Origin of the sequence: Streptomyces sp. NPDC088350 (genome assembly GCF_044753545.1) — a bacterium.
GTDB lineage: Bacteria > Actinomycetota > Actinomycetes > Streptomycetales > Streptomycetaceae > Streptomyces.
This window is the reverse complement of record NZ_JBIVNL010000009.1, coordinates 1-57671: the sequence shown is the minus strand read 5'-3', so window position 1 is coordinate 57671 and position 57671 is coordinate 1. Positions and strand designations below refer to the sequence as shown.

The window sequence follows — 57671 nt, the reverse complement described above, 5'->3', positions numbered from 1 at the left end:
TGTCGACGCCGACGTACGCGCCGCGCCTGGCGATCTGTTCGGCGTAGCCGGGGGCGGTCACCGTGTCGCAGTGGCCGACGGCGATCCGCGCCGGGTCGGCTCCCTCGGAGGCGAGCAGGTCCAACTGCGCCACGCCGACCGGCCAGCGGGCCGCGTGCGTGTGGATGCCCGCTCCGGTCGCCCGCTGGGCGCGGGCGGCGGCGCGCAGCGAGCGTTCCTCGGCCGCGGAGATGTACCACTTGTCGCAGCCGACCTCGCCGATGATCCCGGCCCGGATCCCGCCGGTGCCGGGGAAGCCCTCGGTGAGGTCGCGGACGATCTCCTCGGCGATGGCGTCGGCCCCGTGCCGGTCGAACCAGTCCCGGTCCAGGAACGGGTCCCGGTAGTGCCCGGTGCCGAGCACTACGTGCAGCCCGGTGGCCTCGGCGACCCGCTGGACGGCGAGGACGTTCGCCGGGTCCCGGCTCGCATCGCTCGGGGGAGGGGCGGCTCCGGTGTCCGGGGCCGCGCCGGGGGTCAGCTCGGCGGAGGTCAGGTCTACGACGGTGGCGCCGCCCAGGCCGGTGAAGACGCTCAACTCCTCGGTGACGGCGGCCTCGTCGGCGATGAGACCGTCGCCGCGCCGCTCCCGCATCAGGTTGATGAACAGGTGCTCGTGGGGCAGCACCGTGCCCAGTTCCTGACAGGCGACAGGGCCGCGGGCGGTGGACACCGTGCTGGTCATACGGTCCTTCCGGGGAGATCCGAGGTACCGGGGAGGGTGAGCAGGCGGGCCGGGGTGGTCCGGGTGATCCTGGTGACGTCCTCGGGGCCGATACCACGGGCCAGCATCAACGGCAGTACGCGCCGCAGGATGTGGGCGTAGCCCTCACCGCCGTAGCGGACGAGCTGGGTGCGGCGGCAGACGTCCTCGGCGATGGTGATCCGGTCGCCGTGTCCGGCCGCGACGAGCGCGGCGATGTGGCGGACCCGCGTGCCGTCGTTCGGGAGGTCGACCGTGGGGTCGGGCGGGTAATAGCTGGACTCGGTCCCGAAGAGGTCGAATTCGAGGACGCAGCCGGTGTCGGCGAGCGCGAGCATCTCGTCGAACGCGAAGAGCGTGCGGTCCACATGGCACAGGACGGTCCGCGCGGGATCCGCGCCCGCTTCGACGGCGTGCCGCAGGTGCAGCAGCGGGGCCTCGGGGTGCCGTCCGGGGTGGATCAGGAGGGCGGCGCCGGTCTCCGTCTGTGCCTGGGCGGCGGCCTTGAGGACCTTCACCTCGTCCGGGTGCGGGGGCCACGACATGCCGATCTCGCCGATGATCCCGGCGCGGACGCCGGTGCCGTCGGCGCCCTGGTGGATGTCGCCGGTGATCCGCCGGGTGAGGGCGTCGCGGGGGAGTGCGGCGACCTCGGGCGGGTGGAACGCGGCGACGTAGTAGCCGCTGCCCATCACCACGTGGACACCGCTGCGCCGGGAGATCTCGCGCAGCCCGGCCGGGTCGCGGCCCAGGCCCACCGGAGTGGCGTCCACGACGGTGCCGCCGCCGGCCTCGCGGTAGAGCGCCAGTTCGTCGACGGCGGTGTCCACCTCGTCCAGTACCAGGTCCCGCCGGTTGTTCCGGTCCACGCGCGAGGCGAAGTAGTTTGCGGGGGAGAGAGGTTCGTCGACGGCGTCCTCCGGCGCGTAACGGCCGAGGTCGGCGAGGAGGTGTTCGTGCGGCTGGACGTGGCCGAGCCGGTCGGGATCGACCGGCCCGAGCACGGTGTGGACGACGCCGCTCATGCGCCCAGGTCGGTCTTGTGGGTCTCCCGCGTCAGCAGGACGGCCAACGCGGTCACGGCACAGGTGCCGGCCATGAACCAGGACACGTAGAAGGCGTTGGGCGCTCCGCCGCCCGCCGCCAGCAGGCTGGTCGCGGCGATCGGAGCCAGTGCGCCGCCCGCCACGGAGGCGATCTGGTAGCCCAGCGAGGCCCCGGTGTAGCGAGTCCCGGTGCCGAACAGCTCGGCCAGGAAGGCGCCCATCGGCCCGTACATCAGGGAGTGCAGGCCCAGTGCCAGCGCGTAGCCCAGGACGAACAGGCCGGTGGAGTGCGCGTCCACCAGGGGGAAGAGGAGGAAGGAGTTGAGGCCGAGCAGCACCGCGCCGGCGAAGTAGACCGGGCGGCGGCCCACCCGGTCGGAGAGCGCGGCGGCCAGCGGGAGACAGACCAGCGAGACCGCCGAGGCGATCATGAGGGCGTTCAGGGTGGTGCCGCGGCTGTGCCCGACCTGGGTGGCGTACGAGATCACGAAGGTGATCAGCACCGAGTTGGCCGCGAACGGGCCGAATCCGATGAGCGCGGCCAGCAGCAGTTCCTTGGGCTGGGTGCGCAGCAGTTCGACGATCGGCGGGCGCTGCCGCTCGCCCCGGTCGCGCTTCTCGGCCCGCTCGGCCTGTGCGGCGGTGAAGGCCGGGGTCTCGGAGACGCCCATGCGGATCCACAGCCCCACGGTGGCCAGGACGACCGTCATCAGGAACGGGATCCGCCAGCCCCAGGCCATGAAGTCCGACTCGGGCAGCCGGTTGGCTAGGGAGAAGACGAAGGTCGACAGCAGCAGACCGGTGGGCGCTCCCATCTGCGCCACGCTGCTCCACAGCCCGCGCCGTCCCTTGCCGGAGTGCTCGACGGTCATCAGGACCGCGCCGCCCCACTCGCCGCCGACGGCGACCCCCTGTACGAGGCGCAGCAGCACCAGGAGTGCGGGGGCCCAGATGCCGATGGTGGCGTGCGTGGGCAGCAGCCCGATCAGGGTGCTCGCCGCGCCCATCAGCAGGATGCTCGTCACCAGCATGCTCTTGCGGCCCAGGCGGTCGCCGAAGTGCCCGAAGACGATGCCGCCGAGCGGGCGGGCCCCGTAGCCGACGGCCAGCGTGCCGAACGAGGCGAGGGTGCCGGCGGCCGGGCTGAGTTCGGGGAAGAAGAGCTTGTTGAACACGAGCGCGGAGGCCGTGCCGTACAGCAGGAAGTCGTACCACTCCATGACGCTGCCGAGGTACGCCGAGACCAGTACCCGGCGTGAGCCGGTGGGCGGGGTCTCGTTCTCGGGGGGCACAGGAGAGGTTCTTTTCGGGGAGGGGGAGGTTGCCGTCATCGTGACTCCGGGGACGTCGAGGGAGCGGGCACAGCCGTAGCGGCAGCGCTGTACGTTGGACAGGCTTACTTGTCCGACGTACAACGGTCAAGAGGTTGACGCCTGTCGTAACGCCACGTAACGACTCCGCAATGCACGGTGTCTCGGTGCTCTGGTTCTTGTCCCGCGTACAATGCATACTGGCCGATGTACATGATCGAGGTCGCTCCTCTCCTCGCCCTCACCCGATCCAGGAGTCCAGAATGCGCCCAGCCACCTCACCGCCCCGCACGGTCATGCGGCCCGACGGCAGCCGACTGATCAAATTCTCCTTCGGTGAGGAGCTGCCGTTCGTCAGCCACGGACGCGGCGTGTTTGTCTATGACACCGACGGGCGCAGATACCTCGACGGGTGCTCCGGGGCGGTGACCGCGAACCTGGGACACGCCGACCCGGAGATCCTGCGGACCATGAGCGAGCAGGCGCAGCGGATCACCTTCGCGCACCGCGGCTCGTTCCACAGCGAGCAGTCGGAGCGTCTGGCCGACCGGCTCGGCGAGATGACGGGCTACCCGTACGTCTTCCTGTGCAACAGCGGCTCGGAGGCCGTGGAGACCGCGCTGCGGCTGACCCTGCAGTACTGGCGGGAACGCGGCGAACCCGAGCGGTCGCGGTTCGTCTCCCACGCCGTGAGCTACCACGGCGCCACCCTCGGCGGCCTGTCCCTGTCCGGCCATCCCCAGCGCCGCTGGGTCGCCGAAGCACTGCTGCACGGATTCAACGAACTCACCCCGCCCTACGCCTACCGGTTCGCCGAGGGCCGCGACGACGACGAGTTCACCGCGTTCCTCATCGAGCGGGCCACCCGGGTGCTGGACGCCCACGGTCCCACCCTGGCCGGTGTGGTGGTCGAACCCGTCGGCGGCGCGGCCGGCGGCGCCCTCACCCCGCCCGACGGCTACCTGCCCGCGCTCGCCGCGCTCTGCCGTGAGCGAGGGGTGCCGCTGATAGCCGACGAGATCATGACCGGCATGGGCCGCACCGGCACCCTGCTCGCCGCACAGCACTGGGACGTACACCCCGACATGGTGGTCCTCGGCAAGGGGATGGGCGCCGGCTACGCGCCCGTGTCGGCGGTGCTGGTCGGCGAGCACTTCGTCGACACCATCGCCGCAGGGACCGCGGCCGTCACCAACGGGCACACCTACGGCGGCAACCCGCTCGGCAGCGCGGTCGCCCTCGCCGTCCTGGACGCCGTCGAGTCCCGGGACCTGGTGACGAACGCCGCGGCACGCGGCAAGCAACTGCGCGCGGGACTCGAAGAGTTGGCGGAACGGCACGAGGTCATCGGCGAGGTCCGCGGGCTAGGACTGCTCCAAGGCCTCGAACTGGTCGCCGACCGTGCGACCAGGAGTCCCGGCGAGCCCGTCGGCTCCCTCACCCGCGCGGTCGTGCTCGCCGCCCGCGACCAGGGACTGCTCGTCTACCCGGCGACCGGCGGGATCAACGACGCCGTCCTGATCGCCCCACCGCTCACGACCACCCCCGAGGAGATCGACCTGCTGCTCGAACTCCTCGACGCCGCGCTGACCGCGCCGGACCGGAACGCGGGGTCCGTCGCATGACGACACTCGCCCCGCACCCGGCCGTACTGGAGACACTGCTCGCCGAGTACCGTGCCCGCACCACCGCATCGGCGACCGCCTTCCGGCGGGCCGCCGCTGTGCTGCCCGGAGGCGAGACCCGGAACGTCACCTACTACCCGCCGTACCCGGTCATCCTCGCCGAGGGCCACGGCTCGCGGCTGCTCGACGTCGACGGCGCCGAGTACCTGGACCTGGTCAACAACTACACCTCGCTCGTCCACGGCAACGCCTACCCGCCGGCGGTGTCGGCCGCCGCGGCGGTACTGACATCCGGCGCGGTCTTCCCCAGCCCGCACGAACTCCAGCTGGAACTGGCGGAGTTGCTCGCCGCCCGCATCCCCTCGGTGCGGCGGGTGCGGTTCACCAACTCCGGTACGGAAGCGTCGGTGTTGGCCGCGCGACTCGCCCAACGGGCCACCGGGCGCGGGCGGTTGCTGCTGTTCGACGGCGCCTACCACGGCAGCGCGCCTCCGCTGCTGGCCGGCGGCCCCGAGGTCGTCACCGTCCCCTACAACGACATCGACGCCGTACGGGAAGCCCTCACCGAGGACATCGCCGCGGTGTTCGCCGAACCCTTCCTCGGTGCCGGCGGAGTGATCCCGGGACGGCCGGAGTTCCTGCGGGCCGTCGCCCAACTCGCCCGTGAGCGCGGGGCGTTGTTCGTGCTGGACGAGGTGCAGTCGCTGCGCAACGCCGTCGGCGGCGAGCAGACCCGGCTCGGTCTGCACCCGGACCTGACGGTCATGGGCAAGGTCATCGGCGGGGGCATGCCGATCGGCGCGATCGGCGGCAGCGAGGAGTTGCTGCGGCTGACCGCGGCGACCACCGACGGCGGTCTCGCCCACTCCGGCACCTTCAACGGCCACCTCACCGCGGCGGCGGCGGGCACCGTCACCCTCCGGCATCTCGACGTCCTCGCGATCGAACACCTCGACCGGGCCGCGCGCCGTCTCGCCGACACCATCACCAGCGCCGCGGCCGACGCCGGAATCCCGGCCACGGTGACCCGCGCCGGATCCATCCTCAACGTGCACTTCACCCCGACCGCGCCGGTCAACGCCGAACAGGCCCGCGAGACCGCCGCCACCCCGCTGCTCAGCGCCCTGCACCTGGCACTGCTCCTCGACGGCGTCTACACGACCCCGCGAGGGATGATCAACTTGTCGACCGCCCTCGACATGAACGACCTGGACCGTGCCGCACAGGCGTACACGAACGCCTTCCGGCGGATTGCGGAGACGGAGGTCACCCCATGAACGAGCCGGAGTCGCTGCGCGAACCGGCCCCCGACGCGCTGCGCACCACCGCGATCGGCGACTACCTCACCTGGCTGGAGCGCACCAGAGGTCTCAGCTTCACCGAGTACCCCGCTCTGCACCGCTGGTCCGTCACGGACCTCGAAGACTTCTGGTCGTCGATCTGGGACTACTTCGACGTCCGGACGCACACCCCTTACGACCGGGTACTCGGCCGACAGGACATGCCCGGCGCCGAGTGGTTCCCCGGCGCGACCCTCAACTACGCCGAACACGCGCTGCGTTCGGCGGAATCCGCGCCCGACGACGTGGCCGTACTGGCACACTCGCAGACTCGCGGACCACTGGAGTTGACCTGGGCGGAGCTGGCCGACCAGGTCGCCCGGGCCCGAACCGGTCTGCGCCGCCTGGGTGTTGGCCGGGGCGACCGGGTCGTCGCCCATCTGCCGAACATCCCCGAAACCCTCGTGGCGTTCCTGGCGACCGCGAGCCTGGGCGCCGTCTGGGCAAGCTGCGCACCGGAGTTCGGCGCCCGCGGCGTCATCGACAGGTTCGCCCAGATCGAGCCCACGGTGCTGCTCGCCACCGCCGGCTACCGCTACGGCACGAAGGACATCGACCGACGCGAGGAGGTCGCCGCGATCCGCGCCGGCCTGCCCACGCTGCGTGAGGTCGTGCACGTACCGTACGGACCGGGCGAACTCGCCGACACGCTCGCATGGTCGGACCTCCTCGCCGCACCCGCCGACCCCGGCTTCGACCCCGTCCCCTTCGCCCACCCGCTGTACGTGCTGTTCTCCTCCGGTACGACCGGCAAGCCCAAGCCGATCGTCCACGGCCACGGCGGGATCCTGCTGGAACACCTCAAGAACCACTCCCTGAGCTGGGACCTGCGCCCCGGCGACCGCGTCCTGTGGTTCACCACCACCGCGTGGATGATGTGGAACTCCCTGGTCTCCGGGCTGCTCGTGGGCGCCTCCCTCGTGATGATCGACGGCAACCCCCTTCACCCCGGCCTGGATTGGCAATGGCAACTGGCCGAGGAGACCGGCGCCACCCTCATGGGCGCCAGCCCCGGCTTCCTGATGGCCTGCCGCAAGGAGGGCCTGACCCCGGCGAAGGACCACGACCTGTCCCGGCTGCGCCAGATCGGCGCCGCCGGAAGCCTCCTGCCGGCCGAGGGATTCCACTGGGTGCGCGAGCAGTTCGGCCCCGAGGTGCTGCTCAACGTGGGCAGCGGCGGCACCGACGTGTGCACGGGAATCCTGCAGGGCGGCCCGCTCCAGCAGGTCTGGGCGGGCGAGATCTCCGGCCCCTGCCTGGGCGTCGCCGCCACCGCGTACGACGATCGGGGCGACGAAGTGACCGACGCGCTCGGCGAGTTGGTGATCACCCGGCCCATGCCCTCGATGCCCGTCGGCTTCTGGGGCGACACGGACAACTCCCGCTACCGGGCCGCCTACTTCGACACCTACCCGGGTGTGTGGCGCCACGGGGACTGGGTGCGTTTCCGTGCGGCGACGGGCAGTTGCACGGTGGCCGGACGCTCCGACGCCACCCTCAACCGCGGCGGAGTGCGCCTGGGCACGGCGGAGTTCTACCGCGTCGTCGAGGAACTGCCCGAAGTCGACGACAGTTTGGTCGTGCACATGGAGGACCGGGCCGGTGGCCCCGGCGAACTGCTCCTGTTCGTCGTACCGCGCCACGGCGACGCACTCGACGACGCGCTACGACGACGGATCAGGACAGTGCTGCGAGGTGCCCTCTCCCCGCGCCATGTGCCCGACAGCATCACCGCCGTGCCGGCGATTCCGAGGAACCGCACCGGCAAGAAACTCGAACTGCCCGCGAAGAGGGTCCTGTTGGGGGCGGTTCCGGCCGACGTCGTGGACCTGGACACCCTGGCCGACCCGACAGGACTGGACAGTTTCGCCGCCCTGGCCGCCCGACGTCCCGCGCACTGACGCGACAACACCGGGCGAGCCGGTGGCGTTCGGCGGTGCACACCTATAGACATCCGATCTATCTTCCGGTGACGATGAACGCGCTTTCCATAGAGGTCGATGGGGAGCCGCCTCGTTGTAATTGAGCCGATGAATGGGCCGGGAGATTTCACCGTGATCAATGAGTCCCAACCGCAGCGACGAAGCGTCCTCAAGTTCGGAGGTGCCTTCGCCTTTGCGCCTCTGCTCAGTCAACTGGCTGGTGGAGCCCCCGTGGGACAAGCCGCCGCCGCAGGGCGCGACGCATCGGCGCCTGTCCAGTGGCCGGTCCTGTCGCGCAAGGCGCTGAAGTACTCCGTACCCGCTGCGGACTGGGAGTCGCAGGCCCTGCCGATCGGCAACGGCCGACTGGGCGCCATGCTCTTCGCCGATCCCTACGAGGAGCGCATCCAGTTCAACGAACAGAGCCTGTGGGGCGGTGTCAACAACTACGACAACGCGCTGGCGGGCAAGCCGGACAGCGACTTCGACACCGGCATGACGGGCTTCGGCTCGTACCGCGACTTCGGTGACGTCGTCGTCACCTTCGCTCCGAGTGCCACTCCGAAGGTCACGGCACCGGGCGGACCGTACAGCAGCTCCTCGTCGGAGGGAGTCGAGAAGACGTACGACGGCGACGCGAGCACCAAATGGTGCATCGAGGGGCCCGGTTCGAAGGTGCAGTGGCTGGTCGAACTCCCCGAACCCGTCGCGGTCGCGTCCTACACCCTGACGAGCGCCAACGACGTCCCGGCGCGCGACCCGCAGGAGTGGACGCTCTCCGGTTCCGCCGACGGCACGACCTGGACCACGCTGGACAGCCGCACCCTGACGGCGCCCTTCGAGAGCCGTTTCCAGACGAAGGAATTCACCTGCGCCGCCCCGGCCGCCTACCGCTTCTACCGGTTCGACTTCGTCCCCAAGGCGGGCGTCAGCCACTTCCAGGTGAGCGAGATCGGGCTGTCCGGCGTCGACTTCGGCGCGGGCGGCTCGGTGTACCTGTCCTCGCCGAGCGGCCACTCCAAGGGGTCCGGCGGGGCCAGGTCCAAAGCTGCGGACATCTCGTGTTCGGCGGACGGCGACCCGGCCACGGTCTGGCGGGTCGGCGCCGACGCGCCGGCGGTCGTCTGGCAGGCCGAGCTGCCCCGTGCGGTCGTCGTCACCTCGTACGCGCTGACGGCGGCCCCGGACCGGCCGCGGGACGACCCCCGGCGATGGGTGCTGGAGGCATCACAGGACGGGCGTACCTGGACGACCCTCGACACGCAGAACCCCGGAGCACCGTTCGCCGGGCGCGGCGAGACCCGCACCTTCGGGTTCACCAACAGCACGGCCTACCGCGTCTACCGGCTCACCCTGACCCCCGGCGCGTCCTCCGCCGGCTTGCAGATCGCGGAGATCGCCCTGGTGGGCGGGGACTTCGACACCCGCACGCAGCGCACGGTCGTCGACTACCAGCGCAGCCTCGACTTCGTGAAGGGCGTCCACGTCACCCGCTTCGGCGCGCCGGGACGACGTGTCCTGCGCGAGGCCTTCGCGAGCCGGTCCGCCGACGTCATGGTGTTCCGGTACACGGCGGACGAGGCCCGGGCACTCTCCGGCGCGATATCGCTGACGTCCGCGCAGGACGACGCCCCGACCACCGTCGACGCCGGCGCGGGGCGGATCGCCTTCAGCGGAGTGATGGGCAACGGACTCAAGCACACCTGCACCGTCCAGGCCGTGCACACCGACGGCGACCTCAGCGCCGACGGATCGGTGCTCCGGTTCAGCGGCTGCACGACCCTGACCCTGTTCCTCGACGCCCGCACCGACTACAAGCTCGACGCCGCGGCGGGGTGGCGCGGACCCGCTCCGGAACCGGTCGTCGCCAGGACCCTCGCCAGGGCGACCGCCCGGCCCTACGACAGACTGCGCGACGAGCACACCGCCGCGACCCGCGCCCTCATGGACCGGGTCTCGGTCGCCTGGGGCACCTCCGACCCCGCCGTCGTCGCGCTGCCGACCGACGCCCGGCTGACGCGGTACGCGGCGGGTGGCGAGGACCCGACCCTTGAACAGACGATGTTCGACTACGGCCGCTACCTGCTGATCAGTTCCTCCCGCCCGAACGGTCTGCCCGCCAACCTCCAGGGCCTGTGGAACGACAGCAACCAGCCGGCGTGGGCGTCCGACTACCACACCAACATCAATGTCCAGATGAACTACTGGGGGGCCGAGACGACGAACCTGTCGGAGTGCCACGAGGCACTCGTCGGGTTCGTCGAGCAGGTCGCGGTGCCCAGCCGCGTGGCGACCCGCAACGCCTTCGGCAAGGACACGCGCGGCTGGACCGCCCGCACCAGCCAGAGCGTCTTCGGCGGCAACTCGTGGGAGTGGAACACCGTCGCGAGCGCCTGGTACGCCCAACACCTCTACGAGCACTGGGCGTTCACCCAGGACCTGGTCTACCTCCGCACCGTCGCCCACCCGATGATCAAGGAGATCTGCCAGTTCTGGGAGGACCGGCTCAAGGAGCGCGAGGACGGACTCCTCGTGTCGCCGAACGGCTGGTCGCCCGAGCACGGGCCGCGCGAGGACGGCGTGATGTACGACCAGCAGATCATCTGGGACCTGTTCCAGAACTACCTCGACTGCGAGGCGGTGCTCGACGCGGATCCCGCCTACCGCGCCAAGGTCGCGGACATGCAGGCGCGGCTCGCGCCGAACAAGATCGGCAAGTGGGGCCAACTGCAGGAGTGGCAGGAGGACTTGGACGACCCCACCGACTACCACCGCCACACCTCGCACCTCTTCGCGGTCTACCCGGGCCGCCAGATCACCCCGAAGACGACCGACTTCGCGGCAGCCGCCCTCGTCTCGCTCAAGGCGCGGTGCGGCGAGCAGGAGGGCGTCCCGTTCACGGCCGCCACGGTGTCGGGCGACAGCCGCCGCTCGTGGACCTGGCCCTGGCGGGCGGCGCTCTTCGCCCGCCTCCGTGACGGACACCGCGCCCAGATCATGCTGCGCGGGCTGTTGACCTACAACACGCTGCCCAACATGTTCGGCAACCACCCGCCCTTCCAGATGGACGGCAACTTCGGCATCACGGGCGCCGTGGCGGAGATGCTCCTGCAGAGCCACGACGGCGTCATCGACCTGCTGCCCGCCCTGCCGGACGGATGGAAGGCCAAGGGTTCCTTCACCGGGCTCCGTGCCCGCGGCGGCTACGAGGTCAACTGCGAGTGGCGGGACGGGAAGGTCACGTCCTTCAGCATCACGGCCGACCGGGCGCGGAACCGGAAGGACGTCACCGTACGGGTGAACGGAGTCGACCGGAAGGTGAAGCCGGCCAAGGCCTGACGACGCCGGCGGTGACTCGGACGCCGCCGAGCGGGCTGTGGTGAGCAGAACAGCACTGCGGCCGACGGGAGTTGCATCCCGCCGGCCGCAACTGCGCGTGCCCTCACCGCCCGTACGGCCATCGACGTACGGAATCCCTACAGCGGCGTCGCCGCGTGCAGGAGCAGCAGGAGGGTCACTGCCGAGTTCGCCGAGGACATCGCGGACAGCGCGACACCCGCCGCGGCGCTCCAGAGGGCCAGGCCCACGGCGGTGAACAGCGGGGGCCAGGTGCGCGCCGGAGGCGGCGGCGCCAGCAGCGCGGCGACGCGGCGGGGGAGAGGACCCGGCGCCGCCAGAGCCGCGAGCGTCGGCCCCGGCGTGCCCCGCGAGACGAGTGCGGCCTTGCCGATCGCGCGGGCAACGGCCCTGCGGCTGCCGACGGACTGGGCGGCCTCCTCGTCCGCCCAGCGCTCCGCGACGTAGGAGACGGCGGTGCGCAGCGGCAGCAGGAACGGGTTGGCCTGAGCCGCCAGTCGCACGATCAGCAGATGGCGGTGGTGCCGGGCGGCGAGGTGGGCCCGCTCATGGGCGAACAGGGCGCGCCGCTCCTGGGCGTCCAGGCAGCTGAGCATGGCGGTGGACACCACGATCCGGTCGCGCGGACCGGCGGGCAGGGCGTAGGCGTACGGTTCGGCGTCGGGGAGGACCGCGACCGAGGTGTCGCGCAGACCGGCGAGTGCCGCGTGAGCCCGCCGCCGTATCCGGCACTGGTGCCACAGCGTTCGGGCGCAGCTCACGACCACCGTGAGAAGCACGGGAATCGCGGCCTTCCCCACGATCTCGTCCTGGGGAACGCTCTCGCGTACCTCGGGGTCCGACCAGCCGTCCGGCAGCGGATTGCCGGGCAGTTGGGCGGTGCCGACCACCATCAGCAGGCCCAGGCACAGCGTGCTGCACAGGGCCATGACGGCGGCCACACCGCTCAAGAGAGTGGTGGCGGTGCGCGGGTGGAGGTGCTGGGTGGCCAGGCGGGCGATCGGCCAGGCCGTCAACGGCAGTACGAGCGGCAGGAAGACGAAGACACCCACGGCCTCAGCCCGCCGACTCGTCCGTGGCCTGGTCCAGCAGGTCGCGCAGCAGTTGCTCGTCGTCCTTCGGGAGGGCGGTGAGGAAGCTGGCCAGTACCGCCCGCCGGTCCCGCTCGCGATCGAGCACCTTGTGCATCTTCAGTGCGGCGAGTCCCGCCTCGTCCGCGGCCGGCGACCAGACGAACGCGCGGCCTTCCCGTCTGCGGGTCACGGCGTTCTTCTCCAGCAGCCGGATCAGTACGGTCATCACAGTGGTGTAGGCGAGATCCGCGTCCAGGCGTTCCTGCACCCACGCCGCGGTCACCGGCCTGTCCGCGGTGTGCAGGACGGTGAGCACCTGCGTCTCCAGCGCGCCCTGTGCCCGGCGCGGGGGGCGCGGATCCGGCTTCGCCACGTTCCGTTCTCCTCCTGCCGCCGCTGGTCCGTGAGCGTCCCATCGTATCGACGTGGTGCTGTTCGGCGCTCCGCCCGCTCGATTATTTCTACAGTGTTGTAGATTCTGGTTGGGGTCCGCGCCGGACCCGGACCGTTGGTATGCGTGGAGGGACGAGTCATGGGTGTTTCCCTGTCCAAGGGCGGCAACGTATCGCTGAGCAAGGAGGCGCCGGGCCTTACGGCGGTGCTGGTGGGTCTGGGCTGGGACGTCCGCACCACGACCGGTACCGACTTCGACCTGGACGCCTCGGCGCTTCTGCTCAACGCGTCGGGCAAGGTCCTCTCCGACCAGCACTTCGTGTTCTACAACAACCTCAAGAGCCCCGAGGGTTCGGTCGAGCACACCGGCGACAACCTCACCGGTGCGGGCGAGGGCGACGACGAGAGCATCAAGGTCGACCTCGCCGCCGTACCGGCCGACGTCGACAAGATCGTCTTCCCCGTCTCGATCCACGACGGCGAATCCCGCGGACAGAGCTTCGGGCAGGTCCGCAACGCCTTCATCCGCGTCGTCAACCAGGCCGGTGGCGCCGAACTCGCCCGCTACGACCTCTCCGAGGACGCGTCGACCGAGACCGCGATGGTCTTCGGCGAGCTGTACCGCAACGGCGCCGAGTGGAAGTTCCGTGCCGTCGGCCAGGGCTACGCCTCCGGGCTTTCCGGCATCGCGTCCGACTTCGGGGTCGGCGTCTGAGGGCCTCGCCCCCGGCTCACCGAACTCCTGACCCCGCAGACCACCGGTCGAAGTGCCGAGTCGTAGAAAGAGAGATCGCGCATGTCGGTCAACCTGGGCAAGGGCCAGCAGATCAGCCTGAGCAAGTCCGACGGCAGCGCCCTGAGTTCCGTACGCATGGGACTCGGCTGGCAGGCCGCACCCCGCAAGGGATTCCTGGCCAAGCTGTCCGGTCCCCGCGAGATCGACCTGGATGCGTCGGCGCTGCTCTGCGCCGGCCGTGAGCCGGTCGAGGTCGTCTACTTCCAGCATCTGACCAGCGACGACGGATCCGTCCGCCACACCGGGGACAACCTGACCGGGGGCGCCGGAGCCGGCGGCGACGACGAGATGATCCTGGTCGACCTCGGGCGGGTCCCCGCGCACATCGACCAGATCGTCTTCACGGTCAACTCGTTCACCGGGCAGACCTTCGCCGACGTGGAGAACGCCTTCTGCCGTCTGATCGACGAGACCACCGGGCAGGAACTGGCCCGCTACACGCTCAGCGGCGGTGGCACGTACACGGCGCAGATCATGGCCAAGCTCTACCGCGAAGGCGGCAGTTGGCAGTTGAAGGCGATCGGCGAGCCCGCGGCCGGCCGGACGTTCAAGGATCTGCTGCCCGCCGTCGCCGCCCATCTGTGACGGTGACGCCGGACCGCGGGGCCGGTCCCGGGAGACAGCGGTTCCCCTGTACCTGTCGTTCCGTTCCGATCGCGCGGGCCGGAACGGAACGACAGGACACCTAGACTGAACCGACGCGAGTACGGCGCGTGACGGTCGGGGCGGGACAGGAGAGGGCTGTGGCAGCGGACACCGGTGGCTTCGAGGACCCGACCGCCGAGGTGCTGGCGGAGGCTGCTGCCGCCTTCGGCCTGCTGGCGTCGGCCGCGCGGCTGCACCTCATGTGGGCGCTGGCGCAGGGCGAGTGCGATGTCACCCACCTCGCGGACCGGGTCGGCGGGGCGCTGCCCGCGGTCAGCCAGCACCTGGCGAAGCTGAAACTCGCCGGCCTCGTCCGCTCCCGCCGCGAGGGCCGACGGCAGATCTACTACGTCGACGACCCCGACGTCGTGACCGTGGTCCGGGTGATGGTCGGGCAGCTGGCCGCGCGCGCCGAGGACACGTCCACCGCACCCGTACGCAGGCTGCGCGGGACCGGTGGCTGACACCACCGCGGCCTCGGAACCGGACCCCACGCCACCCGGTCCCGAGCCCGTGCCGAGCGACGCCGGTGCGGCATCGGGCGTGCCGACCGTGCTGCAGACACTGCGGCGGTTGGACAGCGGGCCGCGCGGACTGACCGAGGCGGAGGCAGAGGAGCGGCAGGCCCGCTTCGGCGCGAACACCCTGCCGGACCACCGGGGCGCGTCCTGGACGCGCGTGCTGCTGCGCAGTCTGCGCGATCCGTTCACCGCCGTGCTCCTGTGTCTCGGGCTGGTGTCGGCGGCCGTCGCCTCCTGGGGCACCGCCTGCGTGATCCTGCTGTTGGTCGCGGTGAGCTGCGTGCTGCGTGCCTCGGGGGAGTACCGGGCGGACCGCTCCATGGCCGCGCTGCGCGACCTGGTCGCCACCACGGCCACCGTCCTGCGCCGCGCCCAGGAGGACACCCAGCCGGACACCCGGGAGATTCCGGTGGACGAGCTGGTCCCCGGCGATGTGATCCGCCTCGGCCCGGGGGACCTCGTCCCGGCGGACGTACGACTGCTGCGCACCCAGGGCTTGACCGTGCACCAGGCCGCGCTCACGGGTGAGTCGGCGCCGGTCGCGAAGGACGCCGCCGACGCGGCGGCCGACGGGGGAGCCTTCGACCGGCCCCAACTCTGCTTCCAGGGCACCGGCGTCACCTCCGGCAGCGCCACCGCGGTGGTCCTGGCGACCGGCGCGCGGACGCGTTTCGCCACCGCCCACAGTCGTACCGACGCCGGGCGTGAGGCGAGCGCCTTCGACCGTACGGTGCACGGCATCTCCTGGATCCTCATCCGGTTCATGCTGCTGACCCCGCCGCTGGTCCTCATGGCCAACGCGGCCCTGCGCGACCGCGGCCTGGAGACGCTGCCGTTCGCCGTCGCGGTGGCCGTCGGACTGACCCCGGAGATGCTGCCGGTCATCGTCACGACGTGCCTGGCGCGCGGGGCCTCGCTGCTGGCCCGCGGCCACGGGGTGATCGTCAAGCGGCTGCCCGCGCTGCACGATCTCGGCGCGGTCGACGTGCTGTGCCTGGACAAGACGGGCACGCTCACCCAGGACCGGCCGGTCGTCGACCGCGCCCTCGGCCCGGACGGACAGGACGATCCCGAGGTGCTGCGCTGGGCCGCGGTGAACGCCTGGTGGACCCTCCAGCTCGCCGACCTGCCCGCACCGGACGCCCTCGACGAAGCGGTCCTGGAGGCTGCTGACGAGGACGACCTCATGGCGTACGACGGGCTGGCCGCCCTCCCCTTCGATCCGGTACGGCGCCTCGCGACCGCCGTCGTCCGTACGCCGGGCCGGCTCGGCGCGCACACCCTGGTCGTCAAGGGGGCCACCGAGGCCGTACTGGAACGCTGCGCGCTGGCGCGGACCGAACGCGAACGGCTTCTCGCCCTGGCCGCCGAGCTGGCGGACGACGGACTGCGAGTGCTGGCGGTCGCCACCGACGAACGTTCGGCCCGGACCCGCGACTACCGCCCGGCCGACGAACGCGGCCTGTTCTTCCGGGGGTTCGTCACCCTCAAGGACGCCGTGGCCCCCACCGCCGCCGAGGCGTTGCGGGTCCTCGCCGACCGCGGTGTCACCGTCAAGATCCTCACCGGTGACCACCCGGGCACGGCCGCCCGCGTCTGCCGCGAGCTCGGCATCGCCGCGCCCTCCGACGCGGTCCTGACCGCCGACCGCGTCGACCGGCTCGACGACACCGAACTCGTCGCGGCAGCCGCCCGCACCACCGTCTTCGCCCGCTGCGCACCCGAGCACAAGGCCCGCATCGTCGCCGCCCTGCGCGCGAGCGGCCACACCGTGGGCTATCTCGGCGACGGCGTCAACGACCTGCCGGCCCTGCGCACCGCCGACGTCGGCATCGCCCCTCGCGAGGCCGTGGCCGTCGCCCGCGAGAGCGCCGACGTGGTCCTCGCCGAGAAGGACCTCACCGCGATCGGCCACAGCATCGCGGCCGGACGGTACGCGGGCGGCAACATCACCACGTACCTGCGGATCACCCTCTCCTCGAACCTCGGCAACGTCATCGCGATGCTCGCCGCAGGCCTCCTGCTGCCCTTCCTGCCGATGCTCCCGGCCCAGGTCCTGGCGCAGAACCTGTGCTTCGACGCGGCCCAACTCGCCTTCGCCTACGACCGGCCGCATCCGTCGGTGCTGCGCCGGCCGACCGTGCTGCGCCCCCGCGACCTGCTGCGCTTCATCACGGGCTTCGGCGTCCTCAACGCCGTCGCCGACCTGGCGACCTTCGGCGTCCTCGTCGTCGCGCTGCACGGACCGGACGGCCTCGACGACGCGGCGGTGTTCCACTCCGGCTGGTTCACCGAGAACCTGATCACCCAGGCCCTGGTGATGCTGCTGCTGCGCTCCGGACGGCACACGGCCGAGGGGCGCAAGCCGGGGCCGATCGGCTGGGCGGCGGCCACACTGACCGCCGTGGGACTGCTCCTGCCGGTCTCGCCGCTCGGCTCGCTCCTCGGCCTCACCCCGCTGCCGGTCCTCTACTACGTGCTGCTGGCCGCTGTCCTCGTCCTCTATACGGCCGGTCTGATGGCGGTCAGGGCGCGGGACGAACGGCGGCTGACCGGCCACCGACCGACGTCATGAGCCCCCGGCTCGGGGACTGCGCTACCGCCGCGTGCCGCACCCCGGGCAGAACGCCGCGCCGTCCGGCAGCACGGCGGAGCAGGAGATGCACTGGTTGGTCTGGGCCAGGTGACAGCCACAGCCGGAGCAGTAGGCGGCGCCGTGGGTCTCGGTCCGGCACTGCGGGCAGACCAACTGCCGGGGTGTGGTGGGGTCGTAGTTCTGCCCGGCCTGCTGTCCCGCGGTGTACGCCCGCTGGGAGGCCATGTCGTTGAGACCGCGCTGCTGGGCCGCCATGGCCTCGGCCGCGGTGTCCGGCGCGCAGCGCAGACAGAGTCCCTGTGCCGCGTTCCAGCAGCGTCCGCAGACGTAGTCGGTGCAGCGCGCACAGCGGTTGAAGTGCCCCTCGGCGTGGGAGATCGCCTGCTGGAAGGCATGGTCGCGGGCCTGTCCCCAGCCCGCCCCCGCGAGCCCGTCGGCCGCGGAGGAGACGCCCCGGCCCGCACTGCCCAGCAGGCTCCAGGCCACGTCCACGCCCTTGCCGAGCCAGGTGGCGGCCCGCTCACCGGCGTACGCCTCGAACGGCGAACGCCAGGTGTCGTAGCAGCGCGCGCACGAGAACTCGAACTGGAAACCGGCCCCGGTACCGTTGCGCACGCACAGGTCACGGTAGTTGTTGCTGAAGTAGATCTCACCGCTCATGGGGTCCCCCCACAGTTCAGGCCGTCGGCACACTGCCCTATGACGCAAGCGGCAGAGTACTGGTTCTCGCCACATTCCTGATGATGGGGGGAAACGGTCCAGTCGCCGATGAACAGTGCGAAGCTGTGCCGGGGGATGAACTTCCTGAGAGAGGGCGGGACATGGCCCAAGCCCGGACGCGTCGGCGATGGCTCGTGTCGGCGGTCTTCGCGGTCGTCGTCTACGTCATCGTGCGTGCGGCCGACACCCCGCAGGCCGACACGCCCCCTTCGACCGGGGTGTCCAGGTCGGCCTCGCCGAGCGGTTCGGCCAGTCCCTCGGCTTCGGCGACCGCCTCGTCGTACGACCCCGCCGACTACGTCTCCCAAGTCCGCACCTGGGCCCAACAGGCCGACGTCAGCGCCCAGTTGGTGATGGCGATTCTCTACAACGAGGCGTACAAGCCGCATGACGCGGCCTTCGAGCGGGCCTGGCAGCGGTACAAGCCGGACGCGGCCTTCGGGATCGCGAACATGCACCGGGCCACCTTCGACGAGGTCAAGAAGGGGCGGGACTTCGCCGGCCGGCGCTGGGACGAGCTGCCCGACGACCGTGACCTCGCCATCGAGGCCGAGGCCTGGTATCTGCACGATCTGGCGGCGCAGTTGCCCGCGACCCGGCACGTTTCCCTCAGCGAGGACGAGCTTCTCGCCCTCGGCTACAACACCGGCGCGGGCAACATGCTCGCCTTCGCGCGCGGTGCGACACCGGGCAGCCAGGCGCGGTCCTACCTGGACCGGCTGCACGCCAACTGGGCCAAGGCGGGGAAAGCCGTCGGAGGGTGAGGCCTTCGCGGTCAGGGCTGGCGCACGCTCCCCATCGCCGCGGTGAAGTCCACCGGGTCGCTGTCGAATCCCTGGATCATCGCGTGGAACTCCCAGGTACCGGAAGCGTCCCTGGTGAACTCCGCGACCGTGGTGGCGGTGGATTCGGCGAGCCGCGAGAAGTCGTCCTCCAGCAGCTTCTGGTATCCCTCGACGACCAGTACCCCCGCGTTCGACAGGTCGCCGAAGGTTTTGGGTCCGGGGTTCTGATGGATCGCCACTCCCACGACCACCCGCGTGAAGGAGGGTGCCAGGCGGTCGAGTTCCAGGACCATCACCTCCACGAAGCCGAAACCCAGCCCGGTCTCGCTGTGCCGGGGCATGTTGATGGTGCCGTCCGGTGAGCGGCTGTCGTAGTGGACGACGTACACAGGACGGCCGTAGGGAGCGTCCGCGGAGTAGGTCGTGGCGATGATGTCGAGATGGTGGGGCGGCCGGCTCCAAGGGCTCGGGTCCCATTTGAGCTTCACTTCGACCTTGCCCACGCTCTTGCCCGTGCTGCTCATCGGCTGCTGCCCTCTCCTTCATCACCCGTTGGTTGTACAGTTGCGCAATCTGGCAATCATGGCGGGTGGTGCCCCGCGTCCCGTGGGCACCGCCGTCCGGTGAAGAGAATGAGGTGGGCGGGATGCTCCGCAACGGACTGGAACCGTGGCACCTGCTGGTCGTCGCGATCGTCATCATCGTGCTGTTCGGCTCGAAGAAGCTCCCCGAGGCGGCCCGCGGACTGGGCAAGTCCATGCGCATCCTCAAGAGCGAGGCCAAGGCGATGAAGGACGAGAACGCCTCGCCGTCTCCGGCCGAGCGTTCCGACAGCGCCTCCGCCTCCGACGCGCCCGCCGCGTCTCTCATCAAGGCCGCCCCGGGCGACGCCGCCTCGGCCCGCCCGGTCTCCGAAGGCACCACCGCCGCCTGAGCCGCACGGCCCGAGTCCGTCAGGGGCTCGCCATGTCGAAGCCGTAGCGCAGGGGCTCGGTGGTCACGCCGTAGTCGCGGCGGTAGACGTACAGAGCCTCGGCGCGCGGGCCGTCCTCGGGGCCGTCCACCTGGCAGGGGTAGGTCACCTGTATCACCCGTGGCCGGTCGGTGACGCACGTCCGCACCCCGTCCGCGGGGCCTCCGTCCAGCACCGCGGTTTCCCAGTTCGTCGTGCCGCTGTTTTCCACCTTGTCAGTTTAGAGCTTGCGCAAGTGTGCGATCTTCGTGAAGTGGATCACGTGGTGCGGACGGCGTCTCAGGTGGCGTCGGGGTCGAAGGCGGAGGGTGCGGCCCCCTCGGGGCGCGCCTTCTCCAGCGTCACCCGGGGTGCGGCCGGCTGCGGGTCCGTGTCGTCCGCGGCGTGCCGCACTGCGTCGGCCACCTCCGCCAGCTCCTTCCTCGGGTCCAGGGCGCTGCGGATGTCGTCCAGGCCCAGGTCGCGGCCGATGCCGTCGCCGTCCAGGATGTGCTTGCGCACGAACGTCTTCGGGTGCAGGTCCTCGAACTCGAAGTCCTTGAACTCCGGCCCCAGTTCGGAACGGACCTCCTCCTTGGCGCTGTCGGAGAACGCCCGCACCTTGCGCACGAACTCCGCCACGTTCTGGATGATCTCCGGCAGCCTGTCCGGGCCGAACAGAAGGACCGCCAGGATCGCCAGTGTGACCAGTTCCGGCAGTCCTACGTCCGGGAACATCTGCCGCTCCTCGCTGTCCGTGTCACCGGGTCGGCCTCGGCGACGTTACTTCAATTGTTGCGCAAGTATGGGAACCGTCGTGGCAGGTTCCGCGTTGGAATCCAGTGACGTATGAGCGGCCCACAGTCGGGAGGAATGAGCCGTGGGAGTTTCCCTGGGCAAGGGCGGCAACGTGTCGCTGAGCAAGGAAGTGCCGGGGCTGAGCGCGGTGCTGGTCGGTCTGGGCTGGGACGTGCGGACCACGACCGGTGCGGACTACGACCTGGACGCCTCCGCACTGTTGCTGAACACGTCGGGCAAGGTCCTCTCCGACCAGCACTTCGTCTTCTACAACAACCTCCGCAGCCCGGACGGCTCGGTGGAGCACACCGGCGACAACCTCACCGGTGAGGGCGAGGGCGACGACGAGTCCATCAAGGTGAACCTCGCCGCCGTACCCGCCGATATCGACAAGATCGTCTTTCCCGTGTCGATCCACGACGCGAACGCGCGCGGGCAGAGTTTCGGGCAGGTCCGCAACGCGTTCATCCGGGTGGTGAACCAGGCGAACAACGGGGAGATCGCCCGTTACGACCTCTCCGAGGACGCCTCGTCGGAGACCGCGATGGTCTTCGGCGAGCTGTACCGGCACGGCACCGAGTGGAAGTTCCGCGCGGTCGGCCAGGGCTACGCCTCCGGGCTGGCCGGTATCGCCTCGGACTTCGGCGTCAACGTCTGACGCCGCCCCAAGTCCCCGTCGCCCGCCCGGCCGGAGCGCTCCCGGCCGGGCGGGCGCGCTGCCCGAGCCGCCGTCCGCCTGCCCTGGCCGGTGCGCCGCACGGAGGCCGTCCTTGCGGTCACGGCAACAGGCCGCCGCTGGTCACAGCCCCGAAGCCGGCACCGCCGCCACACCGGATGGGTTTCGTGACGGTCGGAGGCGCCCGGTGGCTCAGGGAACCCGGATGTGTCCAGAATCGTTCCACTGATCCCACACCTCACCGGAGGAGCACCAACCTTGTCCGCCAGACCGACGGACCCCTCGGGGCACAGTCCCCGGCCATCCCGCCACAGCGAGCGTGAGCGCGGCACACGGCGGGGTGCAATCTCCCCCTTGACGCGCCAGTGAGCGCCGCGACCGCTGTCCTGGGCCTGCTGGCCGTGTTCGTGCTGACCGCCGGCACCGGCTATTTCGTCGCCCAGGAGTTCGCCTACGTCTCCGCCAGCCGTCTCGCCCTCGCCCGCGAGGCCGAAGCGGGGGACAAGAAGGCCGCCCGCGCGCTGCGGGTGCTGGAGCGGCTGTCGTTCATGCTGTCCGGCGCGCAGCTCGGCATCACGGTCACCGGTCTGGTCGTCGGTTTCATCGCCGAGCCCAGCGTGTCCGCCCTGCTGAAACCGGCGCTGTCCGGCCTGGGCCTGCCCGACGCGGCCGTCAGCGGCATCTCCGTCGTCCTCGCCTTCGTCGGGGCCACGGTGGTGCAGATGGTGCTGGGCGAGCTGGCCCCGAAGAACCTCGCCCTCGCCGTCCCGGAGCGGCTGGCCAAGGCGCTGGCACCCTCCACACTCGCCTACCTCAAGGTCGTCGGCCCGGTCGTCCGTGTCTTCGACGGCGCGGCGAACCGGCTGCTGCGCAGGATCGGCATCGAACCGGTCGAGGAGCTGCACCACGGCGCCACCCTGGAGGAACTCGGCCACCTCATCGGCGAGTCCCACGAACAGGGCGAGCTGCCCCGGCACACCGCCGAACTCCTCGACCACGCCCTGGAGTTCTCCGAGCGCACCCTCGACGAGGTGATGGTGCCCCGCGCGGACGCGGTCTTCGTACGCAAGGACGCGAGCGCCGCGGAGGCCGTCGACCTCATCGCCAAGCACGGCCACTCCAACTACCCCGTCCTCGGCGACCACCCCGACGACATCACGGGCGTCCTGGGCGTGCGCGAGCTGATGCGGCTGCCCGCCGACCGCCTGACGGTCACCACCGCCGGCGCCCTCGCCCGGCGGCCCCTGCTGCTGCCCGACACCCTGCCCCTGCCGGACGCGGTGGAGCAGATGCGCCGCCAGGACGACGAGTACGCCGTCGTCCTGGACGAACACGGCGGGGTGGCGGGCATCGTCACCTACGAGGACATCGCCGAGGAACTGGTCGGCGACATCGCCGACGAGTCCGACACGGTCACCGAACTCGCCGTCGCCGACGGGGACGGCTGGCTGGTGGACGCCGGCCGCCGTCTGGACGAGGTCGCCGAGGCCACCGGCATCGAACTGCCCGAGGAGGACGACTACGACACCGTCGCCGGCCTGATCGTGGACCGGCTCGGCCGCTTCCCGGCCATCGGCGACCGACTCGCCGTCGAACTGTCCGACGGCGGCCGCGCGGTGATCGACGTACACACCCTGGACCGGCACGTACCCGAGCGCGTACGGATCCAGCAGGCCGAGTCGCGGGCGGAGGAGCAGGCATGAGTTTCCCGATGGCGCTCTTCGTCACCGTCCTGCTGCTGATCGGCAGTGGCTTCTTCGTGGCGGCCGAGTTCGCGCTGGTCGCCGCCAAGCGGCACCGCATGGAGAAGGCGGCTGCCGAGGGCCAGCGCGGCGCCAAGTCCGCGCTGGCCGGCATGCGCGAGCTGTCCCTCATGCTGGCCGGAGCCCAACTCGGCATCACCATCTGCACATTGGGCCTCGGCTCGGTGTCCAAGCCGGCGATCTCGCACGAACTCGACCCGCTGCTGCACACGTTGGGCCTGCCGAGCGGACTGAGCTACGGCGTCTCGTTCGCCGTGGCGATGGTCGTCGTGGTGTTCCTGCACATGGTGGTCGGCGAGATGGCCCCCAAGTCCTGGGCCATCGCCCATCCCGAGCGGTCCGCGATGCTCCTTTCCCCGCCCTTCCGGGCCGTGGTGAAGACGGTCCGGCCGCTCATCCAGCTCCTCAACCGGATCAGCAACACGCTGGTACGGCTGTGCCGGGTCACCCCGCGCGACGAGCTGGCCGAGGTCCACAACCGCGAGCAACTCGCCCATCTCGTCGAGGAGTCGAAGCGCCTCGGCCTGATCAGCGAGACCGACTCGGAGCTGCTCACCAGCTCGCTCACCGAGCCGCAGAACCCGGTCGGCGCCCTCCAGGTGCCCGCTGCCGAGATCACCTCGGTGCCCGCCGACGCCGATGTCGACGAGATCCTCGCCCTCGCCGCCGAGCACGACCGCAGCCGTCTGCTGGTGCGCGACGGCACAGGCGTCGTCGGTTCCGTGCACGCCCGTGACGCGCTCATCGCCCGCACCCGGGGGCGCACGGTCACGGCCCGGGACCTGGCCCGCCCGATACCGGAACTCACCGAGCAGGACACGATCAGCCACGCCATCGAGCAGCTCCGCCAGCGCAGGGCCTCACTCGCCGTGGTCCGCGACGACACCGGCCGCCTCACCGGCATGGTCACCCTGGACGACCTGCTGGCCCGCCTGATGCACCCTCAGGCGGGGTAGCCGACAGCGGTCCCGTCCGGCACTGAACTCCGGGTGCCGGACGGGATGAAGGCCCGGTCGGTCTCTCATTACACTCCCCCGATGAACAACATACGGTGCACCCAATGCGGTGCGGTGGGACTGGAGCCGGGCTTCGTCGAGGACTCCGGACAAGGCGCCCGCGGGTTCGCGCGGTGGATCGCGGGCCCCCTTCAGCGAGGCCCGCTCGGCAATGCCAGGAGGATGGGCCGGCCGCACTGGCAGATCGACGCCTATCGTTGCCCGACCTGCGCTCACCTGGAACTGTTCGCCGCCCAGCCGGACTAGTGGCGCGGTATGCGAGTGATGGCCAACAGCCAATCGTGGGGTCTGTACGTCCCGACCTCAGTCGTGCACCACCCCGTCAGGGGCGCCGGGGGCCGTCGTCCTTGAGCGCTCTTGCCTCGCTCTTGATCGCTCGACAACCCCGTCTTCGGGTCGGGTCGCCCGCGTCATGGTGGGCTGTGCCCGGCCGTGCCGGTGTGGTTCAGACGGCCACGGGGGTGTGGAACTGCGAGTTGTGGAAGACCAGCGGCAGTTGCTCGGGGTCCGTGTTCGTAGCCAGGACTTCGAGGACGATGACCCGGTGGTCTCCGGCCGCGTAGTCGTGCGCCACGCGGCATTCGAGGTGGACGGGAGATCCGTCGACGAGCAGGGCGCCGGACTCCAGCTCGGTCACCTCGATGCCGCGGAACCGGGCGGCCTTGTCCTTGCCGGCCAGTTGGTGGACCTGCGCACTGTGGCTGATCCCGAGGGCGGAGACGCCCAGGTGTTCGGCGCGGGCCAGGACCGGCCAGGTCGTCGAGGTGTTCTGCACCGCGAACAGGCACATCGGCGGCTCCAGGCTCACGCCGACCGTGAAGGACGACGCGACGAGCACCGTGGGTTCGCCGTCGACGATCGCGGCCAGCGCCGCCACCCCGGAGGGGTAGGCGCCGAACGTCCGCCGCAGCAGCTTCACGTCGGAGGGCTCATGAAGAGACGGCACGGCTGTTCCCCCAAGTCGTTCGGTCATCGGCTGACGGTGTCGTCGTGAACGTGAGCTCCGCCCCGGGGTGGGTCGCCGCCACGCGGGGGCCCGCGCCGAGAAGCTGTTCCCGCAGGGTGACGTCCTCACGGGTGGGCCGCATCAGGTCGCGCTTCAGCAGCTCAGGCCTGAGCAGCTCGATGAAGTCGTCGTGCGTTCCGGGGGTGATGTGTTGCTGGACGAGGAATCCGTCGGCGCCGGTGGCGGCGACGAAGGCCTCGACCTCGTCGGCGACCTGCTCCGGGGTGCCGATGAAGGTGGTGCCGTTGATGCCGTGCTGGCGGTACTCCTCCAGGATCTCCCGGACGGTGGGGCTGGTGCCGTCCGCTGCGCGGAAGCGGTCGAGGTTGGTCTGGCCGATCTCGCTCCGCACCTCCGGGAGCGGCTTGTCCAGGTCGAACTTCAGCAGGTCGACGCCGGTCGACCAGGCGAACGTCGCCGCCGCGTGCTCCAGGGTCGCGAAGCCGAGGAGGTTGTCGTACTTGCGCCGGGCCTCGGCCTCGGTGGTGGCCACCACGAAACCGGCGCCGACGAGGAACTTGACCGAGTCCCGTGGCCGGCCGATCTCCTCGGCGCGGTCCCGGATGGCGGTGATGTTGCGGGCGACGACCGCCGGATCGCCGCCGCCGACGAAGACGCACTCGGCGTAGCGGGCGGCGAAGTCGCGGCCGGCCGACGAGGTGCCCGCCTGGAGGAGCAGGGGTGTGCGCTGCGGTGACGGGGGAACGGTGAGGATGCCCTTGGTCCGCAGGTACTCGCCCTCGTAGGTGACCTGGCGGACGCCGGCGGGTTCGGCGTAGACGCCGGCGTCGCGGTCCACGCGGAGCGCGTCGTCGGCCCAGGACGCCTCCCACAGCCGTAGGCAGATCTGCAGGTAGTCGTCGGCCTGGAGGTAGCGTTCGTCGTGCGGGATCATCGGCTCGCCGAAGAGCGCGGTCGACGACGACTGGCCGCCCCCGCTGACGATGTTCCAGCCGATGCGTCCCTTGGTGAAGTGGTCCAGGGTCGCGAAGCGGCGGGCGAGGGCGGCGGGCTTCTCGTGTGTCGTGCTGTTGGTCAGCACGACGCCCAGCTTGGAGGTGGCCGCGGCGATCGCCGACACGATGGTGACCGGGTCCGCCATGGGCACGTTGTACCCGGCTTCGACAGCGAACGGGATGAGTTCGCCGTCGAGGGTGGGGTAGCCGTAGGTGTCGGCGAAGAAGAGGAAGTCGAATCCTCCCGACTCCAGTTTTCTGGCGAGCTCGGTCCAGTGCTCGATCGTCAGGTAGTCGGTCTGGGTGTTGGACGGGTCCCGCCAGCTGGAGCCGATCACTCCGTTGGGGCTCAGCGCCTGGAACGACGCGAAGATCAGTGGGCTCATGTCTGTCTCTCTCTGGGGTGTTCAGCGCTGCAGGTAGGCGGCCATGCGGTCGAGGGTGGAGCGTGTTTCGGGCAGGAGCGGCAGCATGCTGAGGTGTCCGTGGACGACGCCGGACGCGAAGTACCGTTCGACGCGCAGGCCGTCCTGCTCGGCCCGGGCCAGGACGGCTTCGGCCGGGGGGCGCAGATCGTCGTACTCGCTGAGCACCGCGAGCATCGGCGGGAGTTCGCCCAGGGACGGCATGTTCTCGAACGAGAGGTACGGGGTGTCGGTCTCGCCGGCGGCGTAGGTGCGGAAGATGCCGCCGATGGCTTCCTGCTCGAAGCGGAAGAGCGGGGGGACGTCCGCCATCAGCTTCTCGTGCGGCTCACTGGTGGTGAACGTCGCGCTGAGGGCCGGGTACACCAGGATCAGCCGGGCGGGCACGCGTTCGCCGTTGTCGCGGAGTTCCATGGTGGCCGCCATGGTCAGGTTTCCGCCGGCGGAGGCGCCGCCGAGGACGACGGTGTCGGCGTCGACGCCGAGTTCGGCCGCGTTGCGCACCGTCCACCGGAACGCCTCCGCCAGGGCGCGGTGGAGCGTGGGGTAGCGGACGGTCGAGCCGTTGGCGAGGGGGTAGTCGACCGACACGACGACCACGTCGGCGCGGGCGCACAGGTCCCGGCTGACGGTGTCGGCCTCGTGGTCGTCCAGGGTGCCCGCGACGAATCCGCCGCCGTGGGCCCAGACGAGTGCACGCCGCCCGGGGCGGAAGCCGGTGGCGGGTGTGTACACCCGCACCCGCAGCCCCTCGAACCCGGCGACGGTCTCGTCGCGTACGTCCACGTCGGGCTGGTCGTAGGGACGGTTGTCACCGAACACCTTGGTGAACCTGTCCCAGAGGGCCTCGTCCGCGTGGAGGGCTTCCTCCCGGGTGACGTCGGCGACCAGGGCCACCTTGTCGGCGAGATAAGGATCGAGAGGCATGGGGCTCCTTGCTTCTGGTGACGGGACCGAGCGGTGTCAGTTGTCGACGGCGCGCACGGTGGTGGTGGCCTCCGGGCAGCCCTCGGCGTGGACGCGGACCTGGATCGCGCCGGGGCCGGTGGGCCGGACGACGGCCAGGGCGCGGCCGTCGAAGGTGGTGCAGGAGTCGGCGTCGAAGCGCTCCTCGGTGTGTGTCCGCCCGGTGCCCAGTCCCGCCAGAACAGCCGGTCCGGTCACCTCCACGCGGACCCGACGGTCCCGGTGGCTGGCCAAGTTGCCTTCGCTGTCCTGCAGTTCGACGGAGACGTAGGCAAGATCGTGGTCGTCCGCGCGGATCTCGGACCGGTCCGCCGCGACAGCCGCCCGCAGTTCGCCGCCGGCACTGCGCAGCACGCACCGGCCCGTCTCGACGCCCGCCCGATAGGCGACCGCCGTCAGCTCACCGGGCCGGTAGACCGACTCGAACCGCGCGATGCAGGCCTTGTGCCCGCCGACCTTCAGCCGCTCCAACGGCACGCCGTCGAGAAGCAGTTCGACCTCGTCGGCGGAGCTGTAGACGTCGACGGTGACCGGGGAGCCCGCCTCGACGTCCCAGCTCCAACTGGACACCGCGTCCGCCCACGACCATGGGGTCTGGAACATCGCGCGGCCGTGGAACTCCGGCCGGTGCACGGCGATGTACGGCTGCTCCCGCAGCCCGAACACGGTTTCCCGGTAGTACGACATGGGACGCCGGTGGCCGGTGATGTCGATGTCGCCGCAGCCCGCGGTCAGCGCCGGGAACACGTCGTGGATGCCGCCGAGCATGTCCTCCTTGGGGCCGTCGTCCAGGTAGTCGGTCCGCCCGACCCCCGACTCCCCGAGGTAGTCCCAGCCGGTCCAGGTGAAGTCGCCCAGCACATGGCTGTTCTCCGTCACCAGCCGCCACAGCTCGTCGATGTGGCCCGGGAAGGTCTCCGTGCCGAGGACCAGCCGGTTCGGGAAGGCGAGGGCGTCGGGTACATAGCGCGCGTCGCCGTAGTTGATGCCGGAGACGTCGAGTACGGCGTGGGACTCCTCGGTCCGCTCGCTGACCAGGCGTGACGCGCTGAACTCGTTGATCTTCTCGCCCAGCGCGGTGATCAGGGAGTTGATGTCGGTGGGTCCCTCGGTCGAGCCGACGACCAGGGAGGGCAGTTCGTCCGGTACGGCGACCAGGCCGTTCACGGCGTTGGTGACGTACCGGGTGTCGTCCAACTCCCGTACCTTCTCGGCGAGTCGGCGTCCCCAGGTCGAACCGACCGGACTGCCCACCTCGAAGATCTCGTTGCCGATGGAGTACATGATCACGCTCGGATGGTTGAAGTCCTTGGTGACCATGGCCTCCACGTCCCGCTCCCACCACTCGGGAAACGCCAGCGAGTAGTCGAACGGCCGCTTCGGCTTGGTCCAGGCGTCGAACGCCTCGTCCAGGACGAGCATCCCCAGCCGGTCGCAGGCGTCGAGCGCCGCGACACTGAGCGGATTGTGCGCGCTGCGCACCGCGTTGAAGCCCGCCGCCTTGAGGATCTCGATACGGCGTTCCTCCGCGCGCCCGATGGCCGCCGCGCCCAGCAGACCGGTGTCGTGATGGACGCACGCACCGCGCAGTTTCACCGGCCGACCGTTGATCCGCAGCCCCCGTGCCGGGTCCAGCTGGAGGGTGCGGATGCCGAAGGTGGTGTGTTCCTCGTCCACCGTCCTGTCCACGGCCTCGCTGTCGGTCAGGGTGGTGCGGGCGACGTGGAGGTGCGGCGAGTCGACGTCCCAGAGGGCCGGCCGCGGGACGTGCAGGCGCAGCCGCGCCGTGGCGCTCGTGCCCGGCAGGAGTGTGAGGGGTGCGGTGCCCTCGGCGACCGTGGTTCCGTCGTCGGTGGCGACCGTCGTGGACACCCGCACCGTCCTGGTGAAGCGCTCCTCGTTCACCACCGTCACGGCGACGACGACCACGGCGAGTTCGTCGTCGACCTGAGGGGTGGTGACACGGACGCCGTCCAGGGCGATGTGCACCGGGTCGCCGACGATCAGATGTGTGTCGCGGTGGATTCCCGCGCCGGAATACCACCGCGAATCGAGGTGCGCACGGGCCTCCACCCGGATCGAGTTCGGCTGCCCGTGGCGCAGATACGGGTCGCACTTGATGTGGAAACGGCTGTATCCGTTCGGCCGCTGGGCGACGAACTCCTCGTTGATGTACACGACCGCGTCCCGGTAGACGCCTTCGAATTCGATGAAGACGCTTTTGCCGCGGAAGGCCTCGGGCACGTCGAAGCTCTTGGAGTAGTGGAAGTAGCCGCCCGGGAAATAACCCGTGTGGGCGCCCTCGGAAGCTGTCGCGCTCCGCGCCAGGTCCCGCACGGAGTCGTGCGGGAGAATGACCTCCTGATCGTCCTCGCCGCCCACGGCGCTGGCGAAACTCGTCTCGGCGGGACCTGTGGTCCAACCGTGATTGAAAGACTCGCGGAACATCGAGTTCGTCCTTTGCGAAGAAATGCGCAGAGCTTCAGCAGATGAGAGCGCCCGGATTTTACTTGGGCAGGTAGGAGTTGGTGACAAAGGATTTTACGTCGACGGTCTTGAGGTTTTTTCCGTCGGGCCCCGACAAGGCCCCCTGCTTGATCATCCAGTCGGCGTAGGCCTGCCAGTGCTTGATCGACTGGGTGCCGACCGGACCGTAGGGGTTGAGCAGGTCCTTGGCTTCGCGGGACGAGACGTAGGTGGCCAGCTTCGGGTCGATGTGGGCGTTCGGGAACTGGGCGATGAGCGCCTCGTTCGCGGCCTTCGGATGGTCGATCGCGGCCCGGTATCCCTCACTCAGGGCTTTCACCAGGCCGCGGGCGACGGCGGGACTCTTCTGGAGGAAGCTGTTGCCGGCCAGCATGAGGAGACCGGATGCCTCCGGGAGGTCGTAGTCGGCCGCCAGGAACCTGGTGTACTTCACGCCGCTCTGGGCGAACTCGTACTCCTGGTCGGGCCAGGTGGCGGCCACGTCGACCTTCCGGGACTTCAGCGCCTCGGTGGAGCCGACCTGAAGCACCACCTGCTTGACCTCGCCGTGTCCCCCCGCGTTCGCGATCATCGCGTTGATCATCGCGGGTTCGAGCTTGCTGCCGTATCCGCCGTAGGTCTTGCCCGCCAGCTGGGTGGGCGAGGTGATGCCGGACGAGGCGAGGACCGTGAAGGCGGACGGGTCGTGGGGCATCGCCGAGAAGATCGCCTTGAGCGGCGCCCCCGCGGAGACGCTCGTCAGGGCGCTCCCGTAGTTGCTGGTGAAGCCGGCGTCCGCCTGTCCCGCCGAGATGAGGGCGTCGGAGGCCGTGCTGCCGACGGGGAGGATCTTGAGCTTGATCCCCTCCTTCGCGAACAGGCCCTTCTGCATGGCGTACGCGAGGCCGTTGTGCGTGGGGTTCGGCAGGAAGTCGAGCGCGAACGTGACGGTCGTGAGTTTCGAGCCGGCACCGGTCACGGATCCGGCGTCGTTTCCGGAGCCGCTGTCCGTACACGCCGTCAGTACGAGCGCACCGACGGCGAGGGCGGATCCGAGGCGAAGGGCGGAGCGACGCGAAACCGGTGCGCCTTCTCGTGTGTTTCTGGCCATGGCGAGCACTTTCTTTCGGGTGTGCTGGAGGGCACCTGTTTCATGAAGGGTTCTGCTGGGCCGTGCCTGCGGGTGCGATCTCTGCCGCTCGGGACGTCAAGCGGTTGATCTCGATCTGGAACTCGCGCCGGAGTACGTCCTTGTCGCTCTCGTCGAGCCAGGTCGCCGAAATTCCGTCGAGCGACGCCTGGACGACGTCACCGGCACTCAGTCCGTACCAGTCGGCGATGATGCCGTATTCGGTTCCGATGTCGGTGTGGACCATCGATTTGTCGTCGGTCCCGGGAACGATCCAGACGCCGCCGCGCAGCATCGTGCCGATCGGATGGGTCTCGGGCCGGCTGTATTCGGGGAGGGCGTCTCCCGCGACGAGTTGTGTGATCGTCGGGCAGACGGTGAAGGGGACAGCCGATTCCGCGGCACGGCGCAGGACCGCTTCGTCCTCGGTGACGGGATAGCCGTGATCTATGCGATCGCAGGCCAGGAGATCGGTGTACACCGAGTATTCGGCGGCCCCGTACCGCACATAATGCGCGGTACGCCTGAAGCCGTTGCTTCGTGCGCGACGAAATACGTCGGCGAAGTGGATGGGGCGATGTTCGTCGAGGAATTCCGGTCCGTCAAGTCCGATACCGATGAATTCCTCACGGCGGTGCGCGATCAGCTGGTCGAGCATCTCCTCGGCGTACGAGGCGGGCTCGTCGCGCAGGACGCACGCGATGAAGTTGGTGCGGACGCCGAAGTCGGCCTCGGCTGCCCTCGCACCGTCGATCAGCCCGTCCTGGATCGCGGTGAACGACATACCGGTGCGGGCGAGCGCGGTCGGGTTGACGAAGAGTTCGAGGTAACGGAGGTTGCTCGCACGCACGTCGTGCGCCACGAGCCCGTAGACGGCGTCATTCAGATCGCGGGGTGTCCGCACGAGCGTCCCCAGGAGTTCGAACGCGTCGAAGAAGGCCTGCTCGCGCGCCTCTCCGCTGTGCTGCCGCAGGTCGTACGCGGTCTCGATCACCGATCGGCCGATGCCCAGCTTGTTGCGTCTCGCCAGCTCGACAGCGGTGTCGAGGGGGATCGAGCCGGTGAGGTGACAGTGCACGTCGACCTTCGGCAGGGCTTGGGAGAGCTCCCGGACGTCCATGTCCGCGGCCTCGAACGCATGTGGTTTGCCCGGTCCGTTCATCACGGATCTCACCTCTGTTCGCATCGGCTAAACCTGCCGAAGTGGCTGTACTATGACAGAAACCGCGAGCCTGGGGAAGAGGGTTCTTGCGGATCCGTATACAGGTGTGGCGGCTCGTCGCATCCGGGGCCGGGTCGCGTCAGCGTCTAAACTCCCCGGGACGTCACCAAGGGGAGGCTGAGGTGCTCGACGCCGTGGACGACATGATCGTCGCCGCGCTGAGGAACGACGGACGGGCGACCGTCCGGTCGATCTCGAAGCTGGTCGGACTCCCGGAAACCACCACCCGGGCCCGGGTGAACGGTCTGCTGGAGTCGGGCCGGGTCAGCGTCATCGCCGTCCTGCACCCCTCCGTGGATCCCAGTGAGATCACGCTGTACATCCGTGTCCGGCTGCTGCCGGGCTGGGCGTCGCAGATCGCGGACTCCGTCCTCGGGCACTCCTACTGGCTGGCGGAGATCATCGGCGAGCCCGAGGTGATCGCCACGTTCGACGTGACGTCGCTGAGTCACGCGGCCAGACTGACCGACGAGATCGCCCAGCTCTCCTTTGTCTCCATGGTCACGACGGACCCGGTCCTGGGGATCTACATGGGCGTGGGAACGCCCGACGAGGCGGGTGGTGAAGCGGGGCTGTGGCCCGCCAGGGACGAGACGCGACTCGACGAGCAGGACCGTCAGCTCATCCGCTCCCTCCAGGTCGACGGGCGCGCCACCTACACGGCGCTCGCCCGCGCGGCCGGCCTGTCGCTCTCCCAGGCGAGGCGACGCGTCCTCGACCTCATCGACTCCGGTGCCATCCGGATATGGACGACGGTTCAGGAGGCCGATCAGGATCTGGCCCGGGGCGTGCTCGATCTGACCGTCAATCCCAAGACCGTCATGGCCGCGGTCGAGCGTCTCGTCCGACGTCCCGGGGTCGTCTCGGTCTCGCGCATGTGTGGGGCCTCGGCGCTCGCGGTCGACGTCGCCGCCCGCGACACGGTCGAACTCGGTCAACTCGTCGGCGACATCTCCGCGCACCCCGATCTCGTGAGCGTCCGGGTGCAACGGATCCGACTCCTGCGCCGCCAGCTCCAGCAGCGGCTCCGCAGTACTCCCGACCCGTCCTCGGGGGAGGAACAGGCCAGGTCGGAGGCCCTGGACTAGTCAGGCTCGGCGCGGGTGTAAGCACCCGCGCACCGCGTGGGCCCGTCCGGTGTGCCGGTCGGGCCTGAACGTCGTTCGCATATCGGTACGATTGCATGTACGGACGTACTCTGTCACGTATTTGAGTCACATCCCTTACCGGCCGGAAACGCAAGGCCCTCGCCATGGCGGCTGCTCTTGGTGTTTTATGTCGTTGCACCGGACTTAGGAACGAAAACGCCAATGCCTACGTCGGAACCTGTGCCGCGCCTCGGAGCGCGCGCCGTGCCGGAGCGTGTTCGCGTGCGTCCGACCACCGTTGAGGAGTTCCCCATGCCCCGGTCCGTCGAAGACCTGCTCAGCCGGCTGGCGTTGGAGGAGAAGGTCGCCCAGCTCAGCGGCCCCGGTTTCGCGCAGCTGGAGCCCCTGTTCGCGGACTCCGCCGCCGATTCCGGCGTATCGCTGGCCAAGGGGTTCCAGGAGATCGCGCCGCACGGCGTCGGGCACCTCGCCATGCTGGGCACCTTCTGCACCGACCTCGACGCGCTCCCCTCGTTCTTCCGGTCGGTGCAGGACGCCGCGATGACCTGCGGACGGTTCCCCATCCCCGCACTGATCCACTTGGAGGCGCTCAACGGCCTGGTGCATCCCGGAGCGCCGACCTACCCCACCGGCATCGGACAGGCCGCCACCTGGAACCCCGCCCTCACCGCACGGATGGCTACCCTGACCCGGGAACGGATGCGCGCACTGGGCGCGCGTTTCGCTCTCTCCCCGGTCCTGGACATCAGCCGCGACCCGCGCTGGGGCCGCGTCCACGAGACCTACGGCGAGGACCCGGACCTGTCGGCCGCCTTCGGCGTCGCCTTCGTCCGCGGTCTCCAAGGTGAGGACCTGCGTCAGGGCGTGGCCGCCTGCGGCAAGCACTTCATCGGCTACGCGGCCTCGCAGGGAGGCCTGAACTGCGGCGGCGTGAACCTGGGACCGCGCGTCCTCAGGGAGCAGTACGCCCGGCCCTTCGAGGCGGCCGTCCGCGAGGCGGGGCTCGCCACCGTCATGAACTCGTACGCGGAGATCGACGGCCTTCCCGTCGCCGCCGACCCCGAAAAACTCGGCACGCTGCTGCGCGACGAGCTCGGCTTCACCGGTGTCGTCGTCAGCGACTACGCCTCCCTGGACCATCTGACCGTGCTGTTCCATCTGGCCCCGAACCTGAAGGAGGCGGGCCGGATCGCCCTCGGCGCGGGCATCGACGTGGAGTTCCCCGAGTTCCGGGCCTTCGCGGACCTGGCGGAACTGGTGCGTGCGGGCGCTTTGGACGAGTCGGTCGTCGACCGCTCGGCCCGGCACGTCCTCGAACTCAAGGAACACCTGGGGCTGCTCGACCACCTGCTGACTCCTGCGACCCCGGTGCCGGCACTCCCCGCCGTCTCCGCTCCGGAGGCCGAGGTGGAGCTGGACCTGAGCCGCGCCATGGCGGCACAGGCCGTCGTACTGCTGCGGAACGACGGAAGTCTGCCGCTGCACCCGACGCCCGGGCGGGTGGCCGTGATCGGGGAACTCGCCGCCCAGGTCCGCGTGCACTACGGGGCCTACAGCGGAGTCGCCGCCCACGAGTCGACCCTTTCGGGGTTCGAGGTGAACTTCGAGGGCGGCGGCCTGGACGACGTGCACGGGATGCGACTCATCCCCACGCCCGGATTCCCGTACCGCTTCGAGGAGTGGGCGCGTGAGGTGGAGCCGCACGCGGTGAGCGTGAGCGACGCCCTGGAAGAGCTGCTGGAGGATCCGGCGCTACTGGTCCGCGCCCCCTTCGGCGGCCCGGAGGCCACCACCCCCGACGACCTGGCCCGCGCCGCCGAAGCCGCCGCCGGGGCGGACGTCGCCGTCGTGGTCGTCGGCGAGCGCACCGGCTGGGTCGGTGACGTGACGGCCGGCGAGCAGGTCGACCGGCAGGATCTGCGCCTGCCCGGCGGCCAGGAAGCCCTGGTCGAGGCGGTCGCCGCGACGGGCACCCCGACCGTGGTCGTCGTGATCAGCGGACGCCCGCTCCTGCTGGACCGGGTGACCGGCCACGCGAACGCCGTCCTGTGGGCACCGCTGCTCGGTCCCGCCGCGGGCCCGGTCCTGGCGGACGCCCTCCTCGGACGCACCGCACCGGCCGGACGTCTGCCCGTCTCCTTCCCCGTCTCGATCGGCCAGCTCCCGGTCTTCCACGGCAGCCGCGCGGGCAGCGGATACGACACCCCCGGCGGCGCCGAGGTCACCTACGTCGACGGCCCGGCCCGCCCCCTGTTCCCCTTCGGACACGGACTCACCTACACGCGCTTCACCTACGGCGACGCGCGACCCGCCGTCCGCGAGGTCACGGCCGGCGGTGACATCGACGTGAGCGTGGACATCACCAACAGCGGCGACCGGGACGCCGACGAGGTGGTCCAGCTCTACGCCCGTGACCTGGTCGCCTCGACCGTCCGCCCGGTGCGGCAGCTCCTGGCGTTCACCCGGGTACACATCCCCGCCGGCGTGACCAAGCGCGTCCGTCTGACCGCCCCGGTCAACGCGCTCGCGCTGATCGACCCGCACGGGGTGCTCGTCCTCGAACCCGGAGAGGTCGATCTGAGGATCGGCGCGAGTTCCTCCGACATCCGTGCGCGCACCACGCTCACGATCACCGGCGAGGTGACCCGCGTTCCCCGCGACGGCCGGTTCCTCGGCAGTGCGGACGAACCTTCCCTGTAAAAAGCCGCATTCGAACGCCAGTTGGAGGCAGCAGACATGAATACCGAGCGCAAGCCCCTCACCTTCGGAGTCATCCAGGGACTGAGCATGGCAGGCCTGGTCACCGGCATCTGGGCGCACCCGGACAACACGTCGGGGGAGTTCCTGACGCTGGACTACTGGACGAAGATGGGCCGCAAACTGGAGGAGGGAGGCATCGACTTCCTGTTCCTGGCCGACCAGTTCGCCTATCCGCTGAAGAACGGCACGATGGCGGCGCGCGCGGTCGAGGACGCCGTCGCCTTCCCCATGGGCGACCCGCTGGTCGCCCTGTCCGCCATCGCGGCCGCGACCTCCCGGCTCGGACTGGTGGCGACGATGTCCACCATGACGGAGCCGCCCGCCCACATCGCCCGCAGGCTCTCGACGCTCGACTCCCTGAGCGGAGGGCGCATCGGATGGAACATCGTGACGGGCGCCAACCAGGAATCCACCACGCGCCTTTTCGGCACCGCCATACGGCCGCACGCCGAACGCTACGCGATCGCGGAGGACTTCCTGGAGCTGACCCTCAAGCTGTGGGAGGGCTCCTGGGAGGCTGACGCCGTCATCAACGACAAGGCCAAACGGATCTACGCCGACCCCGCCAAGGTGCACGAGATCAAGCACGAGGGCCCCTACTTCAGGTGCGAGGGCGCGCTCCCCGTGCCGCCGTCCCCGCAGCGCACACCGCTGCTCTTCCAGGCGGGTACGTCGAGCGCCGGCCGCCGGTTCGCGGCCAAGTACGCCGAAGCCGTCTTCATCCCGGGAAGCCACCCGGAGAAGGCGATCGCCGACATCGCAGCCATCCGTACCCTGGCGCAGGAGGAGTTCGGGCGGGACGCCGACGCGATCAAGTTCGTCTGCGGCGCGCTGTTCATCACCGGCGACAGCGCGGAGGAAGCCGTACGACGGCGTACGGAGATGGCCGGCTACTCGACGCTGGAGTCGGCCATGCTGGAGTGGTCCTACCACACGGGCATCGAACTGACCGAAGCCGACATGGACAAGCCCATCCCCGGCAGCAAGCAGACGACGACGGACAGTTCCAAGTCGCTGGTCGAGAAGTACGCGAGCGGCAAGGGCGCAGAACGGCAGCCGCAGACGATCGGCGAGATGCTGGAACACCTGAGGGTCCACGGGACGACCGGACTGGGATTCGTCGGCACTCCCGAGCGGATCGCCGACGAGGTCGAGGAGTTCGTGGACCGCACGGGCGTCGACGGCTTCCTCATCGAGCCCTTCACCACACCCGGCACCTACGACGACTTCGTCGACCGGATCATGCCCGTCCTGCGGGAACGAGGCCTCGCGAAGACGGGGTACGAGAACGCCACGCTCCGCGAGCACCTGTTCGGCGCGGGACGGGCGACCCTTCCGGAGAACCATGTGGGCGCGTCGTTCCGGCCCGGGGCGAAGTGAGCGGGTGAAGTGAGCGCGTGAACTGACGGGAACGGTGCCCGGCCTGGAGCAGGCCGGGCACCGTTCCCGTCGCCGATTCCCCGCTTACACAGCCGATTCGGGGACGGTCGCAGGATGCGCCGCGAGCTGCCAGGCAGCGGCGGTGGCAGTGGGCGGTTCGCTCACGGGGCCGGGGGCGCCGAACACCTGGACGTCGGCGGCGCCGGGTGTGTGCGGGGCCCAGCCCGGGTCACCGGTGCGAGCGAAGCCGGCCCAGGCCGCCATCACCTGTCGGCCGAGTGCCGCGGAGCCGTCCCACTGGCGGTACAGCTGGGCCAGCGGATTGTCGTCGCTGTCGTGGGTGCCGAACACAAGGGCCGCCTCCATGCCGTGTGACGGTCCGACGACCGGCAGGTCCGCGGCGAAGAGATAGCGGTACGCCCTGCCCCCGGCGCGCGTGTGGGCCTCGGCCATCCGGGCGGCCGGGACGCGGTAGAGGTGGTCGCCGAGGAAACGCAGGCGCAGCCGCGCCGTGCCGGCGTCCGGCTCGGCGGCACGGTAGGCGTCCAGCAGGCCCCGGGCCGCGTCTTCCCCCACCGCGCCGGCGACCTCGTCGTACAGCGCGTCGACCGTGGGCGGTTCGGTGCCGGGCTGCCCGAACACCTCGGCCGCCAGCATCTCGTCGCGGTTCGCGCCGATGAGCAGCGGTACGGTGACGGTGTCGCCGGCTTCGGCGGCCTGCACGGGCGTGCGGGGCAGAACGGTGCCGTCCAGCACCGGTCCCCAGGAACGTCCGCCGGGCAGGGCCCGCACCCCCATGTCGGCGGGGACGATCTTCGCCTGGGCGGCCAGGATGTCCTCGACCGGCAGGTCGAGGAGCTGCTCGGGGCGGCGGACGCCGACGGTGTCGAGCAGGTCGGCGGCCAGTCGGCGTGCCGTGGCCGGAGCGTAGATCCGGGCGACCGGTGGGCTCATCAGCACCGCCCGCCGGAACAGGCCCCGGGCAGTGGGCATGGCCAGCAGACAGCCGACGGAACTGGCCCCCGCCGAGCCCCCGAAGACGCAGACGTTGTCCGGGTCGCCGCCGAACCGCGCGATGTTGCGGCGCACCCAGTGCAGCGCCGCGACCTGGTCCTGCAGTCCCAGGTTGACCGAGCCGGACCAGTTCTCGCCGCCGATGCCGGTCAGGTCCAGGAATCCCAGGGCGCCGACCCGGTAGTTGAAGGCGACCGCGACGACATCGCCGCCCCGCATCAGCCATTGCCCGTCGGTTCCCGGCGGTGCGGCGCTTCCGGACTCGAAGGCGCCGCCGTAGATCCACACCATCACCGGTCTGTGGCCGTGCACGTCCGGGGTCCACACGTTCACGTGCAGGCAGTCCTCGTCGTGCATGGCGTCCGGGGGCGACCACGGGTCGGGGTTCTGCGCGGGCGACGCGCGGAAGGCCGTGGCGTCCCGTATCCCCTGCCAGGGCCGGGGTGGCCGGGGCGGACGCAGCCGCAGGGGTCCGACGGGCGGCTCGGCGAACGGGATTCCCGCGAACACCGATCCGCCGTCGTCCAGCGCCCGCCCGGCCAGTTCCCCTTGTTCGACGGTTGCGGAAACGGTGTCCGACAACTGCTCACTCCTCATCGGCCGCGACGATGACCTTGGTGCTCACCGGACAGTCGGCGACGCTGCGCCCGGCCTCGACGACATAGGTACCCGGGACGGTGGTCCAGGCGGAAGCATTCTCGTCCCAGATCTGGAAGGCGCGGGCCGGAAGGCCGACGGCGACCTCGGCCATCTCGCCGGGGGCTGCCTGTACCGAGGCGAAGCCCGCGAGCCAGCGGGCGGGACGCTCCACGGCGTCGGCGACCGGGGCGAGGTAGAGCTGGACGACCTCACGGCCGGGCCGGGAACCGGTGTTGCGGACGCGGACGGTCGCTGTGCGGCCCTCGACGGCCACCGTCTCGTAGGACCACTGGGTGTAGCCGAGGCCGTGGCCGAACCAGTAGGCGGGGGCCGGGGCGCCGGGGCGCTGCCAGGCGCGGTAGCCGATGAAGAGGCCCTCGGTGTAGGGGAGGGTGCCGTCCTCGGCGGGGACCACCTGGGTGACGGGGGCGTCGGTGAGACGGACGGGCCAGGTGGTGGGGAGCCGGCCGCCGGGTTCCTCGGCGCCGAGCAGGACGTCGGCGAGGGCGGCGCCTGCCTCCTGACCGGGGAACCAGCCGAGGAGGATCGCGGCGACGTCGTCGCGCCAGGGGAGTTCGACCGGCGAGCCGGAGTTGACGACGACGATGGTGCGGGGGTTGACGGCGGCGACCCGGGCGACGAGTTCGTCCTGGCGGCCCGGGAGCCGGAGGGAGGTGCGGTCGAAGCCCTCGCTCTCGACGCGCTCGGTCGTCGCGACCACCACGACGGCGACCTCGGACGCGGCGGCGACGGCGACGGCTTCCTCGATCAGTTCGTCGGCGTCACGCTGCGGTTCGCCGTGCACCAGTGAGAAGTCGATGATCTGGATCACGGCGTCTTCGTTGTCCGGCGGAATGTAGGTGAGGCTCACCACGACCGGCTGTCCGGCCGTCAGCTCGACGCTGCCGTGGCCCGTCGGGGAGCCGAAGAACCCTTCGAGGGGATCCTCCGCGTCGCAGACCTGCACCCCGTCGAAGAGCACCTCGCCGTCGACGACCAGGGTGAAGCCGCCGAACCCACTGGTACCGAAAACGTGGGACCCGCTCTCACCCGGCGTGAAGGTGCCGACCGCCTCGACACTGTGGACCGTCTCGTACGACACGCCCTCGGGCAGGTCGATGCCGGACCACCACACCTTGCCGTTGTGCAGCGAGCCGGTGCCGAGTACGTCGCCCTCGGCGTCGCGCACGACGGCCCGCAGGTCGAAGCCCTGGTCGGCGATGCCGAGTTCTTCGCTGGGGTCGGCGCCGACGGCGAAGGTCAGCGCGACGCCCGCCGGGAGGGCGGTGCGCAGACCGTCGAGGGGGGAGACGACGTTTTCCGGGATCACCTGCGCGGATCCGCCGCCGAGCACCCGGGCCTCCCGCGCCGCCTTGCCGATCAGGGCGACGCTGCGCAGCACCGAGGGGTCCAGCGGCAGCGCGGCGCCCTCGTTCCGTACGAGGACGAAGGCGCGCCGGGCGATCTCGCGGGCGAGGGCCTCGCCGTCGACGGTCTGGGGGAGGACGGTCACCGCCGCCGGAACGCCGTCCAGGACGCCGACTTTGGCGGCGAGCCTCAGCACGTTGCGCACCGCTTCGTCGACGAGGTGTTCCGCGACCCGTCCGGCACGCACGGCGCCGGCGAGCGCCTCGCCGTAGACCGTCCGCGGACCGGGCATGGCGATGTCGAGGCCGCCGGTGATGTCGCCGACGGTGTCGCGGGCGGCCAGCCAGTCGGAGACGACGCAGCCGTCGAAGCCCCATTCGCCGCGCAGGACCGCGTTCTGCAGATAGCGGTGTTCGGTCATGCTGGAGCCGTTGACCGAGTTGTAGGCCGACATGATGCCCCACGGGTGGGCGTTCTTGACGATGGCTTCGAAGGGGGCGAGATACAGCTCGCGCAGCGCCCGCGCGCTCACGATGTTGTCCACCGTGAAGCGGTCGGTCTCGGCGTCGTTGGCGACGAAGTGCTTGACCGTCGTCCCGACGCCGCCCTCCTGGACGCCCCGCACATAGCCGGTGCCGATCTCTCCGGTGAGGTGCGGGTCCTCGCTGTAGGCCTCGAAGTGCCGTCCGCCGAGCGGCGAGCGGTGCAGGTTGACGGTGGGCGCGAGCAGTACATGGACGCCCTTGCGGCGGGCCTCCTGGGCGAGCAACACGCCTGCCCGGCGGGCGAGTTCGGGGTCCCAGGTGGCGGCGAGCGCGGTGGGGCTGGGCAGCGCGATCGACGGATCGTCGGCCGTCCAGCGCACACCGCGCACCCCGATCGGGCCGTCCGTCATCACCAGGGAGCCCAGCCCGATCTCGGGCAGCGCGGGGAGCGTCCACATGTCCTGGCCGGCCAGGAGCCGTGCCTTGGCGTTCAGGTCGAGGGTGCCGAGAGCCGCCTCGACGGCTTTCGTGAGCTCTGTGTCGGTCATGGGATGTGTGCTTCCTTGTGAGGTCGTACGGGTGGTTCGGCGGGGGTCCTTGATGTGTGCGGCACCGACAGAGCGCCGGCAAAGGGGACGGCGGCCCTCCGCAGGAGGCCGGACGCGTCAGACCGACGGCGGGATCACCGGGAGTTCGATCCAGCTGTCGCCCGCACCGAGCAGGACGTCGCTGACGAACGAGCCGTCCGGCTGGCTCAGACCCCAGCGCGGGAAGTTGCTGTGGGCCACGTGCACGCGCAGTCGGTGGCCGGCCGCGAGCTCGACGCTGGTCGACCACAGGTCGACGGTCACGGTCCGTTCGCCCGACGCTTCCGCCGGGCCGTCGGCGGACCCGACCCGGGTCACCCCGTCTACCAGGTTGATCGACTTCCCGTCCGGGTGGACGTCGCACACGCGCACCACCCAGTCCGAGACCGTCGCCCCGGGCCGCACCCGGAGGTGGGCGCGGACCCGGCCGGTGATCTCCAGCGGCTCGCGCAGCGGATCGGTGGTGAACACGAGCACGTCGTCCCGGCACTCGACGTCGCGCTGGTTCCAGGCACCCCAGGGGAAACCGTCGTGCATCGCCAGGCCGCCGCCCACCGTCGGCACCGGCTCGGACGCCTCGAACGCGAGCGTCGCGACCGCCGGCGACACGCCGTCCGCGCCGTCGTCGGCCGAGGATTCTCCGTGCGGGCCGCGCAGGACGGCATGCTCGGCGGCCTCCAGCTCCAGCCGGGTGGACACCGCCCGGGCCAGTGGCCAGCTTTCCTCGTCCCGCCACTCGTCGCGCCCCATGACGAACAGCCGTACCGGTGCCCGGTCGAGGGGACGGTCGGCGAGCACCGCGTCGAAGAACTCGAAGTGCTCCGCCGCGATGGACGAGGTGAGGCCCATGGACTGTCCGCCGGCGGCTAGTCCGAAGTTCACCTCTCCCACCTGCGGGGTGAAGTCCGGGCTGTGCGTCCAGGGTCCGACGACGAGATGGCTGGATACGCCCAGTTCACGCTGCCGGGCGAAGTTGTCGAGCGTTCCCTGCAGGAAGACGTCGTACCAGCCGCCGATGTGCAGGGCAGGAGTGCTGATCTCCTCCAGGTAGGAGCTGACGTCCAGCTCCGCCACCGTCTTGGGGTCGGCGTCCGCGCGGCGCAGGCCGATGTCGGGTACGTCCAGCTTCTCCAGCCACGGAATGCGTCCCGCCGGATAGTTCAGGTACTCGCCCCGGCCGAGCCCGTCGTAACGGTGCGCCGCCTCCATCGCTTCGGCGTGCTTGCCGCGGCGCATCAGCTCGGTCATTCCTGTCATGAGTGACCAGACCACGTTCAGTCCGTGCTCCGGGACTCCGCCGCGGCGCAGGATGCCGTCCAGTGGATTCGACCAGGTCATGCCCGGCGCGATGGCACGCAGTTCGGGGGCGCCCGACGCGGCTGCCCGCCACTGGGTGTTGCCGAGGTAGCTGGCGCCGGACATGACGACCCGGCCGTCGCAGAAGTCCTGCGCGGCCACCCAGGCGACGGCGTCGAAACCGTCCTCGGTCTCGTGCTTCCAGGGCAGCCACTCGCCCTCGGAGGTGCCGCGGCCCCGTACGTCCTGGATGACCACGGCGTATCCGCGACCGGCGGCGAACCGCGGATCGAGGTAGACGGGCTGGTAGGGGGATGCCTTGTCGTACGGCGTTCTGACCAGCAGCACAGGGCGTCGGTCGGTGTCGTCGGGACGGTGGATGTCGGCGCGCAGCACGACTCCGTCCCGGGTGGTCATCGGGACGTCGGTCTCGAGTGTCATCCGCATCTCGGTACAATTACACGTACTTTCGTACCCTGTCACGTACTTGTTGCCGAGCCGAGTGGACCATGCGCCGTCGGTGGGCCGACGTGTCCCAATCCTTACAAGCTCGAAACGCGGGGCTCTCGCCAAGATGGCCAGCAGTGGTGTTTTATGTCATCACTCCGCGCTGGAGAACGAAAACGCAAGCATCCCCGGGTCTCGGGGTGCGACGCGCAAGCCCACCGCACCAGCGCCGGCACGGCCCCCTTCGAGTAAGGACATCCCTGCGATGACGGAGATCCAGGCAAGCGCACGCAACGGGCCGGCTGTTCAGCAGCCGCCGGCCGTGAGCGTCGATTCCGCCCGCAAGACGAAGCGGGCCCGCCGGGAGTGGGGAGACTCACCGCTCTTCCGCACGATCACACCGACCCTGGCCGTGGTCCTGGCGGTGGTGGCCTGGCAGGTCGCCACGAAGGCCGGGAACTTCGCTCCCACGGTCCTGCCCTCCCCGACCCGCGTCGCCCAGGCCGCCTGGACCGACCGTGAAGCGCTCTGGCAGAACACGATCCCGACCCTTCAGGTGACGATCGTCGGGCTGGTCGTCTCGGTCGTCGTCTCGGCGGTCCTGGCGACGCTCCTTAGCTTCGTACCCCTGCTGCGCAACGCGACGCTGCCGCTGCTGATCGTCGCGCAGTCCATCCCGATCATCGTGCTGGCCCCGCTGTTCGTCATCTGGTTCGGGTTCGGACTGGGGCCGAAGATCGGGCTCATCGTGATCACCACGGCGCTGCCCATGACGATCTCCCTCCTCCAGGGATTCCTGTCGGCCGACCCCGACGCGGCGACCCTGATGAAGTCGCTCGGCGCGGGCCGCGTCAAGGTGTTCCTGCGCCTCCAGGTCCCCTCCTCGCTGCCCTTCTTCTTCACCGGTCTGCGGGTCGTCGCCAGTTTCGCCGTCCTGGCGGCCATCTTCGCGGAGACGGTCGGCGCGGTGAACGGGCTCGGTATCTACATGGCGACGGAGAAGAACATGCTCCGGACGGATCTGGTGCTGGCCGCCGCCGTCATCAGCATCGCCATCAGCCTCCTGCTGTTCTCGCTCACCTACCTGCTCGAAACCCTCGCGATGCCCTGGGAACGCCGTCGGAAGGCGATGAGGTCCGAATGACGAACACCGTGACAACCGGCAAGTCCCCCCACTCCGTGACCGGCCCCCTGCTCTCGGTCCAGAACGTGACCAAGACCTTCCCCGGCCCGCGCAGGACCCGCAACCCCGTGATCCACGACGTCTCCCTGGACCTCGCGCCCGGTGAGTTCGTGTCCGTCATCGGCCCCAGCGGCTGCGGCAAGTCCACCCTGTTCCAGATACTCGCCGGGCTGCTGCGCCCGGACGAGGGATCCGTCACCTACCACGGCGACGCGACCCGAGGTCCGTACTCGGCGTACATGCCGCAGAAGGACCTGCTGCTGCCCTGGCTCACCGCCCAGGACAACGCCGCACTCGGCCTGACCCTCGGCGGGATGTCGAAGGCGGACGCCCGCAAGAAGGTGTCCGACCTGCTGGGCACGTTCCGGCTCGACGGATACGCCGACGCCTACCCGTTCGAGCTGTCGGGCGGCATGCGGCAACGCGTCGCGCTGCTGCGCACCATGGTCCTGGAACGGCCGATCCTGCTGCTCGACGAGCCCTTCGGCGCACTCGACTACCTCACCCGCACGGAACTGCAGATCTGGCTCTCCCAGATCTGCGCCGAACTCGGCCAGTCGACCATCCTCATCACCCACGACGTCCCCGAAGCGCTCATGCTGTCCGACCGCGTCTACGTGCTCTCCAACCGGCCGGCCCAGGTGCGCATGGTGCTCGAACAGTCCGAGCCGCGTCCCCGCACGCTGGACTTCATGGAGACCGAGCTGTTCACCCACAACGAACGCACGCTGCTCGCCGAGCTGACCCACAGCGCGGCGCGACCGGCGGGCGTCAGCTGATCACCGATCCGACAGTCCGGATCACCGATCCGACAGTCCACCCGACAGTCCAAGGGGGCACCATGTCATCCGCGTCGTCCGAGTTCCGCGTTCCGGTCATCGACATCGGCCCGTATGTACACGACGGGTCCGCCGCCGACCGGGCGGAGGTCGCGCGCCGACTCGACCACGCCTGCCGCACCGTGGGTTTCATCCAGGTCGTCGGCCACGGGATCGCGGACGAGGTCCTCGACGGACTCGGCGACGCGATCGACGGGTTCTTCGCGCTTCCCCTGGAGTCGAAGAAGCGCTGGGTCCGCCCGGCGGGCGAGAACCGGGGCTACAGCCCGCCCAAGAGCGAGTCGCTGAGCTACAGCGTCGGCCTCGACCCCGTGACCCGCATGAACGACTTCTTCGAGGCGTTCAACGTCGGGACCTCCGCCGCCGAGTACCCGGGCGCCGCCGTGTCCGAAGCGGACTACCCGCCCTCGGTGTGGCCCACCGAACCGTCGTCGTTCAAGGAACAGGTCGAGGCCTACTACGCCGAGGCCCGGCGCGTCGCCCGCACCCTCACCGAGGTCGCCGCGGACGCCCTCGGGGTCGAGCGGTCCTACGTCGAGGGTCTCACCGACCACTCGATCGACGTGCTCCGCATGAACAACTACGCGCTGCCGCCCGGTGAGATCGAGCTGGGCGCCGAGCTGACCGGCATGAGCGAGCACACCGACTTCGGTCTGCTGACCGTCCTGTGGGCCGACCGGGTCGAAGGCCTCCAGGTGCTCGGCGGCGACAACGCGTGGCACGACGTCCAGCCCGCGGACGGCGCACTCCTGGTCAACCTCGGTGACGTGGCGGCCCGGCTCACGAACGACGTGTGGATGTCCACCCTGCACCGGGTCACACCGCCCGTGGTGAACGGAACCATCAAGCGCCGCAGGTCGGCCGCGTTCTTCCACGACGGGAACGCGGACGCGATCGTCGCGCCCCTGCCGTCCTTCGTCGCCCAGGGGGAGGAGCCGTTCTACGAGCCGATCACGGTCAAGGACCACATCCTCGCCAAGCTGGAGGGCTCCCGGGCGGGCCGCAAGAACCCCCACGCCCCGCGCGAGGCCGCGAGGGTGACCGCCGCCGCAGGCTGACGGGGCGTAGTCCCTGGACAACCCCGGTCCCGTCGGCGACACACCCGTCGGCGGGACCGGTGTCCCACGCTGCCGGCAAGCGCCCTTCAACCCAGGAGGTAGAACCATGCCCTCATCCGGCGATCCGAACGCCACCGACGAGTTCCCGCCGATGGCACGGGAGGAGGAGCGGGTGGTGCTCGCCCGGCGGCTCCCCAAGGCGGAGCTGCACATGCACCAGGTGGGCGCGCTCGCCCCGTCCGAGCTGGCCCGGCTGCACAGGCGGACCACCGGGGCCGGCCTGTCCCGGGCCCAGGCGGACTCCGCCTACGACCTGCGCAGCCTCGGGAAGTTCTTCGACGACCTCGACCGGGCGGTCCGGCTCTGGGGCGACGAGGCGCTGGTCACCGAGGGCGTCCTGCACATGATCGCCGGCGCCTACGACCGCGGCGTCCGCCACCTGGAGCTGCTGTGCACCCCGGATCTGCACCGGGACGAGATCGGCATGGAGCCCGAGGTACTGCTGCGGGCGGTCGGCGAGGCGTTCCGCGTCGCGGGCGACGAACTCGGCCTCACCGGCGGCATCATCATCGAACTGCACCGCTTCGGCGGCCCGCAGGCAGCCCTCGACATGGTCGAGCAGACCGCCGCACTGCGCGAGAAGGGCATCCCGATCCTCGGCTACGGAAACGACGGCGACCACCACACCGTCCCGTTCGAGGCCCTGGCACCGGCCTACGAGCGGGCCCGTGCCGAGGGCTACCGGCTCACCGGCCACGCCGACACGATCGAGGACGTCGCCGCCGCGCTCGACCTCGGCCTCGACCGCATCGACCACGGCTGGATGGGCGTCGACGACCCGGAGGTACTGCGCCGCCTGCGGGCCACCCGTACGCCGATGACCTTCACGCCCACCGCGTACGCGCTCGGCGGGCTGGTCTCCCGGACCCGGTACGCCGACGCCTGGCGCGTCCTGGACGACAGCGGCGTACCGATGCTGATCGGCACCGACGACCCGGAGCTGTTCCACACCGACCTCGCCCAGGACTACGCGCTCCTGGCCAACGCGCTGCGCTGGTCCAACGAACAGCTGGGCGCCGCAGCGAAGCGTTCGCTGACCCACGCCTGGTTCTTCGACGGCGACGGCGCCGACGTACGCGCACACTGGTTCGCCGAGATCGACGCGCTCGCCGCCGATCCCCGCAGCCCGCGCCGGGAACCACCCACGGAAGCCTGACGACGTCCGGACTTGCCTCCAACTGTCCCACCCCACCTGTCAGTTGGAGGCAACCGTCAGCCCGTCCCCGCAGCCTTCGCGAGAACGTTGGCCGCGAGCCGGACGTGGGCCGCGTCGACGAGGCGGCCGTCGTGGCCGATGGCGCCCGTGCCGCCGGCTTCGGCGTCGCGGTACAGCGCCGTGATCTCCTGGGCGGCGGCGATCTCCGCCGGGGTCGGGGTGAACACCTCGTTGGCAAGGGGGACTTGGCTCGGATGGATGGCCCACTTGCCGTCGAAGCCGAGGAGGGCCGCCTGTCTCGCGGACCGCAGGTAGCCGTCGGGATCCCGGTACGCCGGGTGAGGGGCGTCGATGGCGGCGATGCCCGCCGCGCGGGCGGCGGCGAGGATCTGGAAGCGGGCGTAGTGCCAGAAGTCGCCGGGGTAGGGGCCGACGGGGTCGAAGTTGCCGTCGACGCGGGCGTGCAGCGACACCGAGAGGTCGCCCGCGCCGAAGACGATCGCCTCCAGCCGGTCGCTGGCGCGGGCGATCTCGGCGGCGTTGGCCAGGCCCTCGGCCTCCTCGACGAGCACCTCCAGGGCGATGGGCCGGGTGAGGCCGAGCTTCCGCTCCAGCTGGGTCAGCAGGACGTCGACCCACCAGACGTCGCGGGCCCGGCGCACCTTGGGGACGATGATCACGTCGAGTGCCTCGCGGGCGCCGGTGACGATCTCGATGATGTCGTCGTGGCACCAGACGGTGTCGAGGCCGTTGATACGGACGGCGCGCAGCGTCCGCCCCCAGTCCTGGCCGGTCAGCGCGGCCACCGCGATACCGCGCGCCGACTCCTTGACGACCGGGGCGCAGGCGTCCTCCAGGTCGAGGAAGACCAGGTCGGCCCCGGACTGCGGCGCCTTGGCGCACATGCGCTCGCTGCTGGCCGGCGTCGCCAGTTCGGACCGGCGGGCCCGGCCGGCGGGCAGGTGCCCGGCGGCGGGCATCAGATCGTCCCCGTGGAGCGCAGTGCGGCGAGCTCGTCCGGACCGAGGCCGAGCAGGTCGCCGTAGACGAGGTCGTTGTCCTGGCCGAGGGCACCGCCGAGGTGGTCGACGCGGCCCGGGGTCTCGCTCAGCCGGACGACCGGGGCGTGTACGGTCATCCGGCCGAGGTCGGCGTCGTCCAGGTCGAGGAACATGCCCCGGGAGCGCAGGTGTTCGTCGGCCAGCAGGGCGGGCGCGTCGTACACCGGCGCGGCGGCGACCTCGGCCGACTCGAAGATCTTCATCGCCTCGTCCAGCGTTCGTCGGCCGATCCAGTCGGCCACCACCCGGTCGACCTCCGCCGCCCGCTCCTGGCGGCGCACGGGGTCGACGTAGTCCGGATTACCCGCCAGGTCCGGCCGCTCGACGGCACGGAACAGCCGTACGGCGATGCTGGGCGACGCGCTGGAGACGGCCAGCCACTGGCCGTCGGCGGTGCGGTAGGTGTTGCGCGGGGCGCTGGCCGGCAGCATGTTGCCCGACCGGCCCTTGACCAGGCCGAGTTGGTCGTACGCCAGGGTGCCCGCTTCGAGCAGTCGGGCCAGCGGTTCGACGAGGCTGACGTCCACCAGCTGGCCGCCGGCGCCGTGCACGTCCCGGTGGTACAGGGCCATCATCACGGCGTAGGTCGCGGCGATCCCGGCGACGCCGTCGGCGAGCATGAACGGCGGGAGCGTGGGCGGTCCCTCGGGCGGGCCGGTGGTGTGGGCGAAGCCGCTCATGGCCTCGGCGAGGGTGCCGTAGCCGGGGCGGTCGCTCTTCGGGCCGCCGCGTCCGTAGCCGGTGATGTGGACCATCACCAGGTGCGGGTGCGCCTCGTGCACGGACTCGTAGTCGAGGCCCCAACGGGCCAGCGTGCTCGGGCGGTTGCCCACCACGAACACGTCGCTGACCGCGAGCAGCCGGTGCAGCAGGGCCTGGCCGTCGGGGGTGCGCAGGTCGAGAGTGGCGAGCTTCTTGTTGCGGGCGATGCTCTTCCACACCAGCCCGATGCCGTCACGCCGGTCGCCCCAGGTGCGCATCGGGTCGCCGCCGTCGGGCTGCTCCACCTTGACGACCTCCGCGCCGAACTCGCCGAGCGCGGTGGCCACGGTGGGGCCCGCCGCCAGCGTGGCCGTCTCCACCACGCGCAGCCCGTGGAGCGGGCCCGGCCGCTCGGGAACCGCGGATTCCGACGGTGTGCCGGCCGCCATGTCAGCCCACCTCCGCGACCGAGACGGACTTCGACTCCAGGTATCCGTCCAGGCCTTCGGGTCCCAACTCCCGTCCGATACCACTGGCCTTCATCCCGCCGAAGGGGGCGGCCGGGTCCATGGTGTACGGCTGGTTGACGCCGTAGGAGCCGGTACGCACCCGGCGGGCCACCGCCAGCCCTCGCTCGGTGTCCGCGGTCCACACCGAACCGGACAGCCCGTAGTCGGAGTCGTTCGCGATCCGGACGGCGTCCTCGTCACCGTGGTGGGGGATGACGCTCAGGACGGGTCCGAAGATCTCCTCGCGGGCGATCCGCATGCCGTTGTCGACGTCGGCGAAGAGCGTGGGGCGGACGTACCACCCGGTGTCCAGCCCGTCCGGCTGCCCGGTGCCGCCGAGCACGAGGCGGGCTCCCTCGCGTTGCCCGTCCGCGATGTGGCCGCGTACCCGGTCCTGTTGCCGGCGGCTGACCAGCGGGCCGATCCCGGTGGCGGGGTCGGCGGGGTCACCGACCTGGAGGCCCTCGACCATGGTGGCCAGTGCGTCGAGGTACTCGTCGTGGCGGGCGGCCGGGACGAGCACACGGGTCTGTGCGACGCAGGTCTGTCCGCTGTTCATCAGGCCGGCCAGTTCGATGCCCTTGGCGACCGCGGTGGGGTCGGCGTCGTCGAGGACGACGGCGGCCGACCTGCCGCCCAGTTCGAGACCGACGCGCTTCAGCGAGGCGCCGCAGGTCGCGGCTATCTCGCGGCCGACGGCGGTCGAGCCGGTGAAGGACACCTTGTCCACGTCCGGGTGTCCGACCAGATGGCGGCCGGCCTCGACGTCGGCGGGGAGGATGCTCACCACGCCCTCGGGCAGGTCCGCCTCGATGACGAGTTCGGCGAGCAGCTGCGCGTCGAGCGGGGTCTGGGGTGCCGACTTGACGACGACGGTGCACCCGGCCAGCAGCGCGGGGGCGAGCTTTCCGACGATCAGGAACTGCGGCATGTTCCACGGAACGATCGCGGCGACGACCCCGACCGGCTCCTTGCGGACCAGGATGTCGCCACCGAAACGGCCCGGACGCCGTTCCTCCCACGCGACCGTGCCGGCGATGTCGGCGTAGGCGTCGAGCAGCAGCGTGGGCAGGGTGGCCTGGGAGAACTTCGAGAAGCTGATGGGGGCGCCCATCTCCGAGGTGATCAACTGCGCCATCTCGCGGCGCCGTTGCCTGTAGAGGCTCGCGAGCCGCCGGACGGCGGCGACGCGCTCCGCGGGAGCGAGCCGCGGCCACGGCCCCTCGTCGAACGCGGTCCGTGCCTTCGCCACCGCCCGGTCGACGTCCGCCGGGCCCGCCGCGGCGACCGTCGCGATCACCTGCCCGGTGTGCGGGGACACCACGTCGATGACCTGGCCGGTGCTCGGATCCGCCCACCGACCGCCGATGAACAACCGCTTCTGTTCGGTCACTTGACCCTCATTTCCCGGCGAGGCGGGCGGCCACGGGGGCGAACCTCTCCGCCTCGGACTGCTGGACGGTGATGTAGTTCGGTCCGAAGACCTCGCGCCGTTCCTGGAGCCGGTCCACGATCTCGTCGACGGTGCCGATCAGCACGTTCGGGTGGTCGAGCAGGACGGCGGGCGGGGTGTGGAGCGCCTCGGCCAGCTTCGCCGCGGCGGCTTCGGGTGCGTCGGTGATCCGGACGAAGAACGGGGAACTCTCGATCTCCAGCTCGCCGAAGCGCTCCCCGGCCGCCTCCCGGACCACGCCGAACCGGTGCGCGGCTTCCTCCGGCGGAGTCCGGCCGACGCCGTTCACCTCGTCGAAGGGCACGTTCGCGATGCTCACGATGTCCGCCGCGCGGGCCGCGAAGGACAGGACGCGTCGGCGGGAACCGCCGATCATGATCGGCGGTCGCGGACGCTGGACCGGTATCGGCAGACCCGCGAAGTCCACGGCCGTCGCGAACTCGCCCCGCACATCGAGGGGTTCACCGCTCCAGTGGGCCTTGACCAGCGCCACGACCTCCTCCAGCTGGTCCACCCGCCGCGGGGCCGGGGCGAACGGGAGGCCGAGCGCTGTGAACTCGCGCTCGCTCCAGCCGGCCCCGATCCCGAACTCCAGCCGCCCGTCGGACAGCAGGTCGAGGGTGGCCATCTCCTTCGCGAGCACCGCCGGTACGTGGTAACCGGCGCAGAAGACCCGGCAGCCCACCCGGAGTGTCTCCGTGCTCGCGGCGGCCATGGCCATCGCGGTGATCGGCGCGAGGTGCTGGGGCGGCATGCGGGACTCGCGTGCCGCCGGGCCGGGCCCGAGGTAGTGGTCCGCGACGAACAGTGTCGTGTAGCCGAGGTCCTGCACCGAGCGGGCGAGATCCCGCCACTCGCCCGCCGAAGTAGCCCTCGTGCCCTGGACGGCGAATCTGAAGAGCTGCATTCTTGTCACGTACGAGACGATAACTGTTCACTACTGTGGGCGCCATGCCCCGGGGTGGCGCTCCTTCGGTGCGGGCCGACGGTGCCCCGCCGCGACGACGAAGGGACGGCAGTGGTCAAGCGTGCGAGGTTCGAGGACTACCAGGACCGGTACCCCAACTACGAGTTCGAGCTGAGCGAGGAGGGCATCCTCCTCATGCGGTGCCACACCGGCGGCGGCAGCCTCGTGTGGGACTGGAAGTCCCACGACGACATGGCGGACGCCTTCGCGGACATCGCCGGCGACCGGGAGATCAAGGTCCTCATCCACACCGGCACCGGCGCGAACTACAACGCCGACTGGGGCCGGATGCCCGACGGCGAGTTGCCGAAGGAGCCGGTCTACGACGCGATGCCCGGCGTCCGCGGTCTGCACAAACTGGACGAGAAGGCCTGGTACAACCACAACCTCATGTGGAACGTGCTCAACGTCGGCGTCCCGATGATCAGCGTCGTCAACGGGCCGTGCAACATCCACTCCGAGGTCCCGCTGATGGGCGACATCGTGCTGGCCTCCGAGGACGCCTGGTTCCAGGACGTCTCGCACTTCCCGCGCGGCCAGGTGCCCGGCGACGGACAGCATGTGATCTGGCCGTTCCTGGTCGGCCACAACCGGGGCCGCTACCTGCTGCTGACCGGCAGGAAGCTGTCCGCGCGGGAGGCGATGGACTGGGGCGCCGTCGCGGAGGTGCACCCCAAGGAGGCCGTGCTCGACCGGGCCTGGGAACTCGCCCGCGAGCTGGCGAAGCGGCCCCACCTGACGCTCCGCTACACCCGGCAGCTGTTCACCCAGGAACTCAAGCGCCGCTTCCTCGACGAGCTGGGCCACGGTCTCGGCCGCGAGACGTACGCACAGCAGGAGTTCTTTCCCTTCGGTGGCGGGATGGAGCCTTTGGACCGCGCCTGGGACGAGAAACCCTGGACGTGATAGGCGACAGATATCTTGTGTACGTGCCGCAAACTGCTTAACGTAAGAACGAGGCAGACGAGAGGACGAACGACATGACGGGACTGCAGGAGCGCCTGGCCACCGGCAGGGGCAAGTTCACACCGCAGTACGCGGACCTCGGCACCGCACCGGTTTCGTACGAGGACTGCGTCTCACCGGAGTTCTTCGAGGCCGAGCGCGAGGCGGTCTTCAAGAGGTCCTGGCTGTACGTCGGCCGCTCCGAGCAACTGCGGCGCAAGGGCTCGTACTTCACCCGGGAACTGCCCGGACGGCTGGCGTCGATCGTCGTCGCCCGCGGCCGGGACGGCAAGGCCAACGCCTTCCACAACGTCTGTGCCCACCGCGGCAACAAGGTCGTCTGGCAGGAACACCCGGGGGAGGAGAGCAAGGGCTTCTGCCGCGAGTTCCACTGCAAGTACCACGGCTGGCGGTACGGACTCGACGGGCAGGTCACCCACGTCACGAACGAGCAGGAGTTCTTCGACCTCGACAAGAACCGGCTGCGCATGCCGCCGGTGCACTGCGAGGAGTTCGCCGGATTCGTCTTCGTGAACCTCGCCGAGGACCCGGTCCCGCTCCGGACGTTCCTCGGCGACCGGCTGCTGGAACTGGAGGAGTACCCCTTCGAGCTGATGACGCAGCGCTACGGATTCCGCTCCCGCATCCGCGGCAACTGGAAGCTCGCCGTGGACTCCGTCTGCGAGTGGTACCACCCGCCGTACGTCCACGCCCGCTTCATCGACAAGGACGTCAGCAAGGCGGAGAAGATGGTGCCGCCCGTGGACTCGTACCACTACGACCTGTTCACCCCGCACATGCTGACCTCGGTCCCCGGACCGCCCCCGCTGCCGGCCCGCGAACCCGGCACGGCGGGGCCCGCCGGCCGCGACCAGAAGTGGGTCTACCGGCTGTTCCGGGCCGGGCTGTTCGGTCCCGACGACGTTCCCGACATCGGCCCGCAGCCGGAGTTCCTCAACAAGGGGCGGATCCGGGCCTGGAGCAACGACCAGTTCTGGCTGTTCCCGAACCTGTCCGTCCAGATCTGGCAGCGCGGCTACTACATCACCTACACCTACTGGCCCGAGTCGGTCGACTCGCACATCTACGACATCGACCTCTACTTCGTGCCGCCGAAGAACGCGCAGGAACGGCTGGCCCAGGAACTCGTCGTCGACAGCACCATCGAGTTCGCCATGCAGGACGTCAACACCATCGAGGCGACGCACTCGGGCCTGTCCACGCGCGCCAACCAGGAGTTCCACCTCAGCGATCAGGAACTGCTGATCCGCCACTTCCACAAGACGGTCCGCGACACCGTCGCCGCGCACCGCGCGGGCGCCGAACAGGAGGAGGCCCGATGACCGACACCACGGAGCCACTGCTTCCCGACGGGTTCACCGACCTCGAACCGTACGTACCGGAATGGGCCCTGCCGACCCGTCAGGAGCGGTACGCCACACGGTTGTCCAAGACACTTCCCGAACTGACCGAGTTCTACGACGCGGTCGCGCCACGCGCAGAGGAGGCGATCGGCCACCTGAACGGCCAGGACATCCACCACCTGCCCGAACCGGCCGGCCGTCTGCTGCGCCTGCTCTACTCCATGATCCTCGTGTCGTACGCGGTGAACGTCTTCGAGCAGCCGCGTATCCCCGACTCGGGCGCGGCCTTCTTCGACACCACCGCCGAGCCGGCGGTCTGAGAGGGGAGCGCACGGCGTGGTGGTTCACCTGAACGGACCGGACGGGCGCCGGGCCGCCGTCGTCACCGGCGGCGGGTCCGGCATGGGCCGGGCGATCGTCCACCGCCTCGCGCGGGACGGGTTCGCGGTCGCCGTCCTCGAACTCGACACTCCGGCCGCCGAGAAGGTGGCCGAGGAGGTACGGGCCGACGGCGGCGAGGCCCTCGCGGTCGGCGGGGTCGACGTGTCCGACCGCGCACAGGTCGACGAGGGGATGCGGCGCGCCCGGCGGGCGTTCGGCCCGCTGCTGGTCCTGGTCAACAACGCGGGCATCACCGGATTCCGCGACTTCGCCGACATCACGGACCAGAAGTGGGGCCGGATGATGGCGGTGAACCTCGACGGCCCGTTCCACTGCGCCCAGGCCGTACTCCCCGACATGGTCGACGCGGGCTGGGGACGCATCGTCAACATCTCCTCGTCCAGCGCGCAGAGCGGACAGCCGTACATGGTGCACTACGTGACCTCGAAGGCCGGGCTGATCGGCTTCACCAAGGCGCTGGCCCTGGAACTCGGCCCGAAGGGGATCACGGTCAACACCATTCCGCCCGGGTTCATCGACACGCCGATGCTCCGCGAATCGGAGCGCCGGGGCGTACTCGGCGGCAGCATCGAGGACCACGCGGCCCGCACGCCCGTACGCCGGGCCGGCCGCCCGGAGGACATCGCCGCCACGTGCGCCTTCCTGGTCTCGGACGAGGCCGGGTACGTCACCGGACAGGTCGTCGGCGTGAACGGGGGGCGCAACACCTGATGACGCGCCCCCTGAGGACCGGCCGACCGGTCGCCCGGCACCGCCCGCCGGTAACCTCACGCTGATGACCGTCCAGACACTCGTCGACATCGACCTGCCCCGGACCCAGACCGGCGCGAACCCGCAGCACCTGATCCTCGGCCTGTTCACCGACTACTGGTTCCGGACGGACGAGCCGCTGCCGTCCGCCGCCCTGGTCGCGCTGCTCGGCGACTTCGGCATCACCCCGGTGAGCGCCCGCGCGGCCATCGGGCGGCTGGCCCGGCGGGGCGTGCTCGACGTGTCCAAGCAGGGCCGCCGGACGTTCTACGCGATGGCACCGGACGCCGCCCGGGCCCTGGAACAGAGCCAGCGCCGCATCGTGGAGTTCGGCACCGGCGACCGCCCGTGGGACGGACTGTGGACGACCGTGGTCTTCTCCGTCCCCGACGAACAGCGCGACCTGCGGCACGTCCTACGGCGCCGACTGCGCTTCCTCGGCTACGCGGCCGTCCACGACGGTGTGTGGATGTCGCCCCACGCCGACCAGGAGCAGACGGTCGAACTGCTGGAGAGCGTCGGCGTCGGCAGGGCGACGGTGCTGCGCTCCACGGTGACGCACGCGATCGGCCACGGAGACCCGCTGACCGCCTGGGACCTGGACGCCATCCGCGCCGGCTACGAGGAGTTCGACGCCGAGTACGCCCCCCTGCTGGAGCGCGTGACCCGCGGCCACGTCGGATCGGCGGAGGCCCTGGTCGCGCGCTCGACGGTCAAGGACTTCTGGCGCGAGATCATCAGCACCGACCCCGAACTCCCGGAGAACCTCCTGCCCGACGGCTGGCCCAACCGCACCGCGCGCTCGGTCTTCGCCGGCATCTACGACTCCCTCGGACCGCTCGCCGAGTTCCGCGTCCGGCAACTGCTCACCGAGCACGATCCGGCGCTCGCCGAGCGGACCGGTCACCGCACCACGGCGGACCTCCCGTCGTGAGTCCGGCCGCCGCGGTACCGGCCGGGCCGCCCGTCCTCTCCCGGTGACCCCTTTCCGGGAATTCACCCCGTAAGGAGCTGAAGCCATGACGGTCACAGCAGGACGACTCGCCGGCAAGGTCGCCGTCATCACGGGCGCCGGGTCCGGCATGGGCCGGGCGGCGGCGCTGCTGTTCGCGCGCGAAGGTGCCCGTGTCGTGTGCGCCGACCGCAGCGGTGCCCAGGACAAGGTCGCTGCGGAGATCGGCGAGGCGGCCCACGCCGTGCACGCCGACGTGTCGGTCGCCGCCGACGTGCGGCACATGATCGAGGCGGCCGAACGGCATTTCGGCCGCCTCGACGTGCTCTGCAACAACGCCGGCTTCGGCGGCCCCCGCAAACCGATCACCGAGCAGGACGAGAGCACCTTCGACGACGTCCTCGCGGTGAACCTCAAGGGCGTCTTCCTCGGCATGCGGTACGGCATCGCCTCGATGCTGCGCACCGGCGGCGGGTCCGTGGTGAACACCGCCTCCGCCGCCGGCCTCGTCGGATGGAAGGGACACTCGCTGTACGCGGCTGCCAAGGGCGGCGTCGTACAGATGACGAAGTGCGCGGCACTCGACCACGCGACACAGAACGTACGGGTCAACGCGGTGTGCCCCGGCATGACATGGACCGGTCTGGCCGGGGCCACGGCGGACACCCCGGAGCCCCCGCCGGACGCGGTGATGAAGGCCCAGCCCATGCACCGCTGGGGCCTGCCCACCGAGTTGGCCGCCGCCATGCTGTTCCTCGCGAGCGACGAGGCGTCGTTCATCACCGGCGCCGCGCTCCCGGTCGACGGCGGCTACGTCGTTCCCTGACCCTCTGCTGCGGCGACGGTCATTCGGCCGGTTCGTGCGTGGAGTCGGCCGGGGTGGCGAGCATGTGGGTGAAGGTCTCGGCGATGGCGGCGATGTCCACGGAGGGGTCGTGC

The 57671-nt window shown here is 70.5% G+C and carries 49 protein-coding genes (1 of these 49 running past the window's edge); 27 read left to right on the top strand and 22 right to left on the bottom strand.

The features are described from left to right. The 3 genes in view from ACIQBL_RS30540 to ACIQBL_RS30530 are tightly spaced (each overlapping or abutting the next) and all read right to left on the bottom strand, a layout consistent with a single transcriptional unit that may run on beyond the window. A protein-coding gene (locus ACIQBL_RS30540; protein WP_401947013.1) for a phosphotriesterase crosses the window boundary here: on the bottom strand, positions 1 to 724 show its 5' portion. Its footprint begins 254 nt before the window's first position; 724 of the gene's 978 nt are visible here — the first part of the coding sequence; the start codon lies at positions 722 to 724; the stop codon falls past the left edge of the window. Then, positions 721 to 1767 carry a phosphotriesterase gene (locus ACIQBL_RS30535; RefSeq protein ID WP_401947010.1) on the bottom strand — a complete coding sequence of 349 codons (1047 nt, stop codon included), beginning with the start codon at positions 1765 to 1767 and terminating at the stop codon, positions 721 to 723. The genes ACIQBL_RS30540 and ACIQBL_RS30535 overlap by 4 nt, the downstream gene beginning before the upstream one ends. Next, a complete protein-coding gene (locus tag ACIQBL_RS30530) occupies positions 1764 to 3080 on the bottom strand; it encodes an MFS transporter (RefSeq protein ID WP_401947007.1) in 1317 nt (438 codons plus the stop codon). The genes ACIQBL_RS30535 and ACIQBL_RS30530 overlap by 4 nt, the downstream gene beginning before the upstream one ends. 281 nt (positions 3081 to 3361) lie before the next feature. Here ACIQBL_RS30530 and ACIQBL_RS30525 point away from each other — a divergent pair, with 281 nt between their 5' ends. The 4 genes from ACIQBL_RS30525 (at position 3362) to ACIQBL_RS30510 (ending at position 11324) form a co-directional block, all read left to right on the top strand. Continuing rightward, positions 3362 to 4723, top strand: coding sequence for an aminotransferase class III-fold pyridoxal phosphate-dependent enzyme (locus tag ACIQBL_RS30525; protein WP_401947004.1), 1362 nt, complete (start codon positions 3362 to 3364; stop codon positions 4721 to 4723). Then, positions 4720 to 6000: an aspartate aminotransferase family protein gene (locus tag ACIQBL_RS30520; protein WP_401947001.1), complete on the top strand. Its 1281-nt coding sequence runs from the start codon at positions 4720 to 4722 to the stop codon at positions 5998 to 6000. The genes ACIQBL_RS30525 and ACIQBL_RS30520 overlap by 4 nt, the downstream gene beginning before the upstream one ends. Then, entirely contained in the window at positions 5997 to 7964 is a 1968-nt protein-coding gene (locus tag ACIQBL_RS30515) for an acetoacetate--CoA ligase (RefSeq protein WP_401946999.1), read from the top strand. Before ACIQBL_RS30520 ends, ACIQBL_RS30515 begins: the two co-directional genes overlap by 4 nt. A 252-nt stretch (positions 7965 to 8216) precedes the next feature. Next, positions 8217 to 11324, top strand: coding sequence for a glycosyl hydrolase family 95 catalytic domain-containing protein (locus ACIQBL_RS30510; protein ID WP_401946996.1), 3108 nt, complete (start codon positions 8217 to 8219; stop codon positions 11322 to 11324). 137 nt (positions 11325 to 11461) lie between these two features. Here the strand turns inward: ACIQBL_RS30510 and ACIQBL_RS30505 are convergent, their stop codons facing one another. Continuing rightward, positions 11462 to 12394 carry a M56 family metallopeptidase gene (locus ACIQBL_RS30505; RefSeq protein ID WP_401946993.1) on the bottom strand — a complete coding sequence of 311 codons (933 nt, stop codon included), beginning with the start codon at positions 12392 to 12394 and terminating at the stop codon, positions 11462 to 11464. A gap of 4 nt (positions 12395 to 12398) precedes the next feature. Further along, positions 12399 to 12788 carry a BlaI/MecI/CopY family transcriptional regulator gene (locus tag ACIQBL_RS30500; RefSeq protein WP_401946991.1) on the bottom strand — a complete coding sequence of 130 codons (390 nt, stop codon included), beginning with the start codon at positions 12786 to 12788 and terminating at the stop codon, positions 12399 to 12401. A 159-nt stretch (positions 12789 to 12947) separates the two neighbouring features. Here ACIQBL_RS30500 and ACIQBL_RS30495 point away from each other — a divergent pair, with 159 nt between their 5' ends. The 4 genes from ACIQBL_RS30495 (at position 12948) to mgtA (ending at position 17345) form a co-directional block, all read left to right on the top strand. Then, entirely contained in the window at positions 12948 to 13523 is a 576-nt protein-coding gene (locus tag ACIQBL_RS30495; RefSeq protein WP_401946988.1) for a TerD family protein, read from the top strand. Positions 13524 to 13604: 81 nt separating this feature from the next. After that, the gene (locus tag ACIQBL_RS30490; RefSeq protein ID WP_401946985.1) at positions 13605 to 14189 is read left to right on the top strand and encodes a TerD family protein; all 585 of its coding nucleotides are present in this window, start codon (positions 13605 to 13607) and stop codon (positions 14187 to 14189) included. Positions 14190 to 14347: 158 nt separating this feature from the next. Then, positions 14348 to 14713, top strand: coding sequence for an ArsR/SmtB family transcription factor (locus tag ACIQBL_RS30485; RefSeq protein ID WP_401946982.1), 366 nt, complete (start codon positions 14348 to 14350; stop codon positions 14711 to 14713). Then, a complete protein-coding gene (gene mgtA / locus ACIQBL_RS30480) occupies positions 14706 to 17345 on the top strand; it encodes a magnesium-translocating P-type ATPase (RefSeq protein WP_401946979.1) in 2640 nt (879 codons plus the stop codon). The genes ACIQBL_RS30485 and mgtA overlap by 8 nt, the downstream gene beginning before the upstream one ends. A gap of 21 nt (positions 17346 to 17366) precedes the next feature. Here the strand turns inward: mgtA and ACIQBL_RS30475 are convergent, their stop codons facing one another. Beyond that, positions 17367 to 18026 (bottom strand): zinc ribbon domain-containing protein, encoded by a 660-nt coding sequence (locus tag ACIQBL_RS30475; protein ID WP_401946977.1) that lies wholly within the window; start codon positions 18024 to 18026, stop codon positions 17367 to 17369. 161 nt (positions 18027 to 18187) lie between these two features. Here ACIQBL_RS30475 and ACIQBL_RS30470 point away from each other — a divergent pair, with 161 nt between their 5' ends. Further along, a complete protein-coding gene (locus ACIQBL_RS30470; RefSeq protein WP_401946975.1) occupies positions 18188 to 18850 on the top strand; it encodes a lytic transglycosylase domain-containing protein in 663 nt (220 codons plus the stop codon). 11 nt (positions 18851 to 18861) lie between these two features. On the opposite strand, the gene ACIQBL_RS30465 is transcribed toward ACIQBL_RS30470, so the two are convergent. Continuing rightward, positions 18862 to 19395: a TerD family protein gene (locus ACIQBL_RS30465; protein WP_401946973.1), complete on the bottom strand. Its 534-nt coding sequence runs from the start codon at positions 19393 to 19395 to the stop codon at positions 18862 to 18864. 122 nt (positions 19396 to 19517) lie between these two features. On the opposite strand from ACIQBL_RS30465, the gene tatA reads away from it, so the two are divergent. Continuing rightward, entirely contained in the window at positions 19518 to 19805 is a 288-nt protein-coding gene (gene tatA, locus ACIQBL_RS30460; RefSeq protein ID WP_401946971.1) for a Sec-independent protein translocase subunit TatA, read from the top strand. A gap of 19 nt (positions 19806 to 19824) precedes the next feature. Here the strand turns inward: tatA and ACIQBL_RS30455 are convergent, their stop codons facing one another. Then, positions 19825 to 20055, bottom strand: coding sequence for a hypothetical protein (locus ACIQBL_RS30455; RefSeq protein WP_401946969.1), 231 nt, complete (start codon positions 20053 to 20055; stop codon positions 19825 to 19827). A gap of 68 nt (positions 20056 to 20123) precedes the next feature. Continuing rightward, a complete protein-coding gene (locus tag ACIQBL_RS30450; protein ID WP_401946968.1) occupies positions 20124 to 20561 on the bottom strand; it encodes a sec-independent translocase in 438 nt (145 codons plus the stop codon). 142 nt (positions 20562 to 20703) lie between these two features. Here ACIQBL_RS30450 and ACIQBL_RS30445 point away from each other — a divergent pair, with 142 nt between their 5' ends. The 4 genes from ACIQBL_RS30445 to ACIQBL_RS30430 all read left to right on the top strand — a co-directional run bounded on the left by ACIQBL_RS30445 (position 20704) and on the right by ACIQBL_RS30430 (position 24322). After that, positions 20704 to 21279, top strand: coding sequence for a TerD family protein (locus ACIQBL_RS30445; protein ID WP_401946967.1), 576 nt, complete (start codon positions 20704 to 20706; stop codon positions 21277 to 21279). Positions 21280 to 21662: 383 nt separating this feature from the next. Further along, positions 21663 to 23000: a hemolysin family protein gene (locus tag ACIQBL_RS30440; RefSeq protein WP_401946966.1), complete on the top strand. Its 1338-nt coding sequence runs from the start codon at positions 21663 to 21665 to the stop codon at positions 22998 to 23000. Then, a complete protein-coding gene (locus ACIQBL_RS30435) occupies positions 22997 to 24016 on the top strand; it encodes a hemolysin family protein (RefSeq protein ID WP_401946965.1) in 1020 nt (339 codons plus the stop codon). Before ACIQBL_RS30440 ends, ACIQBL_RS30435 begins: the two co-directional genes overlap by 4 nt. Positions 24017 to 24130: 114 nt before the next feature. After that, positions 24131 to 24322, top strand: a complete 192-nt coding sequence (locus ACIQBL_RS30430; RefSeq protein WP_401947866.1) for a hypothetical protein — start codon at positions 24131 to 24133, stop codon at positions 24320 to 24322. A 199-nt stretch (positions 24323 to 24521) separates the two neighbouring features. Here the strand turns inward: ACIQBL_RS30430 and ACIQBL_RS30425 are convergent, their stop codons facing one another. The 6 genes from ACIQBL_RS30425 to ACIQBL_RS30400 all read right to left on the bottom strand — a co-directional run bounded on the left by ACIQBL_RS30425 (position 24522) and on the right by ACIQBL_RS30400 (position 32186). After that, positions 24522 to 25022 (bottom strand): flavin reductase family protein, encoded by a 501-nt coding sequence (locus ACIQBL_RS30425; RefSeq protein WP_401946963.1) that lies wholly within the window; start codon positions 25020 to 25022, stop codon positions 24522 to 24524. Next, positions 25006 to 26424 carry an NtaA/DmoA family FMN-dependent monooxygenase gene (locus tag ACIQBL_RS30420; protein ID WP_401946962.1) on the bottom strand — a complete coding sequence of 473 codons (1419 nt, stop codon included), beginning with the start codon at positions 26422 to 26424 and terminating at the stop codon, positions 25006 to 25008. The genes ACIQBL_RS30425 and ACIQBL_RS30420 overlap by 17 nt, the downstream gene beginning before the upstream one ends. 21 nt (positions 26425 to 26445) lie before the next feature. Beyond that, entirely contained in the window at positions 26446 to 27390 is a 945-nt protein-coding gene (locus ACIQBL_RS30415; protein ID WP_401946959.1) for an alpha/beta hydrolase, read from the bottom strand. Positions 27391 to 27426: 36 nt separating this feature from the next. Beyond that, complete coding sequence (locus tag ACIQBL_RS30410; protein WP_401946956.1) at positions 27427 to 29877, bottom strand: glycoside hydrolase family 2 TIM barrel-domain containing protein; 2451 nt, start codon at positions 29875 to 29877, stop codon at positions 27427 to 27429. A gap of 58 nt (positions 29878 to 29935) precedes the next feature. Next, positions 29936 to 30874, bottom strand: coding sequence for an ABC transporter substrate-binding protein (locus ACIQBL_RS30405; protein WP_401946953.1), 939 nt, complete (start codon positions 30872 to 30874; stop codon positions 29936 to 29938). Positions 30875 to 31046: 172 nt separating this feature from the next. Beyond that, positions 31047 to 32186, bottom strand: a complete 1140-nt coding sequence (locus ACIQBL_RS30400; protein ID WP_401947864.1) for an adenosine deaminase — start codon at positions 32184 to 32186, stop codon at positions 31047 to 31049. Positions 32187 to 32368: 182 nt separating this feature from the next. Here ACIQBL_RS30400 and ACIQBL_RS30395 point away from each other — a divergent pair, with 182 nt between their 5' ends. From ACIQBL_RS30395 to ACIQBL_RS30385, 3 genes are all read left to right on the top strand, one after another. Then, positions 32369 to 33334 carry an Lrp/AsnC family transcriptional regulator gene (locus tag ACIQBL_RS30395; protein ID WP_401946950.1) on the top strand — a complete coding sequence of 322 codons (966 nt, stop codon included), beginning with the start codon at positions 32369 to 32371 and terminating at the stop codon, positions 33332 to 33334. A gap of 312 nt (positions 33335 to 33646) precedes the next feature. Further along, positions 33647 to 36055, top strand: a complete 2409-nt coding sequence (locus ACIQBL_RS30390) for a glycoside hydrolase family 3 N-terminal domain-containing protein (protein WP_401946947.1) — start codon at positions 33647 to 33649, stop codon at positions 36053 to 36055. 36 nt (positions 36056 to 36091) lie between these two features. Continuing rightward, positions 36092 to 37495, top strand: a complete 1404-nt coding sequence (locus ACIQBL_RS30385) for an NtaA/DmoA family FMN-dependent monooxygenase (protein ID WP_401946944.1) — start codon at positions 36092 to 36094, stop codon at positions 37493 to 37495. 84 nt (positions 37496 to 37579) lie between these two features. Here the strand turns inward: ACIQBL_RS30385 and ACIQBL_RS30380 are convergent, their stop codons facing one another. The 3 genes from ACIQBL_RS30380 to ACIQBL_RS30370 form a co-directional block, all read right to left on the bottom strand. Next, positions 37580 to 39091, bottom strand: coding sequence for a carboxylesterase/lipase family protein (locus ACIQBL_RS30380; RefSeq protein WP_401946941.1), 1512 nt, complete (start codon positions 39089 to 39091; stop codon positions 37580 to 37582). A 4-nt stretch (positions 39092 to 39095) separates the two neighbouring features. Further along, positions 39096 to 41549 (bottom strand): glycoside hydrolase family 3 protein, encoded by a 2454-nt coding sequence (locus ACIQBL_RS30375; protein ID WP_401946938.1) that lies wholly within the window; start codon positions 41547 to 41549, stop codon positions 39096 to 39098. A gap of 117 nt (positions 41550 to 41666) precedes the next feature. Next, entirely contained in the window at positions 41667 to 43325 is a 1659-nt protein-coding gene (locus ACIQBL_RS30370) for a CocE/NonD family hydrolase (protein WP_401946935.1), read from the bottom strand. 328 nt (positions 43326 to 43653) lie between these two features. On the opposite strand from ACIQBL_RS30370, the gene ACIQBL_RS30365 reads away from it, so the two are divergent. The 4 genes from ACIQBL_RS30365 (at position 43654) to ACIQBL_RS30350 (ending at position 47627) form a co-directional block, all read left to right on the top strand. Further along, positions 43654 to 44475 (top strand): ABC transporter permease, encoded by an 822-nt coding sequence (locus tag ACIQBL_RS30365; RefSeq protein ID WP_401946932.1) that lies wholly within the window; start codon positions 43654 to 43656, stop codon positions 44473 to 44475. After that, positions 44472 to 45293 carry an ABC transporter ATP-binding protein gene (locus tag ACIQBL_RS30360; protein WP_401946929.1) on the top strand — a complete coding sequence of 274 codons (822 nt, stop codon included), beginning with the start codon at positions 44472 to 44474 and terminating at the stop codon, positions 45291 to 45293. The genes ACIQBL_RS30365 and ACIQBL_RS30360 overlap by 4 nt, the downstream gene beginning before the upstream one ends. A gap of 62 nt (positions 45294 to 45355) precedes the next feature. Next, a complete protein-coding gene (locus tag ACIQBL_RS30355) occupies positions 45356 to 46411 on the top strand; it encodes an isopenicillin N synthase family dioxygenase (protein WP_401946927.1) in 1056 nt (351 codons plus the stop codon). A 106-nt stretch (positions 46412 to 46517) separates the two neighbouring features. After that, a complete protein-coding gene (locus ACIQBL_RS30350; RefSeq protein ID WP_401946924.1) occupies positions 46518 to 47627 on the top strand; it encodes an adenosine deaminase in 1110 nt (369 codons plus the stop codon). A gap of 56 nt (positions 47628 to 47683) precedes the next feature. Here the strand turns inward: ACIQBL_RS30350 and ACIQBL_RS30345 are convergent, their stop codons facing one another. The 4 genes from ACIQBL_RS30345 to ACIQBL_RS30330 are packed head-to-tail and all read right to left on the bottom strand — an operon-like array spanning position 47684 to position 52259. Beyond that, positions 47684 to 48607 (bottom strand): HpcH/HpaI aldolase/citrate lyase family protein, encoded by a 924-nt coding sequence (locus tag ACIQBL_RS30345; RefSeq protein WP_401946921.1) that lies wholly within the window; start codon positions 48605 to 48607, stop codon positions 47684 to 47686. Further along, on the bottom strand, positions 48607 to 49839 hold the full coding sequence (locus tag ACIQBL_RS30340; RefSeq protein WP_401946919.1) for a CaiB/BaiF CoA transferase family protein: 1233 nt from the start codon (positions 49837 to 49839) through the stop codon (positions 48607 to 48609). Before ACIQBL_RS30340 ends, ACIQBL_RS30345 begins: the two co-directional genes overlap by 1 nt. A 1-nt stretch (position 49840) precedes the next feature. Continuing rightward, a complete protein-coding gene (locus ACIQBL_RS30335; RefSeq protein WP_401946917.1) occupies positions 49841 to 51292 on the bottom strand; it encodes an aldehyde dehydrogenase in 1452 nt (483 codons plus the stop codon). Positions 51293 to 51299: 7 nt separating this feature from the next. Then, positions 51300 to 52259 (bottom strand): TIGR03621 family F420-dependent LLM class oxidoreductase, encoded by a 960-nt coding sequence (locus tag ACIQBL_RS30330; RefSeq protein ID WP_401947861.1) that lies wholly within the window; start codon positions 52257 to 52259, stop codon positions 51300 to 51302. A gap of 111 nt (positions 52260 to 52370) precedes the next feature. Between ACIQBL_RS30330 and ACIQBL_RS30325 the strand changes: the two genes are divergently transcribed. The 6 genes from ACIQBL_RS30325 to ACIQBL_RS30300 all read left to right on the top strand — a co-directional run bounded on the left by ACIQBL_RS30325 (position 52371) and on the right by ACIQBL_RS30300 (position 57558). Next, positions 52371 to 53225, top strand: a complete 855-nt coding sequence (locus ACIQBL_RS30325; RefSeq protein ID WP_401946916.1) for an enoyl-CoA hydratase/isomerase family protein — start codon at positions 52371 to 52373, stop codon at positions 53223 to 53225. 74 nt (positions 53226 to 53299) lie between these two features. Further along, on the top strand, positions 53300 to 54607 hold the full coding sequence (locus ACIQBL_RS30320) for an SRPBCC family protein (RefSeq protein ID WP_401946914.1): 1308 nt from the start codon (positions 53300 to 53302) through the stop codon (positions 54605 to 54607). Next, the gene (locus tag ACIQBL_RS30315) at positions 54604 to 54948 is read left to right on the top strand and encodes a hypothetical protein (protein WP_401946912.1); all 345 of its coding nucleotides are present in this window, start codon (positions 54604 to 54606) and stop codon (positions 54946 to 54948) included. The genes ACIQBL_RS30320 and ACIQBL_RS30315 overlap by 4 nt, the downstream gene beginning before the upstream one ends. Before the next feature lie 16 nt (positions 54949 to 54964). Beyond that, on the top strand, positions 54965 to 55741 hold the full coding sequence (locus tag ACIQBL_RS30310) for an SDR family NAD(P)-dependent oxidoreductase (protein ID WP_401946910.1): 777 nt from the start codon (positions 54965 to 54967) through the stop codon (positions 55739 to 55741). 64 nt (positions 55742 to 55805) lie between these two features. Continuing rightward, positions 55806 to 56714, top strand: a complete 909-nt coding sequence (locus tag ACIQBL_RS30305; protein ID WP_401946908.1) for a PaaX family transcriptional regulator C-terminal domain-containing protein — start codon at positions 55806 to 55808, stop codon at positions 56712 to 56714. Between the two features lie 85 nt (positions 56715 to 56799). Then, the gene (locus tag ACIQBL_RS30300) at positions 56800 to 57558 is read left to right on the top strand and encodes an SDR family NAD(P)-dependent oxidoreductase (RefSeq protein WP_401946905.1); all 759 of its coding nucleotides are present in this window, start codon (positions 56800 to 56802) and stop codon (positions 57556 to 57558) included. Positions 57559 to 57671: the final 113 nt, after the last annotated feature.

Excerpts from the sequence above, each read along its gene's own strand:
- ACIQBL_RS30520 (WP_401947001.1), top strand. The coding sequence starts at position 4,720 with ATGACGACACTCGCCCCGCACCCGGCCGTACTGGAGACACTGCTCGCC.
- ACIQBL_RS30495 (WP_401946988.1), top strand. The coding sequence starts at position 12,948 with ATGGGTGTTTCCCTGTCCAAGGGCGGCAACGTATCGCTGAGCAAGGAG.
- ACIQBL_RS30420 (WP_401946962.1), bottom strand. The coding sequence starts at position 26,424 with ATGAGCCCACTGATCTTCGCGTCGTTCCAGGCGCTGAGCCCCAACGGA.
- ACIQBL_RS30390 (WP_401946947.1), top strand. The coding sequence starts at position 33,647 with ATGCCCCGGTCCGTCGAAGACCTGCTCAGCCGGCTGGCGTTGGAGGAG.
- ACIQBL_RS30490 (WP_401946985.1), top strand. The coding sequence starts at position 13,605 with ATGTCGGTCAACCTGGGCAAGGGCCAGCAGATCAGCCTGAGCAAGTCC.
- ACIQBL_RS30470 (WP_401946975.1), top strand. The coding sequence starts at position 18,188 with ATGGCCCAAGCCCGGACGCGTCGGCGATGGCTCGTGTCGGCGGTCTTC.
- ACIQBL_RS30370 (WP_401946935.1), bottom strand. The coding sequence starts at position 43,325 with ATGACACTCGAGACCGACGTCCCGATGACCACCCGGGACGGAGTCGTG.
- ACIQBL_RS30375 (WP_401946938.1), bottom strand. The coding sequence starts at position 41,549 with ATGACCGACACAGAGCTCACGAAAGCCGTCGAGGCGGCTCTCGGCACC.
- ACIQBL_RS30355 (WP_401946927.1), top strand. The coding sequence starts at position 45,356 with ATGTCATCCGCGTCGTCCGAGTTCCGCGTTCCGGTCATCGACATCGGC.
- ACIQBL_RS30535 (WP_401947010.1), bottom strand. The coding sequence starts at position 1,767 with ATGAGCGGCGTCGTCCACACCGTGCTCGGGCCGGTCGATCCCGACCGG.
- ACIQBL_RS30385 (WP_401946944.1), top strand. The coding sequence starts at position 36,092 with ATGAATACCGAGCGCAAGCCCCTCACCTTCGGAGTCATCCAGGGACTG.
- tatA (WP_401946971.1), top strand. The coding sequence starts at position 19,518 with ATGCTCCGCAACGGACTGGAACCGTGGCACCTGCTGGTCGTCGCGATC.
- ACIQBL_RS30410 (WP_401946956.1), bottom strand. The coding sequence starts at position 29,877 with ATGTTCCGCGAGTCTTTCAATCACGGTTGGACCACAGGTCCCGCCGAG.
- ACIQBL_RS30315 (WP_401946912.1), top strand. The coding sequence starts at position 54,604 with ATGACCGACACCACGGAGCCACTGCTTCCCGACGGGTTCACCGACCTC.
- ACIQBL_RS30345 (WP_401946921.1), bottom strand. The coding sequence starts at position 48,607 with ATGCCCGCCGCCGGGCACCTGCCCGCCGGCCGGGCCCGCCGGTCCGAA.
- ACIQBL_RS30340 (WP_401946919.1), bottom strand. The coding sequence starts at position 49,839 with ATGGCGGCCGGCACACCGTCGGAATCCGCGGTTCCCGAGCGGCCGGGC.
- ACIQBL_RS30435 (WP_401946965.1), top strand. The coding sequence starts at position 22,997 with ATGAGTTTCCCGATGGCGCTCTTCGTCACCGTCCTGCTGCTGATCGGC.
- ACIQBL_RS30320 (WP_401946914.1), top strand. The coding sequence starts at position 53,300 with ATGACGGGACTGCAGGAGCGCCTGGCCACCGGCAGGGGCAAGTTCACA.
- ACIQBL_RS30350 (WP_401946924.1), top strand. The coding sequence starts at position 46,518 with ATGCCCTCATCCGGCGATCCGAACGCCACCGACGAGTTCCCGCCGATG.
- ACIQBL_RS30400 (WP_401947864.1), bottom strand. The coding sequence starts at position 32,186 with ATGAACGGACCGGGCAAACCACATGCGTTCGAGGCCGCGGACATGGAC.
- ACIQBL_RS30305 (WP_401946908.1), top strand. The coding sequence starts at position 55,806 with ATGACCGTCCAGACACTCGTCGACATCGACCTGCCCCGGACCCAGACC.
- ACIQBL_RS30475 (WP_401946977.1), bottom strand. The coding sequence starts at position 18,026 with ATGAGCGGTGAGATCTACTTCAGCAACAACTACCGTGACCTGTGCGTG.
- ACIQBL_RS30450 (WP_401946968.1), bottom strand. The coding sequence starts at position 20,561 with ATGTTCCCGGACGTAGGACTGCCGGAACTGGTCACACTGGCGATCCTG.
- ACIQBL_RS30300 (WP_401946905.1), top strand. The coding sequence starts at position 56,800 with ATGACGGTCACAGCAGGACGACTCGCCGGCAAGGTCGCCGTCATCACG.
- ACIQBL_RS30330 (WP_401947861.1), bottom strand. The coding sequence starts at position 52,259 with ATGCAGCTCTTCAGATTCGCCGTCCAGGGCACGAGGGCTACTTCGGCG.
- ACIQBL_RS30515 (WP_401946999.1), top strand. The coding sequence starts at position 5,997 with ATGAACGAGCCGGAGTCGCTGCGCGAACCGGCCCCCGACGCGCTGCGC.
- ACIQBL_RS30360 (WP_401946929.1), top strand. The coding sequence starts at position 44,472 with ATGACGAACACCGTGACAACCGGCAAGTCCCCCCACTCCGTGACCGGC.
- ACIQBL_RS30465 (WP_401946973.1), bottom strand. The coding sequence starts at position 19,395 with ATGAGCAGCACGGGCAAGAGCGTGGGCAAGGTCGAAGTGAAGCTCAAA.
- ACIQBL_RS30525 (WP_401947004.1), top strand. The coding sequence starts at position 3,362 with ATGCGCCCAGCCACCTCACCGCCCCGCACGGTCATGCGGCCCGACGGC.
- ACIQBL_RS30415 (WP_401946959.1), bottom strand. The coding sequence starts at position 27,390 with ATGCCTCTCGATCCTTATCTCGCCGACAAGGTGGCCCTGGTCGCCGAC.